Here is a 57,671-nt window from a genome sequence, read left to right as displayed (position 1 = left end):
ATATCATTGAATTAGGACAACCTATTGGCGATGTCGAGGTATATTCTCGATTTGACCTTGCAGTTATTCCCATAGGCATAATTATGCTGATAATGCTCATCTTGGGTATATGCTATATAATAACAGAAGAGCGGTGGGAAGATAGGTACAGCGCAAGATTACCGCTTTCTAGTTTAGGGTTTGCTGCTTTAGCTATTCTATTAACACTTGCCACACCTTATATTTATGAGTCAAAGTATGAAAAAGCAGGACTAAAAGCATGCTCTGGTACTCCAGTAGGTTACCTCCCTCTCTATGCGAAAAAATATGCCGCTGACCCATCACTTTGCAGGAAATGAGGAAATACCCTTAGCTGCCCTAACATTGAATCAAGCAACTACAACAGTATAAATCCCCACCATAATTTAGTACCATGAGCCTATCTTTTCGATAGGTTCACGGTGTCATATGAGAGTAGTTTGCCCTGAGTGTGGCTAGAAAGCCCGCATACAAAAATCCAACCATATTTCAGCGGGTTATAACGACTTATATTGTAGTTGTAGTGACCCAGAATGCGGCCACTCTTTCGTGATGAATAACCTTCAGCCATACTCTGAGCCGTTCGGAAAAATAGCGGCAAAAGATGTAATCTAGCGTTTGAAAGGTCTTTAAAACGTTTTTAACCTACAGCATCTCTTTAGCAATCAAATGCAATAAAAACGTTTCGCGCTCAATGCTCATACCCTTTTTCGGGCTCTCGGCCATGGTCTTCTCGTTGTGTGCAATCGCATCGTGAATATTAATCCAAACCGGCTTCATGCCGTTTTTAATTTCATAATCTTCAAACGCGGTTTCACCTAGCTCGCGATCAATTTTACAGGTGTAGCAGTACGAAATCATATGGACAATGTCTGCATCGTCTTTGTACCAAGGGCGGAATTCTTCAAAGATACCAAATGGCTTAATGCTGTGAATATTCTGCGCACCAGTCTCTTCTTCAAGTTCGCGCACCATACCAGCAATGACATCTTCACCCTCATCTAAACCACCACCTGGGATAGTGTAATCATGATAACGCTGCGTATAAAGCATCAAGATATTTTCGCCATCAAGCACGATCGCTCTCGCCGCGTTACGCTTGTACACGGACTTATCATCTAGATGATCAATATCTGGGTGAACAGTGGTTTTTAGGTGTCTCATAATGCATCAATATCTGTAATTTTTGCGCATGGTAACACACTCAAACGGGAATTGAGCGCAACAAAAAGCCCCGCTTCATTCGCAGGGCTTACACTATTTTCCAAAAGAGTTCCCAGTGGCAATCATCAATGGCTATTAGTCATTAACCGTCTGCGGTGATGGCTTCAATAAGCTCTTGCTCAACCTTACCTGCATCTGGCGTAGGAATTTGACACGTTCCCGCGGCGTTATGACCGCCGCCACCATATTTAAGCATTAGCTCACCAACATTCGTTTTTGAGCCACGATCAAAGATGGATTTGCCCGTTGCGAAAACAATGTTCTGCTTTTGAAAGCCCCACATTTTGTGGATTGAAATATTACACTCAGGGAACAACGCATAGATCATAAAGCGGTTGCCAGCGTAGATGGTGTCCTCTTCCACGAGATCTAGCACAACCAAGTTCTTATGAACGGTTGCGCAACGTTTTACTTGTTCTTTAAATTTAGCTTCATGATCGCGGTATAGGTCGATTCGTTCTTTTACATCTGGTAGCGCTAAAATTTCTTCGATCGTGTGGTTCTTACAGTAATCGATAAGATCCATCATTAGTGCATAGTTAGAAATGCGGAATTCACGGAAGCGGCCTAAACCAGTCCTTGCGTCCATTAAAAAGTTCAATAGGTTCCAGTCTTTAGAATCCAATACTTCATCACGGTTAAATTGTGCTGAGTCACCTTTGTCGACGGCTTCCATCATTTCTTCCCATTCAACAGGGAAAGTATCTGTGCCACCATAGTAATCCCAAACTACTCTTGCTGCCGATGGTGCATCAGGATCAATGACGTGATTTGGACGCTCACCGCTATTACGAATGGTTTCAGATAGGTGGTGATCAAACGTTAAATGAGAGTCAGCCACGTAAGGTAGGTTCGTTACGATATCGTTGGGAGTAATCTCGACCTTGCCATCTTGCATATCTTTTGGATGAACAAACTTAATATCGTCAATTTCGAACTTTTGCTTTAGTAGCACCGCACACACTAGTCCATCAAAATCGCTGCGCGTTACTAATCGGTATTTTTGGTCTGACATTTTAATTCCTTTGCCATATAACGTTTTAAGTAAAGATAACCGCATAGAATACTTGCAATCAAGAGATGATTCACAGGCTTCAAGCACCTTCATGTTTAAGCTTGATCTAAAGCTCAAAATTTACCTAAACATGTGTAAATAATAGTCTGAATCAATCTCTTGACCAAGTTCACACACCATTTTGTTAAATCTAAAATATACTGATTTCATATGTCACCCAATATTCACTTAGGAGAAAGTATGAAATCAATCGGGTTACTGATGGCTGCAAGCATGGTTTTAGCAGGCTGTGCCAATGAATACTCTGAATACAGTGAGAAAGAGCGCGTTTCTATGGCCAACCCTGCGGCAGTATATTGCGTACAACAAGACGGTGAACTAGAGACGGTTACTGAAAACAAACAACGTGTCACTTACTGCGTATTTTCAGACGACCAACGTATCGAACAGTGGGAATATTTCCGCAACAACCACAAAGAAGAGTCAAGCTCATAACCAGTTTGTCTAACTAGTTAAATTTCTTATCATATTTTTCTCGTTCTATATTCTGCACCTAGGATTCATGCTGAATATAGAGTGAGAACTCAATTGTACAGTGTTCCTTTCCTGACATTCCTCTGACATTTCTCTCGAAACCAAATATAGAATGTGACATAAATCACACTAATTTATAAGTCACACTGATAATGAAGAGCCAACCAAACTCGGAAACACGTAGCCAAATGTCCATCGAGCTACCTGAATTTACGCTGTCGCAATCTACTTCTAAAGTCATTTTCAAACGCTGTCAGACAGCTTTAGTTGTGATGGCAATCGGTCTTATCGTGAATTTGGCGATCCGCATCGACTTCGTGCTTTTAAGTGGTTCGATCGGTGAAACGTCTGTCACTGAGATGCTGCAGCAATTCTTATTGGCTGTAAGCTCTTTATCTTTTGCCTACCTAGCGCGAGAGAAAAGCGAGATAAAACACGCCGCCACTCTAATTAGTGCCTTCTTTGCAGTGTTATTTATCCGCGAACTAGACCATTGGTTTGACCAAATCGTACATGGTGCTTGGGTATATCCAGCTGTTCTTATCGCAGGGTCCGCTATTTTTTATGCGTGTAAAAATGGGAAGAAAACACTCGACCAATTAGCATTAATTTTAGCTTCTCCGCACATGAACTTACTGATTACTGGTGTCATGTTACTGCTAGTATTTTCACGCTTATTTGGCATGGGAAGTTTTTGGCAAGGTGTAATGGACGAGCACTACATTCGCAATGTTAAAAACATAGCCGAAGAAGGGACGGAACTGCTTAGCTACTGTCTGATCGCATTTGCGGCTATTAAAACCGTACTAGGTTTAACCAAAAAGAAAGCTTAGTTTCACTAGCGCCACCAGCGGTGCTCTAAGCTCACCTCAGGATCTAAGTATCGATTAAGAAAAGTCAGGTTGGTATCTAGCAAAGCTAAATACTCCCTGACTTTTTCAATTGGTGTGCCTGCTGGGGTTTGTTCAATACAAGCTTTGAGAACGGGTAACAGAGGAGTGACGAGAGCAAAAGACGTATCCACGCCCTTGCTTGAATCCAAAAGCTCACCCACTCGTTTCAGTGCTTGCAACGACGTACTCGCGGGTACTTCTCTAACAGAATGTAACTCCCGCTCAAAAGCACCTACGGAAACACCTTCCAAATACACTCGGTAAGTAGTTAGCTCATCCATAAGCAGAAACAATTGCCCCTGCACCGTTTGATGAGGGTACGCCACCGCTATATGCTGAGCCACCTCTCGCTGAATGTCTAATTCAACACCCAATAGGCTGCACTTCTCAATCAATACTCTCAACAGCCCTTGCTCGTCCATCAAATCCTGAATATCGAAGATTCGTTGTAAGTGGTAGTCATTGGAAACAAAGGTCACCGTTATCGACTGACCTTTTTGAAACAGCTGACTTTCAATCAGTGCTCTGGCCACATTTTGAATGTTTTCTACGGTATTCGTAGATTCTTGTTCTAAGATCACTGCCGATAGCTCGAATGGCGTAGCTAACGTGGATTCCAATTCACGAAAATACTCATGCATCATTTGTGCTTCTGACACGTTTTGACCAGCAGTAACACCACCACAAAATGCGACCGCGGTTTGTTGAAGGTTATCATGACGTTTCAAATATCGATGTAACGCTTCAACTCGACTTGAGCCTTCTTTGGTCAATAAATTGTTGTTTAGCCTTTTTCCTAGAACAATCAGGATGTGATTTGTGCTCATTTAATGCTCAAGTCTCGTTTTCAATATTGAATAAAGTGAATTATGTATACAATTTAAATTATCGAAAGTATTTTAGGCTTCGTACCTTTTAAGTGTGTCGCACTATCGCTCTCATTAAGCGACAAATCACTTAATTGACGTATGTAGCCAGTCTTAAACTCACATAGATGAGCCAGACGATAAACGAATCTATCGAGATGGTCACACCGTTTTACTGCCTCGATCGACTATATAACTATTGAATAGCTTGCTCAGCAAGCATGCCTGCACAGGAAGTAATTATGCTGTCTATCTTTGATATCTACAAAATCGGCGTCGGCCCATCCAGTTCCCATACGAACGGGCCAATGATTGCGGGGTTTAACTTTACTCAAATCATTCAACCGCAATTAAGCGACGTCGCGCGAATCCAAATTGATCTCTATGGTTCATTATCACTGACCGGTAAAGGTCACCATACTGATAGAGCCACTATTTTAGGCCTGCTTGGTAATCGCCCTGACACCATCAAGATTTCTAGCGCTAATCTCGCAATGAAAAAAGCGGTAGAGGAAAAGCGCCTAGCGATCAGCGGTGTCCACGAAGTGACATTCGATGTAGATACCGACATGCTGTTCCACGACACCAATTTACCACTTCATGAAAACGGAATGACAATTTCCGCGTTCGACGCGGCTGGAAACCAATTGGCCATTGAAACGTATTACTCAATTGGTGGTGGTTTCATTGCAACGGCTGATGAGTTAGAGAATGGTAAGCAATCAGAAGAAGTGAGCGTGGAATTCCCATTCACATCTGCTGAGCAATTTTTAGAAACGGCGGAAAAGCATGGCCTAAGCTTAGGCGGTTTGGTATTGCGTAATGAAGTGTCTTTCCAAGACATGGATATCATTGATCAAAAAACAGAACAAATTTGGAAAGTCATGTCGCTGTGTATGCAACGCGGCTTCGACACCGAAGGTATCTTGGAAGGTGGACTAGAAGTAACCCGACGTGCGCCTGCTCTACTGAAAAAACTAGAAGCTAACGCAGCTGTAGAAAGCGATCCAATGGAAATTATGGATTGGATCAACCTATTCGCTTTTGCGGTTAGTGAAGAAAACGCCGCCGGCGGACAAGTGGTGACGTCACCGACCAACGGTGCGGCTGGTGTTATCCCTGCTGTGCTAATGTACTACCACAGATTCATCAAAGAGCTCGACACTAAACAGCTAAAAGACTTCTTAGCCGTGTCTGGCGCAATTGGTATTTTATACAAGACTAACGCATCTATCTCTGGCGCTGAGGTTGGCTGTCAAGGTGAGGTAGGCGTTTCGTCTTCAATGGCGGCGGCGGGCTTAACCGCTCTTCGCGGCGGTAGCAACGAACAGATTTGTATTGCGGCAGAGATTGCGATGGAACACTCTCTGGGCATGACTTGTGACCCAATTGGTGGACTAGTACAAGTACCGTGTATCGAGCGTAACGCTATGGGTGCAATGAAGGCGATCAATGCATCTAGAATGGCTCTGAAGCGTACTAGTAAGTGTCTTATCTCTTTAGATAAAGTGATCGAGACCATGTACCAAACAGGTAAAGATATGAACAAAAAGTACCGCGAAACATCACTGGGTGGATTAGCAGTCATTCATATCGCACCGCCTTGTGAGTAAACTTCAGTAAGCATCTGTTATCTCAGATAAAATGACGATTGGGTTATCTGATAGTTGTAGATAAATAAAGTCAGCATTTTTGCTGACTTTATTCTTGATGACGCCTTAAGATTTCCTGATACCGACCATTGGCTTTAATTTCGGCTAAACCTTGGTTGAACGCTCCTATCAACTCATAGGCTCTTGGGTTTTCTAAGCCGATTGCGATGTACAAAGGGTTCACAGAAACACTCGGCGAAAAGAAGTCATACATGTTTTTGTCTATCTTCATACTGCCCAAGGTGTATTTGGCAACTCTCTCATTAGAGATAATCGCATCCACCCGCTTTGTCTGTAATCGGCGAATACTCTGCTCTAAACTGTCCCCTTCTACTCGCTCAAACTGAGTCGAAATCAAAAAGGCCTGATCGTAAGCATAATCGGTGATCGTACCTACCGATAACCCACTTAAACTGGGCAAACCGGTATAAGTCAACTGATCTTCTTTGGCCGCTATGATCACTTGCTTCGAGTCTAAATAACTGTCACTAAAAAGCAGCTTTTCAGCGCGTTTATCGGTGTACCAAACCGCAATCAACGCATCCGTCCGTGCTCGCATCACTTCTTTCATCGCGCGTGACCACGGTTTGATTTGCAATTCCATTGTGTAACCTTGGCTTTCAAAGGCCTCTTCTACGATATCGACAATCACTCCATGAGGTGGCTTTCCATCATGAATAAAGGGCGGCCAAACACTTTGAGCCGCAGTCAATGTCGAAGCATGCACGCTCACTAAGGCCATGCACATCACCAAAATTGAAACACAACTGAATATCTTCACTGCACCTCCACGTTGAGAGCCTTATCTTAGTGTAGTCGACAACATCAATCTGCCCACGTAACACTCACTATCTCAATCTAAGTTTGCACTTATCATTCATTAGAAAAATGAATCTAGGCCATTAGAAATGGTTCATTGAATGATGTTTGATCTGGGATAAATGTTTCAGTTTATGTCTTGCTGATAATGATATTATAATTAGGTTATTACACTAGAGTTAAACCAATAAGTGAGAATAAAATAATGTGGAATAGATTAAACAAATCGATGATGTTCTGCCAAATGATGTTTGGGTTATCATTTTATGGCGTAATGGTAATCCTCACACGTTTCTTCCTAGAAGAGCTTAATTACAATGAAGCCGACACAATGATGGTCGTGGGTGCTTTCTCAGCAATCGGACCATTATTTGCTATCGCTGGCGGCTTTATTGCAGATAAGTTCTTGGGCGCATACCGTTCACTAACGATCGCGTACTTAGGCTTTGCCAGTGGCTATGTCCTGCTTGTACTAGGCGCTTCGGCAACGAATGTCCCGATGGCGTTATGCGGTATTGCTTTAGCAAGTTACGCACGTGGTTTGATGTCCCCTTCTTACCCAAGTCTTTACAAACGCACGTTCAAAACTCAAGAAGACTTTGAAAACTGCTACCCAGTAAACTACTCGGTGAATAACATTGGTGCTTTCCTTGGCCAATATTTATTCCCGATGCTAGTACTGGTCGTTGGTTTCCACGGTGGTTTCATGCTTTCTGGCGTTCTTGCCGGTGCAGCATTGTTCACTTTAATCACATTCCGTAAGGGCTTAGTTGAAGTGGCGTCTGATGTCGATCAAGCACCAGTAAGCACGAAAAACTGGATCGCATTTCTAGCGCTATCTGCTTCAATGATCGGTTTGGTATTCTTCATGTTTTCTAACATGGATATCGGTCAAAACATTGTTTACGCAATCGGTGCGGCAGCGATCATTTACTTCATTTCTTTAATGATCAAATCAAAGAAATCAGATGCGCTTAAAATGGGCACTATCCTGATCATCACCTTCCTAACCACATGTTTCTTCGTGTACTACGGCCAGATGATGACATCAATGAACATGGTGGCGATCAATACCATGCGTGGCGATCTATTTGGTTTTATCCCAGTGGCTCCTGAAGCGGCAATGGCGATGAACCCACTATGGTGTATGGTCGCAGGTCCAGTTATTGCTGGTTTCTTCTCTAGTTTAGAAAAACGCAACGTAAACTTTTCTACTGCGACAAAAGTAGGTTTCTCATTCATCCTAACGGCGATTGCATTCGGTATCCTAACCATGGCGGTGACTACGGTGGGTGAAGATGTGCTCATTCGTCCTGAAGTGTTCCTAGCAATCCACTTCTTCCAAGCATTTGCAGAAGTGATCGTGGGATCTATGGTAGTAGCATTTATCTTGTCTGTTGCGCCTAAGCACATTGAAAACTTCTCAGTAAGCTTATTCTCTGTCGCAATCGCACTAAGTGGCATCGTTGGTGCCGTATTCTCTACTTCGATTGCATTAGAGAAAGGCCAAGAGATCACACAAGAAATCGTTCAAACTGTCTACGGCGATTACTTCCAACTACTAACAGTGCTTGCGGTAGTCATGGTTGCAGTGGCAATGGCGGCATCTTGGTTAATCCGTAAGATGCTAGACGCAGCTAAACAAGATGAAGCTGCCGACTTAGTAGAAGCGAACAGCTAATCGATTCAAACTAGCAGAGCAATAGCAAAACGCCCTAACTCCAGTTGGATTAGGGCGTTTTTGTATGCAACGGTTCGCTAGCCGGCTAGTTAGTAGTTAGCCCACCAGCGACCCCGAAAAATAGTCAAGACTTTAAACTGGCTGAACTCAATTGCAGCATCTTATTCTTCCGCTTTAACGACTTGGTTTCGCCCACTGTTCTTAGCTTGATACATAGCTTTGTCTACTCGCTTAAACCATGCGTTTTTCGTTTCATCGACCTGTAATTGCGCTACTCCAAAGCTCGCGGTACATCTAAAATCAGGATGGAATTCGTGGCACTCAAACATCACCCTAATTTTTTCTGCAAGCATATACGCGTTGTCTATCGGAGTTCCTGGGCATACGATCAAAAACTCCTCTCCTCCCCAGCGGCCGCAGGTATCGACTCCTCGGGTATTATTTTCGAGCAACCTTGCAACGCTCACCAGAACTTCGTCACCAATGTCATGGCCAAATTGATCATTGATACGCTTAAATTTATCGATATCCAACAGGATAATTGAGATAACACGAGGCGTTGCTTTGAAGTTATGGATCTCCACATCCAGTAACCGATCCAAATACATCCTATTTGATAGATGGGTTAAGTGGTCAGTATTAGACAGCTTCTCCAATAAATTGGCTTTTTCTTGGGTCAATTGCTGACGAGTTTCAGTTTGGATCAAATCACGAGTCCGATACTCCAACTCTTTACTCAATTTATTGAAGTGATCACCGAGCTCATCAATCTCTTTGATGTTACTGCTCTCCACTTGATTGACCGTCAGGAAGTTGCCCGTTGTCGCGGTTAAGGTCGACAAACGTTCGAGTGGCGTTGCGATGCGACCACCAAGCTCTTTGGCTTGTAACTTCACATGAATAAAGAACAACACATAAAAAACAATCATAGCGATGATCGCCATCGCACCTATTTGAACCGTAATGTCTTCCAATTTGGTCACGGGTTCATTCAATAAACTGGCATCAACGATTGCCATTACCTGCCAGCCCGTCACCGCCACTTGCCCTCGCGTGATCAAATATTCTTTGTCATTAACATGAATCGTCGCAGAAGTTTGTTGACTCGAAATAATACGCTCTAAATGCCCTCTGAATTCCGCGTTGGGTAAAGCGCTAATATTAAACTCTTCCGGTTTATACACGGTTTCATTAATTTTTCGACTGTAGTTGTGCGTACTTAATTCATCTAAACCGGTAAGCTTCTCAATCTCAGGGGCCATCGCCAGAATAACTCCATCTTGATCCACCAAAAAGCCGCTGGCTCCCCACGGTAAATTGAGTTCCAAAATATCGTTGATGAATGAGGCTATCGGAATATCGACCCCACTCACCCCTTCCAGAAAGTTGTCGCTGTAAATCGGCACAATGCACGACACTAACCAGCCTTGACCGGCCGGATCTAAATACGCTTTTGTCCAAACAGGTGATCGTTCAGGATTGTGCTTGGCATCCGCCAGATAGTAGAAATTGTAATCCTGCATTTTCAGCGTGGAGCCGAACACAGCCGATACGTTATCAATGTACGGATACAACTGATTCATGTTGTCCCAGCTATTGAAGTAGGCTTGAACAATGATTGGGTTGTATTCGACAATTGATTTCAATAACGGATCGATGAGTTGAGAACGCTGAATCTTATCCAACTGCTCGCTGCCAATTATCGTATCGGAAGAGTAATAATAAGAGCTACTGCCATTAAGCTTAGGCGTGTAATAACTCCCGTTATTGTGTTTAATCAGCTCCAATTGATTGTGTTTAGGCAGTGCTTGCTGAGGTAATGAAAAAACCTGTTGCTGAACCGATTGCAGCAACTGAGCTGTATGAGCAATTTCCCCTAGCTGGGCATCGATACTTTCTATGTGCTTGTTGGTCAATAACGATAGGTTTTGATTGGCTTCATCCACCAAGGTTTTCTGGTATTGGTTGGCGACAAAACCTGTCACCGAAAAATATAAAACGAGCAAAGCGAGCTCAATCACCAATAAAGGCAGCATTGAGGAAAACAGAAAACGATTATGTATTAACTGATAGACAGTCTTTAACTTGTCTCGTTTTTCTCCCATTTTAGCCTCTCACCTAGCCCCAACATTATTAAGTTTAAGCAAGATCCAAGCTTCCGCCAAAGCACCGTTCGCGAAAGCGAAGGCTATTCTAGAAAACCATTACATTTATCAAGGTGATAGATAAGTCAAAATCAACAAGATTTATTGATACTTATGAAGCAAACGACCGACCATAGACGTAAATTTAAGTAAATGATAAGTATTAGCATTGAGGGTCATGCCTTTCACAGCTATTATGAAAGCGTTAAAAGAAATAGAGAGTAAACAGATGAGCAAACCAACGCCCCTGACACTTACGGTCCTTAGCACCACGACTATCACACCTAACATGCAACGTATCGTGTTCACTGGAGAAGGGCTTAAAAACTTTCCAACTCACTGCGCGGGTGGCTATGTAAAATTGCTGTTTACTCCTTCTGGAAGTACCGACTTAAGCACACTCAGCAGCGAAGAAAAGCCAGTAATGCGTACTTACACGATTCGTGACTTTGACCTAGGAAAGTGCCAGTTAGAAATCGATTTTGTACGCCATATAACGAAAGATCTACAATGCGGATTCGCTGCTCGTTGGGCCATGAACGCACAGGTCGGTGACACGGTATCAATTGCTGGCCCAGGGCTTATCCAAGGGCTGAATTTAGAAGCAGATTGGTTCTTCTTAACTGCAGACATGACGTCCCTTCCCGCTCTTTCTGCCAAATTACGTAGCTTGCCTTCTAATGCAGTTGGCCATGCCATTATCCACATCACTTCAGAGCAAGATAAACAAGCTTTGGCTGCGCCAGAAGGGCTTAGAGTTCAATGGGTAGTCGAAGGCGAATCAGAGATGACGTTAGCAGAGGCCGCTCGTGAAGTAGAATGGTTATCAGGCCAAGTTTCAGTATGGTGTGCTTGCGAATTCGATTCAATGCGTCAGCTACGCCAATATTTCAGAAATGAAAAAGAAGTCGAAAAAAACAATATCTACATCAGTAGTTACTGGAAGCGTGGTGTGACTGAAGATGGACACAAAGTCATTAAACGCGAAGATGCGAACCTAGCAGACGCATAATCATATCTTGCCCTTATTGTTAAACAGTAAGGGCAAATTCCTTATCCTTAAATACTTTCGCCTACTTCGATTTGATACCCCAAATCCAACTTAGCCTGCCAATCGGATTTCCCTTTCAATCGAGCGACAATTTCCTGCGCGGCCACCAAACCGATCTGTTCACGCGGCGTAACCACAGTTGCTAATCTTGGTGTCATGGCTAAGGTAATATCGTGACCGTGGAAACCTGCAATCGCCATATCTTGTGGCACTTGAATACCGCGGCGAACACATTCGTAAAATGCGCCAATTGCTAAGTCATCGTTAGTACAAAAAATGCCGTTCGCTTCCGGATGAGTGTCTAGCAACTCACCAAGCAATTTAGCCCCCAAAGTAAAGGACGATGCCGCTTCGGTTTGCAATGTCATTGGTTCTGCGTTCGCTTCTTCCATTGCATGCTGATAGCCCGCCATTTTCAAACGAGTACGCTCATCCATTCGAGCGGCAAGATAAGCGATATTCTTCCGCCCTCGCTTCAACATGGTTTTGGTCATGTCTCGCGCAGCTTCAAAGTTATCAAAACCCACGGCTTGCTCGATTCTTGGGGAAACGGAATCCATGATTTCAATTACTGGAATCGACGCGGTTTGCAGCATTTTTCTAGCTCGGTCTGAATGCACATTCTCCGACAAAATGATCGCATCCACATTGTAAGACAACAAAGACGCAATGCTTTGCTCTTCGAGTTCTGCACTATAGCCGTAGTGGGCAATCATGGTTTGATAACCAGCAGGACCTGTCACTTGCTCAATCCCACGGATCACTTCTGCGAATACTTGGTTAGTTAAAGAGGGAACCAACACACCAATCGCATTGCTTTTGGCGTTCGACAGAATGTCTGGAGCGCGGTTTGGAATGTATCCGAGCTCTTCAACCGCTGAAGTAATCTTATCTCTTAACGCGTCAGACACTTGTGAAGGGTCACGAAGGCAGCGACTGACTGTCATTTTGGTTACACCAACTAAATCGGCGATGTCTTGTAGGGTAGGACGTTTCTTCTTGTTTACCATATTGCTGTTCTGATTATTATGTATGGGTTAGTAATGTTACTGGTAACATCTTATCTCAGTGGCTCGCTTTTTGTAGTCTATTGTTTGTAATTTTTGATGATCCGCTCAAACAATAACGCCCTCTAAATTGAGGGCGTTATTCAGTATCAGTTATAGCTTAATTTGCGTTCTAGGATTTTGACTCCACATGATGTGAAACTTGTCCGCTTCTGGTTCATCAATACGCGAATAGGTATGTGAACCAAAGAAATCACGTTGAGCTTGCAGTAGGTTTGCTGGCAGTACTTCACAGCGCAATGAATCAAAATAGCTTAATGCTGAGCTGATACCCGGCATTGGCACTCCATACAGAGCCGAATTTGCTACCGCGATTCGCCATGCCAGTTCGCGCTCTTGCACCTGCTCGATGAAGGTTTCATCAAAGAGTAAATTCTGCAGCGCATCGTTATTCTGATAAGCCGTCGTAATACTTTGCAGGAAGATAGCTCGAATAATGCACCCCGCTCGCCAAATCTTCGCGATCTTAGTGAAATCTAACTGCCAACCTTCTTTCTCAGAAGCGGTTTTCAGTAGATCAAAGCCTTGAGCGTAAACCGACAGCTTCGCGCAATATAACGCATCGTGTAGCTCTGCTATTGCTTCATGCTTGTCGAGCTGGCGAGAGTCTGCAATCTTACCTTTAAGTAATTGGCTCCCCTGCTGACGCTGCGCTTTCTGCCCGCTCATTGCTCTCGCATAAACGGCCTGTGCGATCGTTGGCGTTGGGCAGCCTTCTTGCAGGCTGTTAACTGCCGTCCATAAGCCTGTACCTTTTTGCCCAGCTGTATCGAGCACCACTTCAACAAAAGGCTTGCCAGTTTGCGGATCGTCTTGCTGAAGAATATCAGCGCTGATTTCCATCAAGTAACTGTTCAGTACCCCTTGATTCCACTGCGCGAATACTTCGCCTATTTCTTGCGCTGGCATCTCAAGTACATCGCGCATGAAATGGTACACTTCGCAGATAAGTTGCATGTCCGCGTATTCAATACCGTTGTGCACCATTTTGACATAGTGCCCAGAACCAGCAGGCCCAACGTAAGCAGCACACGCTTCACCCGCTTCAAACTGACCAACAGGTAAACCGTTCGCGTCCACTTTCGCAGCAATCGCTTCCCACATTGGCTTAACATATTGCCATGCAGATTGATCGCCACTAGCCATCAATGCAGGGCCCACACGAGCGCCTTCTTCACCGCCAGAGACTGCGGTGCTAAAAAAACGTAACTTGTTTTTATAACGAAGTTCACGCGCTTCAGTATCGGTCCATAAGCTATTGCCGGTATCGATAACGATGTCATCACTTTCTAAACCCGCTTCTAACAAGCTTTCCACGACAACGTCAACAGGCTTACCAGCTGGCACAGACAAAGCAATAACGCGTGGCTTAGCCAATGTGCTCAATAAGTCGCTCAGATCAGATGCTGCAGTGAAAGCGCCTTTAGAGTTGCCACCTTCTGACCCACTTGATTTAAGAGAATCCGCTTCGTGTTGAGCGCGATGGATATTGTCTTGGTTTAAATCGTAACCGGCTACGTCAAACCCATTGTCCAACAGGTTAAGTGCTAGGCTTTTCCCCATCACACCTAAGCCAATCATCGCGATATGATGCGTATTTTGCGCGCTCATTATTTAATATCCTTTTTTAGCAGGGCTAGTGCACTCTCTACTACTTGCTCGACATCTTGTGCAATATCGATAAACAAAGCTTCATCTTCTTGAGGCTCCACTAATGCTTCGAATTGGCTTTTCAGCATTTGCTCACCGTTGAAGTAATGATTTTCACGATTCTTATGGCGATTCCAGATCGTATCGAAACTGCCCTGTAAGTACACAATCACCAGCTCTTCATTATTTTTTCTCAGAGTCTCTCGGTATTGTGGTTTTAAGGCCGAACAAGCAATCACCGCACTTGGTTGGCTGATAAACTGTTGGTTCAATGTTTCCAACCAGCCCTGACGATCTTCGTCTGTCAAAGGGATACCTTGGCGCATTTTCTCTACGTTTGTTTCTGGGTGAAAATCATCACCATCAAAAAACTGTAGATCCAAAGCTTTAGCGATACGGCTACCAATCAAGCTTTTACCGCAGCCCGATACGCCCATTACTAATATTTTTTTACTTTTCATAAGACGAGACTTTCCTTAGCCCCAACTTTCACTGGGGCTGACAATCTATTGTGTATATGGTCTAACTCAGTAACTGGGAGTCGTTACTTCTCCTGCATGCCTATTGCCACCAAAGGGCTAGCTGCGGGAACATGATGACTAAAGAAAGAACCAAAACTTGTAAACCGATGAATGGCAATAGTGAAGTAAAGATTTCACCTAAGCTGATGTCTTTTGGCGCTACCGATTTCAGGTAGAAAGCCGCTGGACCGAAAGGTGGTGACAAGAAAGACACCTGCATGTTCAAGCAGAACACCACACCGAACCAAATTGGGTCGTAACCTAAGCTAATAATGATTGGTACAAAGATAGGCATGGTTAGCAGTGCGACACCAACCCAGTCAAGGAACATACCCAATACCAGTAGAATCACCATCATGATGAGCAGAGTCGCTAATGCGCTGCCGCCACTTAGAGCAAGAATGGTTTCTTCAACGAAATCAATACCGCCCATTAGGTTGTAAATACCAACCAATGCACTTGCGCCAATACCGATCCACATGATCATGCCACAAGTTTTCATGGTGGCTACGGCACTGTCTTTTAGCATCGACCAAGACATTTCTTTGCGAATCACTGCACTGATCATAATGCCCACAACACCCAGTGCTGACGCTTCAGTTACAGATGCCACACCTGTGTAGATACTGCCCAGAACGGTTGCAACAGAAAGTAGCGGGAAGAACAGCGCTTTAAAATAGCTCGGCTGATTGGCAAGATCTTCTTCTAGCTCATCATCACTTGGGATTGGCGCTAACGCCGGGTTTAACTTACAACGAATTAATACATAAGCGATGTAGCAGCCAGCCAAGATAAACGCTGGTAAGAAAGAGGCTTTAAACAAGTCACCGATTGAAACACTTGCCGTCATGCCGTAGATAATCAAAACGATACTTGGCGGTAGCATGGTACCTAATGCGCCACCCGCACAAGTGGTACCGATAGCGAGCTTACGGTCGTAACCCAAGCGCAGCATTTGTGGCAGGGCAAGAATACCAAGTAGAACGGTTTCACCGCCGATAACGCCAGACATAGACGCTAGCAATACCGCGACCAATAGCGTTTGCACCGCAACGCCACCGCGAACTCGGCGACCCACAGACTTCATCGCGTCAAACAAGTCACGTGCAATACCAGAACGGTCAAGCAATGCCGCCATTAAAACAAACATCGGGATAGCGAGGAAAATGTAGCCCGAAGAAAAACTGTACATACGGCTCGCGATAAGTGGCAGTGCATCCACACCAAACCAACCGAGCGTAAAGAAGATGGCAACAAAGCCAGTTACAAAGGCTAATTGCATGCCGGTTAACAGTAAACCGATCATCATAGCCAGCATGAGTAAACTACCCCATGCGATTCCCATTGAAGATAAATCAAACATCGTTATTCTTCCTTAGGCCTTGAATTTCTTGGATAAGATGTAAAATAAATTGAACCACGAGTACGCAAAGCGTAACGAAAATAATGCCTTTCAATAATGCTGGGAAAGGAGGGTTTAATGACGAGCCTGATGTTTCAAGCCTAAACTCACCCCACGGGGTAAACCATGCCCCTTCCGCCATGACATACGCGGCGTAAGCCATCATGCCCGCAAAAGCCAATCCAACAACGTGGTGAACAAGGTTTAAGTAACGACGAGTACGGTTAGAAACGTAATCGTAGATAAGAACAACACGCACGTGCTTATTGTTCGCAAAAGAATAAATACCGCCAAAGACAAACAGAGCCCCTCCTATGAAAGATGCTGTTTCGTGAACCCATGTGGTAGGAGAATCAAATACGTAGCGCATTAACACTTCGTAAAACGAAATCACAACTGTGATGATAAAAAGTAAGCTAAGAGCATTGCCCAACTTCAAAATCCACTTGTCGAGTAGATTCCTAGGTTGCTCTTCTGGCTCAACAGGAGCGTGGGGAGTGTTGTCATTCATACCGCTAATATCCCAAAGGAAATAGAGGGCGAAAACCGCCCTCTTAGTCGTATCTCTATCTTAGTTATTATTTAAAGCTTCGAGATAACCATGTTGTGTTGATAATAAAACTTAAAGTAGGCCGTTAGCTTCTAGGAAGTTAGTTACTGAGTCGTATACTTTCTTCGCACTTGGTGAACGCTCAGCGAATACTTTCCATTGGCCTTTTGCGATTTCACGGAACTTCTTACGCTCTTCTTGTGACCAATCGTGGATTGTGATTTCTGGGTTTGCTTGCGCTTCTTTCACTGCTGCTTGGTCTGCAATCTTAAGCTGTGTCGTCATGTCGTAAGAGAAATCACGAACCGACGTTTGCAGCATAACTTGTAGATCTTCAGGCATCTTGTCCCACTTCTTCTGGCTGATTGAAATATCAATCAGTGGCAGTGAGTGGAAACCTGGGTGAATTGGATGGTGAGCAACGTCGTTCATGCCCGCTTTTTGGTTAGTAGAAAATACCGTGTAGTCAGCAGCGTCAATTACGCCTTTGCTTAGGCCAGTAAATACTTCAGAGCCCGGTAGGTTTACTGGAGTCGCGCCTGCTGCTGCAAATACTTGTTGAACTAGGCCTTCAGGAGCACGCAGTTTCAGACCCTTTAGATCTTCAACAGAATCGATTGGCTTTTTAGAAATGAATGCTTCTACACCAGTCGTTGATGCGCCGATGAATTTCACGCCGTATGGTGCGTAAAGCTCAGTCATTAGCTCGTTACCGCCACCGTAGTTCATGTATTGAAGTAGCTCTGTCGTATCAGACCAAGCACCAACCATGTTACCGATTAGGCCGAACGCTGGATCTTTACCAGAGAAGTAACCCGTTGCCGTTACGTGACCATCTAGGATGCCCATTTTGATAGCGCCTAGAGTTTCCGTGTGCTTAACCACTGCACCTACAGGTAGTAGATCGATGTCGATACGACCATTAGACATTTTCTCAACGCGCTCGGCCCAGTTTTGCTGAACTTTGTAGTTCAAATCACCAGAAGGATCTGAAGATTGAATCTTAAGTTTAAAGTCTGCAGCAAGTGCTGAAGCTGAAAAGAGGCCAGTAATCGTGGCAGCGATAAGCGTTTTAGTCATAGCTTTCATCGGGGTATCCTTATGAGTTTCACAGAGTCCGGCTTGTTGTTATATGTTACCGGTAACGTTGAGGGCAATGTTACCGGTAACTTTACGTAACTGTCCATGAGACAGATCACATCTTTAACATAGGTGAAAACAGAACTATCAATAAAGATTAAGCGTGAACAAAGTCACAAAAACAGGATACCATACTTATATTTAAGTACTTTAAATCAAAGAGATAACCAATCCGAATAAAATTAGAACAACGCCTACGCCCCGTGTTGCGTGCCACTTTTCCTTCAAAAAGTAGATCCCCATCACAACACCAAAAATGATGCTTACCTGACGAAGTGCCACCACTAGGCTGACATTTTCAGTCATTGTCATTGCAAATAACACCAAGCCGTATGTCGCCGCCATCATCACCCCAGCGGCAGCGGCTCGCTTGCGAAGTAGCCAAGCATTTTTAAACTCAACACGCTGATTACTGACCAGCAGCCACAAACTTAAAGGGACCACGATTGCCCAAAACTGCATGCCTAAATAGAAAATAGAAGAATGCTTATTAGTAATCGCAAGGTTCTGAATTTGATCCAAAATGATCAACGATTCTTTATCGATAATCGAATAACCAGTCGTGCCAATGGCCGCTACTAGCGCCCACAATACCCCTAAGTTTAAATAGGCCTTGATTCTCAGATCTTGAAAACTTTTCAAGGGAACAAACAAGCAACCTAAAGTAATCAGCGAGAACCCAAACCATTGATTGGTTGACAGATCATAACCAAGAGCAACCGTGCCAGCTCCGACCATAAGTACTGGCAATGCCCTTGCCATAGGGTAGATTACCCCGATGTCCGCTTGTTTATACGCGACCCCTAACCCAATTAAATACACAATCTGACAAAGCCCACTGAGTAACAACAATTGCCAAAAAGCATTTGGTAGCGTGGCAAACCCTATAGTGCTCATGTACCAAATTAGGTATGGAGTCAGCAATAACGCCGCCGACAGCCCAGAAGCAAGAAAAAACGAAGAGCCAGAGCCTTGATTTGATTTACCTAAAATATTCCAGCCGGCATGCAGCAAGGCTGAAAAGATAACGATAAGAATCGCCGACAGTTCCATATACTTCCCTGAAAAATTCCATAAAAAAGGCCTCCCTATAGGAAGCCTATTCATTATTTACTAACCAAGCGCCCCACAAAGCGCCGAGGTTCCATAATCCGATTAACGCTCTAATTCTGCTACGGATTCAATGCTAATGGCATCATGTCGCCAATACTCGATATCACAATCGATCAATTCACCGTTTTGATTGTAATTGACACGCTCGACCACCATTGCCGGGCAGCCCGAAGTGGCGCGCAACGCTTGAGCGGTATCCCCCAGTAACGAAGTAGTGCTGACTCGGTAGCGAATCTTCTGATAAACCACACCAAAGTGCTCGCGATAAATATCGGTCAGTGACTTCGATAAATCATAATCCAGTAGATTTGGGAACACTTCAGGGCGAATGAAGTTCGTTACAAACACCACAGGGCGATCTTCTAAATATCGCACGCGGTCAACGCGGTACACATCCGAAAACGGCGGTAACTGCAACAAGTTCGCCGCTTGCTTAGTCGCAAGCAAACCCTTTGCTGCCACGAGCTCTGTTTTAGGCTTACGATTTTGTGCCAACGCCATATTGGTAAAGTTGAGCGTTTGGGTTGGGTCATAACGCAAAGGCTCTGGCGAGATAAACCAACCACGGCGATCTTCACGGTAGATCTTCCCTTCCGCTTCTAATAAAGACAGCGCTTCTCGTAGCGTCACTCGCGTCGTGTCAAACGATTCAGCCAACTTACGTTCTGCTGGCAGCTTCTGCCTTGGAGAAAGCATGCCAGACTCAATTTGCTCTACAATGACATCTTTAATTTTTACGTACTGCACGCATTATCCTTTCTTAGTATTTGTCACGGTTCGCCATCCAATGGTTTCCCATTTACTGCCCATTGAAAACCGAATCTATTCTAACGCTTACGCCAAGCCTGAGTTCGTTCCTCAAAGATTTTATTGGTGGCCATGTGAATCAGCTTGGCGCTCGCTGCTGATACCATAATCATCACAGCCATGGCTGCAGCCGCTCCTGTTTGCCCAGCATCATCCATATTCAATACCGAAACAGAAGCTGGAATCGTATCCGTTGAATATAAGAATACTACCGCAGATGTAGTGGTCAGTGCATTAATAAACAGATAGGTCGCGATATCTAGAATCGCAGGTAAACACACGGGCACCGTCACTTTAAAAAACAGCTTATACTGAGGCAAGTTGACCGATGCGGCTGTCGCTTCTATTTCTTCAGGAAGCTGTTTCAGAGCGGTTAATGCCGTCATGTGTCCCACGGTATAGTAGTGAACAACCGTATTAATGACCAAGAATGCCATAGTGCCATATAAGACATTCAGAGGGTTGTTGAGATCATTAAAGTAGAAGATGTAACCCAAGCCTAACACCATCCCAGGCACAGCCATTGGTACCACGCTCATCATCTGCATCGCTTGGCGAACGGGCGCAAACGCTCTGCCTTTCTCAATACAATACGCACCCAAGAAGATCAGCACCGTACCTATAATCGCCGTCCATGCGCCAAGAGTAAGAGAGTTAAAAAATGGCGTCCAACCGTATGTGCTCATTTCTGCAAAATTGTAATTGTTAAGCGTGAGCGCTTTATTCCACGGCCAGAAAGTCACCATCGAACCGTACACCGCCATCCCTAATACCGCGAGTACTGCTGCTGATATCACCAAGCAATAGACGAAGCATAGCCCGTCTCGCATGGTATTAGGTTCTGGCTGGTACGCCACCGAACGTGTGTCGAACAAACTCTTTTGCTTTTTCTGCACCCAACGGTCAGCGCCAAACGCCAGCATTGCAGGTACAAGCAGTAAGATACTGGTCACGGCACCCATAGAAAAGTTTTGCTGCCCTACGACTTGTTTAAAGATATCAGTCGATAGCACGTTGTAACTTCCACCGATCACTTTAGGTACACCGAAGTCAGTCACGACTAAAGTAAACACGACGATCAAGGTGCTAATTAAGCCGTACTTAGCCGCAGGCAGAGTAACCATGAAAAAGGTTTTAAATGGTGATGTATTCAAGGCACGCGCCGCTTCATACAAACGAGCATCAGAGGTTCGTAAGGACGTTGTGAGAATCATCAACGCATGGGGAAACGTCCAAAAAATCAGACCTAACGAAATACCAATCAAACCATAAACGGAATGACCATCAAGCACACCTTTCGCAATGCCTTGGTTACCGAATAAGAAAATCAAACTGATCGCAGGAAGTAAGGAAGGCGCGAGAATTGGAGCGGATCCCAACACCTGAAATAAACCTTTAAACGGCATACAAGAACGCGTAAGTGCGTACGCATAGCCAAACGCCAATACCCCGACAACGGCGGTCACGAGCAGGCCGAGCGTGAACGTGTTGCCGACCGATTGCCATAAACTCTGCGAAGAAAAATAAGTCGCAAAGTTTTCTAAGCCAACATAGTCACCATTTGAGTTTTGTACGCTTTTTTTCAACATCGCCCATAGCGGCATTAAGATAAACAGCGTCATAACCACAGAAAGAAACGCCAACAAGCCAAACAAAATCATGTTGTCTTTACTGAGCCTAGCGACAAAAGGTTGTACTCGACGTTGGAAAAGCAGTTTTGATTGCATCATTTGTGTAGATTCCATTGTCGCCTCACGCCGCTTCATCTTTGTTTTCAGACAAAGCAACCACCTGCTCTGGTGCCAGGTTCGAGTATGCTCGCAGTCCTTCTTGGTCGAATGCGATATAACGGATGTCACCTCGGCGCAACTTACGCGCATTGAATTCTTTCACTGGCATATCCACACAAATCGTTTTCGCGGTCGAGTCATGTTGTAACTCGCACTCTATGCGGTAAAACGCGCCAAGAAATTCGCTAGAAAGGATTCGTACCGGTAAAGATTCAGAGAAACTATCGACGAATTGAATTTGTTCTGGGCGTACTGCTATATCAAAACGGTCACCAAGCTTTGGATTTAAGTTATCTAGCTTGGGGAAGGTCAACATCGATTCGCCAATACGCATCTTAGATTCAGCGGCTACTGACGCTTGAACGAAATTCATACTGCCCACGAACTCGGCGACAAAACGGCTGGCCGGCTTCTGATAAATATCTTGCGGCGCACCGACTTGTTCAATCACACCGTGATTCATCACGACGATGCGATCTGCCATGGTCAACGCTTCATCTTGGTCATGCGTCACCATGATGGTGGTGATACCCAACTTACGTTGTAGCTGACAAATCTCATCGCGCAAGTGAGTACGCACTTTTGCGTCCAAAGCAGATAAAGGCTCATCCAGCAGCAGCAACCCCGGTGAAAGCGCCAATGCACGCGCCAAAGCAACACGTTGTTGTTGGCCACCAGAAAGTTGGTTTGGAAACTTATGACCAGACGTTGGCAAACCTATGGTTTCAAGCCATGATTCCACCTTGTCGAGCGCTTCTTTATTCGACATTCCTTGGTTCTTAAGACCAATGGCAATGTTTTCTTGAACGGTCAAATTAGGGAAGAGCGCGTAAGATTGAAATACGATGCCAAAGTCGCGCTTTTCTGGAGGCAAAAAAGTCGTTTCAGCACCGTTTTGATAAATAGCACCTGAAGTAGGTAAATCAAGACCAGCGATCGCACGTAATAACGTGGTTTTTCCACAGCCTGACGGCCCAAGGAAACATACAAACTCGCCCTTTTCGATCGACAAGGAGATCTGTTTTAACGCCGTGAATTGCCCAAACTGCTTCACGACATTTTCAATATTCAAATAAGGTTGATTGCTCATCTTACAGCACTCTTGAAATGGTATATACCAAATCTAAACTTTGAATATTTCAGTTGAGTGACAAATTTATAGAAGCTAAATGACAGTTGTATTGCAGAACCAATACCCATCAATGAGAAAGCTTAGTCATTAATACGTGCCGTCAATCTTCGACTCTTCCTTGCAGATGATAACAATAAATTATCAAAAACATAAATTTTGATAATTTCCCATATCAGTATCAATTGCTTAATATTCTCCCATCGAAACAGTTCGACGAATCAATCAAAAGAATTTGGAGCAAGTTATGAAAATGAACCACGTAGGCATCATGGTTGGCGATATGGACAAAGCGGTAGAGTTCTACACTAAAGCGCTAGGTTTACGTATTGTTATGAACAACACCAAGGTAATCGAAGAACGTGAATCTGCGATTGGCCGTATGTGTATTGCCGTATTTGGTGAAGGTTTTAAAGGCTTCAACATTGCTCACCTAGTAACGACTGACGGTATCGGTGTTGAGCTGTTTGAAATGAAAGAACGCCAAGAGCGCCACGAGGTTGACTTCTCTCGCCTAGGTATCTTCCACTTCTGTCTACAACTGCCAAAAGAACAGTTTGCTTCAGCAATCAAACGTGTTGAAGAGTTTGGCGGTAAGGTTCGTATGGACATAATGCGTTACCACCCAGAAGATGACTCTAAGCAAGCGCAAATGGTTTACCTTGAAGACCCATTTGGTAACTTGTTCGAGTTCTACTCACACTCATACGAAGATACATACGCTTCTGACTACGAGTAATTCTCGATCCAAATTGTCACTTTTTATGCCCATTAGTTGTTTGAACTAGTGGGCATTTTTGATCCTCTTTCTCCAATACGCACACAATAAGTGGCTAACTGATTGAGTGCGCTACCTTTCATTAAGATAACGTCTATTTTCACGCAGTGTCTCTAGATGGTTTGAGGGGATTTTGAGTTCGAAACGTCTAATTCCACTCTGGTATAATCTTTCCCATAAGCGCGACCTTAGCGTTATCAGAACCCTTTGATGAGAGAAAAATATTACATGTTGAAACGTCTGCGGCAGCTAAAGAAATGGAAACTTGCATCGTTTAGCGTATTGATACTCATTGCAGCTGTTTTTATGTATAAACAACTGAGTGAGAATCTTTCCCCAGAGCAAGAAGCAAAGCTTGTGATTGGGCAACTTAACACTGTCCTAGATTCAGCTGAGCAATACTATCAAGACAATGGTTCATTACCGCCAATCACTTCCGATACCGACACAAAATTCGGCTACTTGAATATCAATAGCTTAATTGAAAATCCAGACTTGCCGACTTGGCACGGGCCGTATCTACCTTATAGCGATACATGGATCGGTGGCGATCAATACATTGATCACCCAGATTACATTGCCACGCAACTGCTACTTAAGGAAAAAAATAGTAAATGGGTACGAGGAAGCTCCGAAACAGGTTGCGCACCATCGTCATCAACCTGCTCCCTAGCTGCTTGTATCTGGTTGGTACCGATAAAAGTCGCACAAGAAATCAATTATATTGTGGATGGTGATACGAGTGTAGAAAGCTCTAACGCAGTAGGAAGAATACGCTACGACAACGCTTTTGGTGGTGCGCTTGTATGTATGATTGGTGATGACTATCCAGCACCTTCTACACAACCAAACTAATCCGTTCCAATTTACATATGAGAAATAGCATAGCTCTTAAATTCGATGCTCAAAGCCAGTGTGTTGTGGGATAAAGATAGCGCCAAAAATTACCTATTGGCGCCGTAATTCCTTGTTATGCATATAATATCAATAGGCATAGTAAAATTCACACATCGATTAAACTTAAACCATTTCCCAACTAAGCCTTATTTATGATTTTCTTTACTATCTAAATGCTCGGCATACTTTTTAGAAATTAGTTGATGTATATGAAGCCCAGTTTTACGGGCAAGATACCAATCTATCGCAGCTAATATGACTAAGCCTATTATCGTTCCCATCTCAAAACCCTCCTGCATATTGAATCATCACTTTATCAAACCACTGATGGTTTCTATAAAAAAGAAGGGGATTTATGTTAAGCAACTACGATTTTCAGAGAAGTTCGAGTTTATTGAAAGCTAAAAATGAAATACCACAAAGCATACTAAGGATAGGGGAAATAGCATCGGCGTCTGCCACCCAATGTAACCCAGTTAATAGGGCTAAGTAGGAACTGTGTGAGATGGTGATGGTATAAAATGCAATGCTGAGGGGCGATGTTTATGGGCTAACAATAGCGCCAAATATTAACTATTGACGCCATGGTCATTTGTTATTGCGACTTTTCCTTCAGAATCATCGACCGTGCAACAATCGCAATTAAGGTTCCTACCACTAGCCCTAAGGCATTTGCACCTAAATCGAGCCATTCACCATAGCGATTTACATATGGTTGAACTAACTCAATAACTCCACTACACACTAATAATCCTACTATCACGAATAACCACTTTTTGGGTCTCGCTAACGCTATTGGAAATGCCAAAGCCCCATAAGCAATAAAATGGTGAGTCTTATCTGTACCAGGAACAGCAGGAAGATTTTCCACTGGGTATAGGGACAAACCCGTGATTATCAGGGCTATTACAATAGTAAATAACAACCAATGGGCTTGAACTAAATTTAATACAGATTTCAAGGTACACTCCGAATCACTAAAACGCCCAATTAAGGTATCAACAATACAGACACCTGACCTAAAGCATTGTGTCATCGTCTCTTGTTAGTTTTTGCTATTCAACACCTACAAAAACTTCTCTATGAGGACTTCGTCTACGTATTCCCCGCGAACTTTTGCATGCTTCTTCGCTGTACCTACAATTTCAAAGCCTTGTTTAAGATAAACTGCCAAAGCTCGCTCATTATCACTGCGGACGTAAGCAAATAGCTTCTCATAGCCCTTTTGCTTTGCAACTTCGAATGTCGAATTGAAAAGCTCTCTCGAAACACCTTGACCACGAGCATTTTCACTGACAAACGAACCAATTATGCCTACGTGGTCAAAAGCTTTTGTGTATTGTGCGAACGGCTCAATATTTTGGAAACCAATAACCGTTGAGTCACTTCCGGACAACGCAACTGTAAACACACCGCGCTCAGGAAATTGAGCAATAAACTCTTTTTCTTCTTCAGGGGTAAAGGTTGTGTCCAATACCGTGTATAAGCCTTCAATAACGATGGGATTGAGGACATTAGTAATGCCTTGGGCATCATCGAGAGTCACCTGACGTACAACTAAACTCATGCAACTTAACTCCTAGTGTAATTAGAATTGCTTTGTACATGAGTTCAAGATTTCCAGCAACAACTAACGCCCGCTTAAAGGGTGAGTGAACGTGTGCCATGTTTGAGCGAAGCGAGTTCGGCACGCGTTTACGAATCCCACTTGAAGCGTTTGTTAGGCACTTTCTCCCACAACCTAATTACCCTCGACAGGGCAGTTACTGTCCATATTTTTTGCTGTTGAATACAGCGACAATGCTGACCGCGCCACCAAATCTATGTCCAACGTCACCCAAGTATTTTTTATTGAGTTTTCAACTGACATACCTGTCATTTCTCGAATTGACGGCATAGCGATATTTAGCTTCTGTAGTTCATCTTTTAGAGAAAACAAAGTTGGTAAGTCAAAGCAGGCGTTAGCAAGGCTATTATTGATCAATAAGTCAATATGAGTCACAGAAAAGTCACGAAATTCAATAGGCTTAATTCCCATATAATGTCTACTTTTTCCATTAACAATCAAATTTAAAGTGTCTCGCTGACGCTCCGAAGATTCGTCAAATACCCTAACGAGTGACGACAACTCTTGCTCCTTTTTTTCTGCCTCTTTTAATGAGGTCACTAAGTGCTGAGATAGCGCCAACCAAACAGATAGAATTGCTGATAAGGTCACGATTCTACTTAAAACCTTGGAATTAAGACCGCGTGATACCAATAAGTCACAAAATTTTTTAAATTTAGGAATTTCAACAAGCCTATGCATTACAACTACTACAATGAACACCAAAAATGGTACAAAATAGATTAATACGTATTCCAACATATTGTCGCTTTACTCCTAGTACCTTACGCCCAATTAAGGTGTGAAGCACGCAATCACGACACTTAATTTGACCACCGTAATCACTGAACTCGACTCAAAACAAAAATGCCAAGCGTGCTGAATCACTCTGAAATTGTTTGTTATGCAACAACTATCGACGCTCACAAAATTGGTTAAGTTCCTGAACTAAATTAGCAATACGATATAAAGAATCTCTCTGATTTTCTACATCTGTCACTTGCTCTTGGCTATAGTGCCCATACTGTTCATTTCCACATAGTTTATAATCATGAGCTAGTGGCTGGTACAGGTATTTATTCAAGAAGTCCTTTAAACCATAAATTAACTGTACAATTTCGTCTTGTTTAATTTGAGCACCAACATCATAAGATCTTAAGTTTTGAGAGTATTCTTGTTGGTAATCGTTGATTGAATTGATGTTTGTATATACTCGAGGGTTTACATAATACATATCCGTTGAAAGCTCACCCAGTCGGTACTCAGGCTCTTTAAAAAAGTCATATATAAATTGAATAAACTTCTGTACTCTTAAGGCTTCTGTTTGTTGAACAAGAATAACATTTGCAGCATTTACATCTTGCTTTCCGATTCGAGAGTTGGCTCTCAACTCTGCTTCTTGCTTCCATGATTGCAGCAAAGACACAGAATAATTATGTTCATCCCTGTCAATTAAGACAGAGCAACTTTGACATAACCAAATACCATTAGTTATTGATTTTCTTGCGTCTTGGCTTAATGACTCATCGTATCGAGGCCCTCCTCTAGCAGCAGCTGTTATATGCGCAGCAACCCCTATCCTCGTAACCTTTAAGTTGTTTCCGATACTTGCGCCCGCAGTTTCAACACCACAACCTGGATTAGAGCATCTATAACCTACGCGTTCAGCCAAAGTTCGCTTTGTAGAAGCCGAAAAGTCATCTCTATTCATTTCTTATTTATTCCTTACCGAGCACATAAAACACTCTCTGTTGCATAACGCCGCATTAAGGTGTGAGCGGCGCTTGGCTATACTTGAGCGAAGCGAAACTGCCAAGCGTTGCGAATCACTCTTAAATGCTTTGTATGGATAATAAGCACTCCAATCGGGTAAGGTGAGACCCAGACTTTAGCTGCAACTAAAGTTCTTCTATCTGGTAGTTCGATTAAACGCTGGTTCCTCTATCGAGAGACCGATAACAAGTACGAACGCCAGATAGAACTCCAAGCACCACACTCGAATAGTCTTCTGGGTCTCGAGCCCGCATTTGCAAGCAAGAGTTAGCTTATTATGAATACAAACACACTTCAAAACATTAATGTTGGCGTTGATACGGGCAAGTCACAATTAGACATTTACATCCGCCCTCTCGATATTTATTTCACTGTTCCTAACAACGAAAAAGGTATCGAGGAAGCGGTAAAAACTATCGCCAAACACAAACCTAATCGCGTTGTTATCGAAGCAACAGGTCGACTCGAAATGCCCTTCATATTTGCCTGCGATAAAGCAAAGTTACCCTATGTTATTGCCAACCCATTACACGTTAAAAGGTTCGCAGGAGCCATTGGACGAAGAGCTAAGAATGATCGTCTAGATGCCGCCCTTATTGCCCACTTTGGTGAAGCTATCCAACCTACACTGACACAATTGAAGAGCGAAAACATAAGATTAATGAGTGACTTAGTTACAAGGCGTAACCAACTACTTTCTATGCAGACGATGGAGAAAAATCGACTACAGATTTTGCCTCAGAGCCTCGCTTCTTCAATCAAGCCAATTTTAACCGCCCTTAAAAATCAAATCGTTAAAGTAGAAGAAAAGATATCAAAACTCATCGATACCAGCCCTGAATACCAAGCTAAAAATGAGATACTACAAAGTATGCCTGGAATAGGAAAAATAGCGTCAGCATCAATCATCAGTAATGTTCCTGAACTCGGTTTTATCACCAATAAACAAGCCTCTTCTCTTATCGGTGTTGCCCCAATAACCAGAGAAAGTGGACGTCTCAAAGGCAAGCGGATGATCCAAGGTGGTCGTGCTCAAGTTCGCACAGTTTTATACATGGCGATGATGTCTGCCATCCAATGCAACCCTGTTTTTAAGGCGACTTATGAACGATTACTTGCGGCTGGTAAACCCAAAAAAGTAGCAATCGTTGCCTGCATGAGAAAGATGGTTGTGATCTTAAATTCGATGCTAAGGGATGATGTTATGTGGGATAAGGATAGCGCCAAAAATTAACTATTGACGCCATAGTCTCTTGTTATGCCTATACTTTCGGTCAGCGTTTCATATAGAATCAAGTCTCATCAACCAGCTTAAACGTAGTCATGGCAAATATTGATACACTTTCCCAAGCTCAACAGAAAACAGACCCTACACTTCAGACCAGCTTCAATGATGGAAAAACCATCGTTTTAACTAATCAATCTGAAGCTATTAAGTTTGCTTCTGACGAGCATTATGACGTATTTGTCTCACAGTTTATGCCCTTATATAAAGCTGATATTCACTTACCCCAAATCCATAGCCACCATAAAGTACCAAATGAAAATATTTGGGTTACGAAAATGGAGCTATTGACTACTTTAACCGAATCCGAAGAGAGCAACTACTCACAGTGGCTTGCTGATTTCTACGCCCATAAAAATCGCAATCAACTTGCTGCATTGCCAGACTTCAACGGATTAAAACAAACTGTTTTAAATCTCGACACATTTTATGTTAACTACAACAAAGTCCACAAAGTAAAACTAGTAGCTGATTTCGTTCAACCAAAGAATTTAATGAAACGTGGCGATGGTACTTTTGTTTTATTTGATCCGTTTGCGTAATTTCGGGGATCACTCTGAGGCATAACAGCTATTAGACAGAAAGTTTCTATACCTAAATGCAGAATTTCTCTATCTAGTTTTTTGTTAGCACTATTTTACTGGAAATTTTCACTAAGAAACATAAGGTTACCAAGATACACAAGCTGTTGGCCTCTAAAATATAGAATTATTCTGTATAGAACACCGACAAAGCTCGCGCGTAGGCTCATAACTAAAGAATGGGTAAATCTTGGTATGACAGACATTAACAAGGTATCTGTGATTTATAAAACAAACGAAAAAGAGCTGACATATTGTCAGCTCTTTTTTTAAGTTTCACTCAATCAAAGATTATGAGTTTTTCAGCCAGATGTCTTTTTCTGCTGCCATCTTCTTTTTACGCTTTTTCTTACCACCTGTTCCGGCAGGTTTAGCGACAGGTTTTAATGCTTCAACAAGTGCCTTAGTCGCTTCTTCATCAACTTCAAAGCCTTCAACTTGTTCACGTTCAAGCCTGATTTTGTTTTTCTTCTCAATCACTTTGAAGTGGTGGTAATCCTCATGATCAATCAGCGAAAGTGCCAAACCGACTTCACCCGCACGGCCGCTTCGGCCAATACGGTGCATGTAATCTGAGGGGCTGCGTGGTAAATCAAAGTTAATCACCACTGGCAGTTTTTCAATATCTAACCCGCGCGCTGCAATGTCTGTTGCGATCAAAACATCGATCTCGCCGGCTTTAAAATCTTCAAGAATACGAGTACGAGAACCCTGACCTTTATCGCCATGAAAAACGTCAGCGTATACACCGCGCCTGTATAGCTTGTCAGCTAAGTGCTCACAGCTGTTCTTCGCGTTAACGAAAATCAAAGCTTGGCGCCATTCGTGTTTCTTGACCAAATGAGCAAGAACAGCCGTTTTTTCACCTTTATTTACGGTAAATACGCGCTGAACAACCGTGCTTGCATCACTACTTTGTAATTGAACTTCAATTGGATCGTTCAATAGTTCACGAGTCAGTGCTTGAACTTGCTCAGGGAAGGTTGCAGAGAACAAAAGTGTCTGTTTTTGTTTTGGTGTTAGCTTCAATAATGCCGCTAACTCATCGGTAAAGCCTAGGCTCAACATACGGTCGGCTTCATCAAGAACTAAAGTTTTCACTTTATCCAGCTTCACGGCATTGCTTGAAATCAAATCAAGTAAACGCCCTGGCGTCGCGACCAAAATATCCGCGCCACCACGTAACGCCAACATTTGAGTATTCACCGACACGCCACCAAATACCGCTACGGTTTTCAACGCACCATTAAAATGAGTCGCATACGACTTAACGCTATCCGCGACTTGTTTTGCTAACTCACGGGTCGGTACCAAAATCAGACCGCCAACATAGTTGCCTCTTGCGTTACTTTGGCCTCGAGACTTTTCTTCATGAAGCTGTTGAAGCAATGGAAGCGCAAACGCAGCCGTTTTACCTGAACCAGTATTGGCTCCAGCAATGAGATCACGCCCTGCTAATACACTTGGAATGACTTCCGCTTGAATTGGCGTAGGTTGCTGATATTCAAGCTCTGTTAAACGAGCTAAAAGAGGTGAAATTAGGCCAAGCTGTGAAAAGTTGGCAGGCGTTGTGACTGTCGTCATTATAGAAAGGACTCAAAGCAAAAATAAGAGCGCGCTATGTTAACGTATTTGGACGCGTTTAAGTAGGCTTATAGACGTTCAACCGAAACAAGCCATGAGTCTGAACTACTGTTTGAACCCGCATTTTCTCATTTGTGATGCTAAGGCTCTACTAGTGGGAACTATAATCAGGTTAATCATTCTTGTTTCCACCGTTCGCTAACCCGTTGAAGGAAGCTACATTTCTATCAATGAGTATAACAATGATGTCGGCCACTGAATGTGTAAAGAAAGTAGTCCATAGCTTGAGAAGCTCGCTTCAATGTGAAACTAAAGTATTTCTGTAGAACTTTCAAAGTGATACAGTGATTATTCAATCGATACTAAAGATGGTGATGATATGTCGAAAACCACGAAGATCCTTAATGAAGACAAGCTAGTGAAGAAAGCGGTAGAGGTAGCATTTAAACTAGCCAAGATGCAAGGAATGGATTTACCCGCAACATCTGCACCAATCAAAACCAAAGCGGCTTATTTGTTTCTTGCCGAAGTGAATCAGATTACCCCTCTTCCTGAAGATAAAATGGATGGTCCAAACATTAAAAAGCGCCTAGCGTTATGGATGCATCAAGCGCTGCCGGATAATGATCCACTGAAGTAACGCAAAACTCTGTAATCCTAATATTTCATTCCGGTGTAATAGCAACTTCTAGCTCGTTGCCATTACACCGGAGTCATTCCCCTCGTAAAGCCCTTTCAATTCAGTCATCGGCTTCATTACCTAACCCAGTTCAATACCACCCATTGATTAGGTTCAGCATGCTTTTGTAGCTGCTGGCAAGGGTTCACCAAGTAAGCGTAATCCGCATATTCACACATTGGCATATCGTTGATCGAGTCTGTGTAGAAATGAACTAGATTAAATCGCGCCTCTTGTTCTTCCATCCATTCTTCTAAGCGAACGACTTTGCCTTGTTGATAGCTTGGCGTACCTAATATTTTCGCTGTGTACTGCTCTGCTTCTGCCACTAAATCTATGCCGATTGAATTAGGAATTCCTAACTGTTTTGCCACCACCTCAACAATAAAAGAAACCGTGGCCGAGACAATAATCATGGTCTGATTCTTCTCTTGAAGCTGATTAATGAGCTGTCGAGCCTGAGGAAAAATGCGCCCCATCACTTTATTTTGTACGCACTCTTCCACCAGCTCTGCCACCTGCTTCGTGCTTAAACCTTCAAGTGGTGCCATTGCAAAGTGAAGGTACTCCTCCATTTCAAGCGAACCTTGAGCGTAGAGCTCCATTAACCTTTTGTCTTCCTCCAAAAAATTAGGATCGCTCACCAAACCCTTTTCGACCAAGAATTCATTCCAAATCATGGCGCTATCGCCATCCAATAAGGTTTCATCTAAATCAAATACATAGAGAGGTGTTGTCATCTGTTCACTTCCATTTAGTTTTGTCATAAGCATTAAGTCGATCAGGCGATGCTATTATTTCACTTTATCCGCTTTGCCTGCTGCACCAGCTAATTTGGCTAACTGTTTATCTAACCACAAAGGCTGCAGGCCAGCATCTTCAGCATTCTCTTTTCTGCGTACGGCATCTCGCACCATCATCGCTCCTAGCCAGCGAATTGGCTCTGGCGGAAATTGACCAAGTGGTCCTTTGGTCAACCCGCTTCGCGTCCATTCATTGTCGAGCCCAAGTACCATCGAAGATAATACTTTACCGCCCATTCGCGTTTGCGCAACGCCGTTACCTGAATACCCCAAACCGTAGTAAATATTAGGCTGCCCTTTTAGGTTGCCGAAAAATGGTAACCCCGTGACAGAGCGGTCAGAACCACCCGACCAATTATAGTCAAAATCGGTTTGTTCCAATTTAGGAAAGAGTGTTTGGAAAGACTGATTAAGCAACGGTAAATACGACGTAGGTTGATTGAACATGCTCTCAACTTGATTGGCGAAGGAGAATTTATTGCCTCCTTTACCTAACATTAAGCGTCCATCTTGCGTATCTCGGTAATAGTGAACAAAGATCCGTGAATCAACGACAGCCGCGCCTTTTTCAGGGCCAAACTGTTTCAATTTTTCAGGGATGGGCTTGGTCATCACCATGTCCGACGACACGACCACAATGCTGCGTTTGAACTCTTTAAAGTGATCGAGCATCCACGCATTGAGCGCGAGCACCACTTGATCCGCATGAACGGAAGCATTCTTAGTCTTGATTCGTGCAGGTTCACCGTAATCAATCGACTCCATTGCAGTGTTCTCAAAGATTTCGACACCAAGCTCGATGGCAACTTTGCGTAAACCTCTCGCTAGTAGCGCTGGTTGAACACTTCCGGCGGCTTCTGAGTAAAAACCTTCAATATGTCGATGTGAGCCTGCTTTGTCGGCAATGGATGAATCGCATTTTTTCCAGCTGTTAATACCTTGTTTAATGAGCTCATTGACGACAGGCTGCATGCCCCCTTTCTGTGCTTCATTCGTTGCCGTGTAATAAGTACCGCTGCGGTATAGGTGGGCATCAATATTGTGTTGCTCGCAGAAAGCTTCGATTTCGAACACGACTTTCTCAGACTCTTTAACCAACCACTTCGCTTGTTCTTGGCCGTACAATTTTTTGAGCGTTGGATATTTAGTTGACCACGTCAGCATACAGCCACCATTCGCGCCAGACGCCCCGCTGCCACACAGCCCTTTCTCAATCACTACAACATGTTTGTTAGGCTGTTGCTGCTTGATTAAGATCGCAGTCCAAAGGCCAGTATAACCTCCACCCACAATCGCGATATCACACTGGATATCATTTTCGAGTGGCGTTGCTGGGGTTGGTTGTTCTAATTCAAGAGCTTGCTTGAACCAATAAGAATAGTGTTTTGACATATTACTGCACCTGTCATGCTCAGCGTGGCTAAACCAATATTGGCTAACCATGTAACAGCTCGATGTAACCCTTTGGTTTACCATCACGCTGCGATAAAAACATAGAAAGGAAGGCCTAAGCCTTCCTTATTACTGAATTACAAATCAATTACGATTTTGGCTCTGACTTAGCATCAAACTTTTCAGACCACGTTTTTAATACTTGCGCACGCTCGTTACCCATACGCGCAAAGTCCATTTTCGCCATGTTCTTTTCTACGTTCGGGAAGTTTTTCACTGTCGCGGTAACGTCTTGGTGGCCAACAACAGGATACATCTCAATGTACAGCTCATTTGCTGCTTTCGAGATAGACCAATCAACAACACGTTGCGCAGCTTCAGACGGCTTCACTAGGCCTACCGCTTCCGATTCCCAGCCAATTCCTTCAGGCGTGATCACTGATAGCGGTGCACCTTGTGTTTTCAGCTTTGCTCCTCGGCTCGCCATTGAAATTCCAATCGCGACTTCGCCCATACCCGCTTGAACACAAGGCTTAGAACCGGAATGAGTGTAATGTGCGATGTTTTTATCTAGCTTCTTCATGTAGTTCCAACCTTGGTCTTCACCCATGTTTTGCAGCCATGCAGATACTTGCATGTAGCCAGTACCCGATGAGGCTGGGTTCGGCATCGCAATGTGTCCTTTGTAGATTGGCTTAGTCAAATCTTCCCAAGATTGTGGCGCTGGTAGGTTAAGCTGTTTCGCTACCGCTTCGTTAAAACAAACTGCATTGAAGAAAGCGTCATTTCCGTACCAAGCTTGGCCAGATTGTGGATCATTGAGATTAGCACGCAGCTCATTGACACCCTTTGGTGTGTAAGGCTTCAAAATACCTTCATTTTTAAGGAGCGCCATCGATGAGCCAGCCAAGCCCCATACCACTTCGGCACGAGGATTGTTTTTCTCTGCCAATAATTTAGCCGTCATGATTCCTGTTGAGTCACGTACCCATTTGATTTTCACATCTGGGTTTTCGCTTTCAAACGCATTCTTATATTTCGCTAGAATGTCGGTTTCAAAAGCCGTGTAAACCGTCACTTCCTGTGCAGCAAATGCATTGCTTGCTAACAGTGATACAAGTGCAGCCAGTGATCCTTTCATAAAACGGTTTTTCATCATCTTCTCCAATTAGACAGTTCGTCTACAAATTGTTGGTTTTGCATTTGAGTGATCAGATACACCCTTTTAATTGGTATGTACCAGTTGACGAGTAATAACCTAAGTGATGTTTATGACGGTTAAATGAACAAAAAGTGGCAATTCAAAGATATTCATTTAACGAATGGGCGACCATTAATTATCAATGTGAAGCTTTTATGAAGATGCATTTGAGGCTATTTACCTCCATTCATTTCCGTTGCTAAAGTAGCCTTAAATATTGGTATAGTCCAAATGGAAATTAACATGAGAAATGAATACTTATTGCTGACCCCAGGCCCTCTATCTACTTCTGAAAGCGTTCGTCAAGCAATGCTTAAAGACTGGTGTACTTGGGATGATGAATACAACAAAGACATTGTCGAAGTAATTCGCCGTAAGTTAGTTGCACTCGCAACCACTCATTCAGGCTATACATGCGTATTAATGCAAGGCAGCGGCACCGCATCTGTAGAAGCAACTATCGGCAGCGTTATTGGTGCTAACGGTAAATTGTTGGTGGTTGATAACGGCGCTTACGGTGCTCGCATTGCTCAAATTGCTGAATACTTAAAGATTCCATGCCATGTCGTTTCCCCAGGTGAAACATCACAACCTGACTTGAACGAAATGGAAACGGCATTGGCGATGGATCCAAGTATCTCTCATGTGGCGATTGTTCACTGCGAAACGACAACCGGCATGCTTAACCCTATTCAAGAGATTGCGAGTCTTGCGAAGGCTCACGATAAAACCGTGATCTTAGATGCGATGTCTAGCTTTGGGGGAATACCTATGGATATCGCCGAGCTTGGCATCGACTTTATGATCAGCTCTGCCAACAAGTGTATTCAAGGCGTGCCGGGATTTGGTTTCGTCATCGCTAAGCAAAGTGAATTAGAAAAATGCCAAGGGCAAGCACGCTCATTAAGCCTAGATTTGTACGACCAATGGCACTGCATGGAAGTCAATCACGGTAAATGGCGTTTCACCTCACCCACTCATACTGTGCGTGCTTTCTATCAAGCCTTGCTCGAACTGGAGCAAGAAGGTGGCATTGAAGCTCGCTATCAACGCTATACCACCAACCAGACCACATTAGTGGCTGGAATGCGCTCTCTGGGGTTCGAACCACTATTAAACGATGAGCTTCATTCTCCAATCATTACTTCTTTTTACTCGCCCACTCACAGCGATTATCAATTCAAAGCGTTTTACGACCGCTTAAAAGAACAAGGTTTTGTTATTTATCCAGGCAAAGTGTCCAACGCAGACTGTTTCCGTATTGGCAATATCGGCGAAGTGTACCCAGCCGATATTGAACGACTCATCGGCGCGATAAAAAGTGCAATGTATTGGGAAGTTGAATCATGAGCATCACTTCACCAGTGACACCTGAACAGAAAAAGAAGGCAGGCTCGCCGCCGTGTGCCACTCACCTGCGTAGTGAAGGCGATGTTAACACTACGCCCGCTCGTGAAAAGTGGAACGCCTCTTTAAACGATGAAGCAACCCAATCGCTATTGAACCGTGATGCTGATGTGTTCCTTCACCAAGCGATGTCGACACCTTGTCTAGATACACTTGAAGCTGCTCACGGTATCTATATTCAAGATACATCGGGCAAAAAGTACATGGACTTTCATGGCAACAACGTTCATCAGCTTGGTTATGGGCACCCGTATCTCATTAACAAGGTCACACAGCAAATGGCTGAGCTGCCTTTTTCCCCGCGTCGCTTTACCAATGAAACAGCCATTCAGTGCGCTGAAAAGCTCACCTCAATTTGTGGTGGTGAATTGAACCGAGTGCTGTTTGCCCCCGGAGGCACGTCAGTGATTGGTATGGCTTTAAAGTTAGCACGCCATGTCACCAACAATTTTAAAGTCGTGTCGTTATGGGATTCCTTTCACGGCGCTTCGTTAGACGCGATTTCCGTAGGAGGCGAAGCGTGTTTCCGCGAAGGCATGGGGCCATTGATGGCCGGAGTTGAGCGCATTCCACCAGCAGTTTCTTACCGCGGCGCTTTCCCGTTCAATGAACATAAAGCCAACGATTCTGAAACCGCATGTGACGTGCATTACGCTGATTATTTGGAATACGTGATTGAGAAAGAAGGTGGAATCGGTGCGTTTATCGCAGAAGCCGTGCGCAACACCGATGTTCAAGTGCCAAGTAAAGCCTATTGGAAACGCGTTCGAGAGATCTGTGACAAGCACAACGTATTGTTGATTATTGACGATATTCCTAACGGCATGGGGCGCAGTGGTGAATGGTTCACTCACCAAGCATTTGACATCGAACCCGACATTTTATGCATTGGTAAAGGGTTTGGCGGCGGCTTAGTCCCGATTGCCGCGATGATCACCAAAGATAAATACAACACTGCCGCACAAGTCTCGTTAGGTCATTACACCCACGAGAAAAGCCCGATTGGTTGCGCTGCGGCTTTAGCGACCATGGAAGTCATCGAACAAGAAGGTCTGTTAGCAAAAGTCCAATCTGATAGCGAATTTGTTCGTCAGCAACTAACCGCTATGAAGGACAAATACCCAATTATTGGTGACGTTCGAGGAATTGGCCTGTTATGGGGAGTCGAGTTAGTGACTGATCGTCTAACCAAAACTCGAGCCTTTGATGAAGCGGAAGCCGTGCTTTATCAATGTCTGAACGACGGCCTGAGCTTTAAGGTCTCACAGGGCAATGTGATTCAACTAAGCCCGCCACTGATTATTGAACGCCAAGACTTACAAACTGCGCTTTCTATATTTGAACGCGCTATTGCCAAAGTCTCACATGACTTCAACTACTGAATCTGAATAAAAACACTGTTATCCATCAGAGAACTGAACAATTTAGGGAACAATCATGACACATTCAACACCATCTCCAGTTCAAGCCGTTATCTTCGATTGGGCTGGAACTATTGTCGATTTCGGCTCATTTGCACCGACTAGCATTTTCGTGGAAGCATTTAAGCAAGGCTTTGATTTTGAGATTGATTTAAATGAAGCACGTGAGCCAATGGGGTTAGGTAAATGGGACCACATCCAAGCAGTAGGCCAATTGCCATCGGTTGACGCACGCTGGAACAAACAATTTGGCCGCTCAATGACGAGTGAAGATGTGGACGCCATCTATGCGGCATTCATGCCATTACAAAAAGCCAAAGTTGCCGACCATGCAGCGCCAATCCTAAACGCGATTGAAGTAGTGGATAACCTAAAAGCACAAGGCATCAAGATTGGATCTTGTTCTGGCTATCCACGCCAAGTGATGGATGTACTGGTTCCTGTTGCAGCCGATTATGGCTACCAACCTGACTGTGTTGTGGCTACCGATGATTTACCGCAAGGTGGCCGACCAGCGCCATACATGGCATTGAAAAACGTTATCGATTTAGCTGTCACTAATGTGTCAGCTTGTATCAAAGTCGACGATGCAGCACCAGGTATTGATGAAGGACATAATGCTGGCATGTGGACTGTTGGTTTACTGCTCTCAGGTAACGAAGCGGGCCTTACATACCAAGAGTACCTAGATGCCGACGAACAGACTCTTGAAACTGCTCGAGAGAAGGCACGTGTTAAACTAAGCAAATCCACACCGCACTACCTAATCGATACCATCGCAGACTTCCCTGAAGTCGTCGCCGATATCGAAAAGCGCCTACTTGCTGGTGAGCGCCCATAGCCCTCCAAAAAGCACCGCTAATCATTAAGTTAAGACCGCACATTGCGGTCTTTTTCATTTCTAGAGTCAAAAGATCTTCTAACCCACGTTCCCTACTGACATGTTCTGACAGTCACTGCACTTATTCTTTACCTGAGCGCAAAACGCGCCACATTCAAAACTTATCAACATCAAAAGGAAAGGTCATGGAACAGGTAATCGAATTAGTTAGCTTCAAGTTAGTACACGGAACAACACAAAAGGATTTCCTTGAAGCAGCAGAGAAAAGTCAGAAGTTTGTGAGTACACTGCCGGGCTTTCTTTACCGCTCACTCAGCCACAACGAGGAGCAAGATAGTTGGACAGATACGGTTTACTGGCGCTCGATGGAAGATGCAAAATCGGCAGGAGAGCAGTTTATGAGTTGCGCTGACTGCCAACCATTAATGGCTATGATCACACCAGATTCTGTCGATATGCAGCATCAGAAGATAAAAATGGACAGTGAGTGTCAAAAGTAACGATACTTAGGCTTAACGGAAATTTCGTTAAGCCTTCTTTTTAAAAGGGAACATAATGAGTAAAGCTGAACGCCTTTTTGAGCTACTGACACTGCTACGTTCAAAGCGCTATGCGGTGACCGCAGCAGAACTAGCAAGAACGATGGAAGTCAGTGAACGTACTATCTATCGAGACATCCAATCGTTGCTACTCTCAGGTGTTCCCATTCAAGGAGAAGCGGGAGTCGGCTACCTTCTAAAGGAAGGCTCTCACTTACCACCGCTTATGTTCAATGAAAAAGAAATGATGGCACTCGAACTCGGAATGAGAATGGTAAGAGCATGGTCAGACAAAGAGCTTGCAGAAGCTTCGCGATCTGCGTCTACCAAAATCTTATCTGTACTCCCCGACCACCTCAAAAAACAAATTGAGTCGTTTCCTATCGTCGTACCGGATTTCCACATTCAATCGGAAACCGCGAATCGAGGGCAAGAGTTAAGACACGCTATCGATTTAAAGCGTAAAGTGATCTTAGATTATGTTGCAGAAGATGGCTCTCACACGGATCGAACACTCCAACCTCTGGGGCAAGTATTCTGGGGAAAAAATTGGACATTAGTGGCGTGGTGCGAACTTCGTAACGACTATCGACATTTCAGACTCGACCGAATCCAGGCAATGACCATACTGGAGAGCACTTTTGAGATCGAAGAAAGAAAATCTCTACAACACTATTTAGCGCAATATACTTCTTCATAAGCATGAGCCCAGTTCTTCCGACGCACCTTTTGAATCGTGCTCTAGCAGAAGTATCGGTTGGTTCACCCATTCTCAACTATAAGACAAAGTGCAATTAGAGTGTTCTATCAGCAGTAATCTCTCAAAACACCAGCAACATCACCCCACAAGATATAATCTTACCTTTTAATTGACTCCAATAAGCAACCTGTCCAACAATATTCTTGCAGTGTATAAAAAATAACAAAGACAAATCACCGTTATAAAGCACGGCCGCGACACTCATATCTAGTTTGAGTGAACAGCTTGCAAATAACGCTTTAATACGAACTTCAAGGATAGAGTTATGAATAAAGTCTCAAAACTCATGTACGCGATCACGGCAGCCCTTGCCGCGCAAACAGCAGTGGCCAGCAATATATACGTTGGTGCGAAAATAGGGAGTGGCTGGTTAGACAGCGCTTGTGCGATAAGCAGCAATTGTGACGATGACGCTATTGGCGCAGGTATCTATACTGGTTACCAATTTTCCGACTTCTTCGGGCTAGAGCTGAGCTCAGATTATTTGGGTGATTACGACACCAATTTTTCTAGCCAAGGTTTCAATGCACAATATAGTGACCCGATAATGGCCGTTTCGCTTTCCCCAAAACTCACTATTCCGACTCAAAGTGACATTTCGCTGTTTGTGAAAGCGGGCCCAGCTTTTATTTCGCACGCTGGAGAAGATGATGTAGTCATCGCAGCTGGGATTGGTGGCGAGAAATTCTTGTCAGACAACTTCGCTCTTCGCCTGGAATATCAATATTTCAACGATTTTAATGACAAGTACATTAACAACCTGAACGCTAACTTTTTGTCTGTTGGGTTAAGTTACTTCTTTGGTAACGCGGCTCAAGCAGCACCTGTAGCGGCACAAGCTCCCGTTGAACCAGCGCCAGTTACAGAGCCTGTCGCCGAAGTGCCACCAGAGCCTGAAGTAGTCATGGCGAAAACCAAAACTCAGAAAGAAGCCTATACTAAAGGGTTGTTTGAAACGAACGGTACCGCGCTATCGAGTGAAGGTGAGCAAGAGCTGCAATCATCACTTGATACCCTTCTGGCCCACCCTCAAGCGACGATTGAAATCGTCGGTCACACAGATTCTTCTGGTTCAGAAAAATACAACATGACGTTATCTAAAAAACGGGCTGACGCCGTCGCTGCCTACTTCATCGAAAACGGAGTAGAAGCCAATCGAATCACTTCTCGAGGGGAAGGTGAATCGAACCCAGTCGCTTCGAATACAACCGCAGAAGGGCGTAGCTTGAACCGCCGTGTTGAAACTACCATTCCAAGCTTTGAGTACGAAGAAGCGTCTCAATAGAACGCTTTGATAATAAAAAAGGATAAACAACCGCCGTTGTTTATCCTTTTTAATCCGCTTAAAACGAAATCGGTTTACCGCTAGACAATTTCCCAGCTATGTGTCATTTCAATGCCTGCTCCCAGCATTAAACAAACTGAGCAGTATTTTTCTAATGAATCCGCGCACACTTTCGCCACAATCTCTTCATTTAGGTTTTCACCTGACACTGCAAAATGAATGTTAATGCCAGTAAAGATACGAGGAGCCGTTTCACGACGCTCGGTATTCAGTTTTGCATTACACGCCGTTACATTTTGGCCCGCTTCTTTTAACCCGTCAACCACATCAACAGAGCTGCAACCACCAGCAGCCATCAAAACCATTTCCATAGGGCTTGGAGCAGTCGCACCACCATTTCCATCCATGACAACTGAGTGGCCTGATTGAGATTGACCAAGGAATTTAAAACCTTCAACCCATTTAACTTCTGCTTGCATACTGCCTCATTAACGCTCAAGCGCGTGTAGTCTGTTTTACATATCTGGTATCACCTAAGCGATACTCTTCTTTGCCGACAAAGTACTACTGCTTAAGCTGAGAGGCAAGGTCATAGGCGTATTCTGTTAGTACCCTAGCGTTATCTGCCCGATTACTGTCCCCACACTTATATTTTTGATAATAGAAGTCGGGGCTCGAATAAATTGGAAGAATATTATCTTGGTAACTCATTACCGTCCCTGCATTTCCACACAGTGCACCGCGGGCATAGCTTTTAAGTTTGTCCAGATCCCATGCTGGCGTTGTGTCCTCAAGATCACTGTCTAACTGCTCGGCGAGAGTAGCAGGATCGTGTTCCGCCCATGCAAGATGCCCCAACTCGTGCTCAAGCGTTAACTCATCTGCGCTTTCAGACAAAATAAAGAACTGTTCAAACTCAGACCGAGCCGTTTGCCCTTCTTGGATACCAGCAAAATAGCCACTGTCGTCAGATAACACGACGCCGTAATAGACGTTGGGCTCATTCTTGATACTCGCGATTTTATCCTGACCGATAAACTGCTCTAATCCAAAATGCACCCAACCTAGATTAAGCATGAAACGTTCGTCGATTTCGACATAAGTGACACTGCCCAGCTTTCTCCTCATTGGTATACAGCTGTTTTCTAGCACTGTATTCGCCATACCAATGTCATTTCTTATTTGCGTAACAATGTCTCGATTTTCTCTAACCTTTAACTCAACAAAGAAATGAATAGGCGTTGTCACCACAACTTCGCGCTCGCAAGCCGGTAAATCAAGTTCAACAGGGGCGGCTGAAGCTAAAGAAGAAAACATCGAGCTAGCAGCAGCTAATGTCACTAATGCCGCTAAGCGGAAATTATTCATATTAGGTTGTCTTGTTAATACACAGAAACCGCTTTATAAATCAGCAAAAATAAATATGCAAACTGACCAATAACAAAATGCGATATGAAAATACCCAGCATTTTTATTATCTATCGTCGAAATTTTTCTGTTCCTTACCCTGTCTATATTCCTACATTCACATTGAATGCTATGAAAATACTCAAGAGGTATATATGAAAAAACTATCTAAAATATTGGTATCTCTAGTGGTGACTTTACCACTGTTTTCTTTGCTGCTCAGCCAAACCGGCACTGCCAATACTATGGATAAGCAAGCGCCACAAGGAAACGTGGAAATCGCGACATTAGCCGGCGGCTGTTTTTGGTGTACAGAGTCTGATCTTGAAAAACTCGATGGCGTAATAGATGTTGTCTCTGGGTATTCAGGCGGTACTTTGGAAAACCCAACATACAAACAAGTCTCTTCAGGTAAATCAGGGCATATTGAAGTGATTAAGGTGACCTACGATTCAAGTGTGGTCAACTACGAACAGGTTTTAGACCAATTCTTCCGTCATATCGACCCTACCGATGATCAAGGTTCATTCGTTGATAGAGGCCGTCATTACCGACCTGCTATTTTCTATCATAACCAAGATCAAAAAATGATCGCAGAAGCGTTCATGGCTGAAATCGAAGAAACCAATATCTTCAAAAAGCCGCTAAAAACTGAACTTATCGAGTTTAAAAAGTTTTGGCCAGCAGAGGACTACCACCAAGACTATTACAAACGTAGCAAAGTTCGTTATAGCTATTATCGTTATGCTTCAGGTCGAGATCAGTACCTAGATGAGATCTTTGGTGACGACAGAGAGGATAATCCAAAAACTCTACGTCAGATCATCGACTCTAAGAACATGGCTAAGAACTTGAAAGTGTATACCAAGCCATCTCAAGCGGAAATCAAAGCTAAGCTAACCAAGCTTCAGTACGAAGTAACACAAAAAGATGCAACTGAACGCTCTTTCAACAATGAATACTGGGATAACAAGCAAGCGGGTATCTATGTTGATATCGTCACAGGTGAACCCTTGTTTTCATCGTTAGACAAATACAAGTCGGGAACAGGCTGGCCTAGCTTTACCAAACCAATTAATGAAGGTTATGTGGTAACAAAAACAGATTACAAACTTGTTTACCCAAGAACAGAAGTTCGTAGCCGCTTCGGTGATTCTCACCTAGGCCATGTTTTTAAAGATGGACCAGCACCAACGGGCTTACGCTACTGCATGAACTCCGCAGCGATGCGATTCGTACCTTTAGAAAAATTGGCAGAAGAAGGTTATGAAGAATATTTGCCATTATTTGAAGGCTAATAAACTCCTTTCAATAGCAGAAGCTATTGCTATCAAAAAAGCCAGTGAAGATTCACTGGCTTTTCTTTTCTCGCATAAACGGGCTATCCGGTAAGTACACTGTCTTCTGGGTATTTAAGTAACGAAGGTTCTGGCCTTGCTAACATATAAGCCAGCGTTAGTGGCCCTATCCTACCGATGATCATCACTACCACCATGATGTATTTTCCCGGCTCTGAAAGTGTCCCCGTTAATCCAGCGGTCAAACCTACCGTGGCAAACGCTGAAATCACTTCAAACATGACTTTGTCAAACGCTGCTTGTTCGGTAAGCATCAGCAAAAACATAGCGGTTGTCAGCAGCGCGCCACTCACGACTATTATTGCTAATGATTTGGTTACGGCGGTCCAAGTCACCGTTCTCTTAAACATCACGACATGCTTTTTCTGACGTAGGAATGTCCATGTTGCGACAATCGCGACGGCAAAAGTGGACACTTTAATCCCACCACCGGTGGAGGTCGAACCCGCCCCAATTAGCATCAAAACGATCATCACTAATAACGCTGGTTGTGTGTATTGCGCTAAATCCACGCTATTAAAGCCAGCAGTTCGAGCGCTCGCTGATTGGAAGAATGCTGCTAGCCATTGAGCATGGGTCGGAAGCCCTTCCATAGTCGCAGAGTTAGATCTTTCTAATAGCCAAAAAAGAATGGTACCGACAGCCAAAAGGATTGGGGTAACGGTTAGCATGATCTTAGTGTGCAAGTGCAAATGGTTAAAACCTTTACGCCAATTACTCGCAAGATCCCCTACAACGGTAAATCCCAGTCCACCAAAGATAAACAAGCCAGCCAAAGTAAAGATAACTAAGGGATCATCAACAAAGCTCATCATACTGTCTGAGAACAGAGCAAACCCCGCGTTATTGAAAGCAGAAATCGCATGGAACAAAGCGTAGAAACTTCCGGTTGCCCACCCAAGGTCAGGAACCCAGCGAAAACACAGCAACACAAAGCCAATGGTTTCCGCAATCAGTGCAAATATGATGATTTTTTTGACTAAGTTTCGAAGGTTTACTTTTCTGTCTTGCCCTAGTGCTTCTTTGGCAAGCGCTTGCTGCTTTAAACTAAGCCTTACTCCAAACATATACAGCAGAACCGCGGACAAAGTCATTTGCCCCAACCCACCAACTTGCATCAGAAACATCAGCAGAATTTTACCCGCCAGAGTAAAGTGCTCACCCGTATCAACTACACCTAGACCTGTCACACTAATCGCAGAAGTAGCAGTAAAGAGAGCGTCAGTAAAACTCAAGCCTGTGACCGAGAATACAGGCAGTGTGAGTAAAATGGCGGATGGAATAAGTACACACAGAAAGCTAGTCAGAATGATCTTTGGTTCAGACCCTTTCTTTTGAGTGCTGTCTTGCTTTAAGGAGTAGAATACACCTCGACGCTGAAACGGATTCATGCCTTCACCTAACTACAATTGACGAAGTTTCTTAGCCAAAATATCTTTGGGGCCCGCGATAATAATCATATCGCCAATTTCTAAACTTTTGCCTAGGTTCGGCGCTTTAAGTAAAGTTGGACCACGCTTAAATCCCAAGACTTGAACTTCAGGCTCTTTACACAAGTTGAGATCTGAAAGGCGTTTTCCTAAGTAGTTATGCCCAATGACAATCTCGGTCATGGCTAATCCACTGCCCAGCTCGATAAATTCCAATACCCGTTGATCTAACATTTTTCGAGCAACACGAATCCCCATATCTCGCTCGGGCAAAATAACGTGGTCTGCCCCTATTTTGTTCAGGATCTTGGCGTGAAATTTATCGTTGGCTTTCACCCAAACGGTTTTCGCGCCAGTCTCTTTAATCACTAAGGTCGTCAAAATGCTCGCGTTAACATCCGCACCAATTGACACCATTACCATGTCGTAGTCATCGAGCTTGAGCTCTGCTACCGTCTCTTCGCTAGTACAGTTCGCCACAATGGCTTGCGACACAAAACCAGCCGCTTCTTTAACTCTTTCTTCATGAATATCAACGGCCAACACTTGTGCACCAGAGTCTTGTAACTCTTTACACACAGACAGACCGAAGCGCCCTAAACCAATTACTGCAAATTGTTTATCACTCATCTCAAAACCTATTCAAATTATGAATAAACTAAGCGTGTTAGAAAAAAGCAGTGTGCTCCTCGAAATTATATAAATCAAACAAATGAACATTCTTTTAACCGCATCATGACTTATATCTTGTGAGATTTTGCCGTTGAGCAATACTTTGATATCGCTAATCCATTGATTCATAAAGGTAGAGAAGCCTTATGTTTTCTGCTAATTTCAAAAGATATTATTAGCGGTAGTCAAACCAATGAATGAACTTCTCACCCAATTACAAAACTATAGTCAAATCCAAGGCGCGGAATGGGGCAACAGCGTGCTATTTATTACCGTTGCCAGTTTAATCGCGTGGATCGTATGGCGAATCGTACATGGCCGTTTGGCAGTACTTGCCGAAAAAACTCCGTTTCATTGGGACGACTTACTGCTACAAGCACTGAAAACGCCAATCAGTACCTTAATTTGGTGCTGGCCTGCGACGGTATCGCTCGGGTTCATTCTCCAAGATCAACTTGGAAGTAAAATCAACTGGTTAAGCACACTTAAGCTGATTGTAGTAATCAGCATATTTGTTTGGATAACTCTGCGTTTAATTAGTAACGTTGAAGAATATATCCTCGCTCAGAAAAAACGCGATGAAACCACGGTTCAAGCAATAGCCAAAGTCGCACGCTTATTCTTCATGGTGATTGGTGCGCTCACCATCATGCAAGCTTTTGGATTAAGCTTATCTGGCCTACTTACCTTTGGTGGTGTCGGTGGCTTAATTGTGGGTTTGGCGGCAAAAGATTTACTGTCTAACTTTTTCGGTGGAATGATGATCTATTTCGATCGCCCGTTCAAAGTCGGTGATTGGATCCGTTCGCCAGACAGAAATATCGAAGGCACCGTAGAACGGATTGGCTGGCGAATGACGATTATTCGTACTTTTGACAAGCGCCCACTATATGTTCCGAACTCAGTATTCAGTAATATCGTTGTAGAAAACCCTTCGCGTATGCTCAACCGTCGTATCTACGAAACAATTGGGTTACGCTACGACGATTCCAGCAAATTAGATAGCATCGTATCTCAAGTGAAACAGATGCTAGAAACGCACCCCGATATCGACGCTAAGCAAACTTTGATCGTCAACTTCAACGCTTTTGGACCATCGTCGTTAGACTTTTTCGTCTACACCTTTACTAAGACGGTTAACTGGGTTCGCTACCACGAAGTGAAGCAAGATGTTTTACTGAAAATTCTAGATATCGTGCATGCAAACCAAGCAGATATCGCCTACCCAACTCAAACACTTAAAATTGAACCTCAGCACCATGGTTTAGAGGGATAAGTCAGACCATTAAACGAAAAAGGCCACGCAAATGTGCGTGGCCTATCGATAGAATCGATTACTTTAACTGGATTTGAGTGAAGCTTTCGCTAATTAAGCCCTGTCCTTTGCGTTTCTTCATAGTAACTTTAACGCTACGCTTAGCATCTGCAACATCATATCGAATCGCCTGCCCCAAAAATTTGTCGTTCCTTTTGGTCTCACGAGCATCTAACTTTATCGTTTTATTGGCACGGTTTACCATGCAACGGTAGTCCCAATCTTTACTGCCATCTTTCACATCGAGCAGCACTTTTTGATTAGTTTTTCCAGCCGTAGCTTTAATTGCTCGTGGCTGTTTTTCTATCGCTAACGACAAGCCAGCTTTGCATAACTGTTCATTAGTGAAAGAAGATGCGGTGGCCGAAAATGAAACCAACCCACCAATAATGAGAAGTGAAGTAGAGCAGAGAAATGTTTTTAAACGCATGGTCGACACTCAATTTAACTGAACATCGTTTTATTAAATCACACCTGATGAATACCAACAAGCATTTTATAGTACCTCATTCCAATTGAAATTAGGAGGCAGACAACTGGCCCAACGAATCGCTTCGTTTATAGGCCACTACTCAGGCAGCCCTAAAGCCACTAGCACAAGTTTTACTAGAGAAGGTTAGTGATTATTGAAGACATTTATCATTCGAAAATTCAGCCAACAAAAAAGCCCCGTTTACGGAAGTAAACGGGGCTTTCAATACAAATATTTTTCAATGCATAGAGTTACTTAGAACGGCGAGTAACAACAGCATCTGCTAGTTGACGTAGCACCTTCTCAGTGTCATCCCATCCAATACATGCGTCTGTAATTGACTGGCCGTATGTAGCGGCTTTACCATCAACCAGATCTTGACGCCCTTCAACAAGGTGAGATTCAATCATAACGCCGAAGATTGCGTTATCACCGCCAGCGATTTGCGAGCTCACATCATCAGATACGTTGATCTGACGTTGGAACTGCTTAGAGCTATTTGCGTGGCTGAAGTCAATCATCACTTTTTGTGGCAAGCCAGATGCTTCAAGTTGCTTCTTAATTTCACCAACGTGGTCTGCGCTGTAGTTTGGCTCTTTACCGCCACGTAGAATAATGTGGCAATCAGGGTTACCCGCTGTTTCTACAATTGCAGAGTGACCGTATTTCGTTACAGATAAGAAGTGGTGAGAAGCGCTTGCAGAGCGAATCGCGTCTGTCGCAATCTTGATGTTGCCATCCGTACCATTTTTGAAACCAACCGGGCAAGATAGACCAGAAGATAGTTCACGGTGAACTTGAGACTCAGTCGTACGCGCACCAATTGCACCCCAGCTGATCAGGTCAGCCACATATTGTGGAGTGATCATATCTAAGAATTCACTTGCCGTTGGCATTCCCATGTCAGTTAGGTCTAGTAATAACTTACGGCCGATACGTAAACCGTCATTTAGCTTAAATGTGTCATCCATGTACGGGTCGTTGATTAGACCTTTCCAACCAACAGTCGTACGTGGTTTTTCAAAGTAAACACGCATTACGATTTCCAGGCGGTCACCTAGCTCGTCACGTAGTACTTTCAACTTCTTACCATATTCAATTGCAGCTTCAGGATCGTGAATTGAACATGGGCCAACGATAACTAGCAGGCGATCGTCTTTGTCTTCAAGAATGTTATGAATAGCTTTACGGCTTTCAAAAGTGGTAGAAGAAGCAATTTCAGTTGCTGGAAACTTCTCTAAAACAGCAACAGGTGGTAATAACTCTTTTACTTTGTTAATTCTTACATCATCAGTCTGGAACATTGCTTACTTCTTCCTATGTCTATCCTGTGCTATGCCTTGTAACTAAGTGGCTACAGATTAACCAGCACTTATTTTCTTGTTACGTGTAACTTATCTACTAAAAACCACAACTTCAATCACTATTTTCAAAAGAACGCAATTTTTTTTATGTTTTACATTATAAACACAGTGTAACTTATTTTTTACACACATCTGTAGACTACTAATTAATCAGTAGAATAGACGCAACAACTTGGAACTTAGCCCGTGCCGGAGCCAACAATCTTACCTTAAATGACCTAAAGCGTGTTTTGGAAGGCTGAAAAGAGAAGTGAAAAAACGCAGCCTTTATTGGCTGCGCGCATAAGGAAAAGGCTAGATGAGGTAATGGTCGAGAAGTAGCGCCACAAATAAAAACATTAAATAGTAGATAGAAAACTTAAATGTCGCCATCGCTGAATTTGGCTCAGGTCTGTACTTGAGCTTCCATGCAGAATGGATAAAACCAGCGTTCAAGATGAGGGAGGACACCAAGTAAAACCATCCACTCATACCCACCAACACAGGCATGATACACACTAAAGTTAACAGAATAGTGTATAGAAATATCGACGTTTTGGTGTATTCCACCCCATGTGTAACGGGAAGCATTGGAATATCAACTTTGGCGTAATCATCCTTTCGATGTATAGACAAAGCCCAGAAGTGAGGTGGTGTCCAAATAAAGATGATCATCACGAGTAACCATGCACTAGAATGAAGTTCGTTCGTGACTGCCGTCCAGCCTAATAATGGAGGCATCGCTCCTGCAATACCTGCTATCACAATATTTTGCGGAGTCGCTCGTTTCAAATACATAGTGTAAATAACGGCGTAGCCCAGCAAGCTGGCAAAAGTCAGCCAAGCGGTGAGTACATTCACCCACTCATATAAAACCGCAAAACCTAGCACACCGATACTGGTTGCAAAGGACATTACTTTTACGCTGTTTATCTCACCCGAAGGCAATGGGCGCTTATGAGTACGTAGCATTTGGGCATCAATACGCCTATCAATTAGATGATTAAAAGCCGCTGCCGAGCCTGCCATTAATCCAATACCTAACATGCCCAAAATACTTTGTTGTAGAGGCAGTTGATTCGGTGTCGCAAGACACATACCAACCAAGGCCGTTAACAACATTAACGCAACCACTTTTGGTTTAGTTAATTTTAGATAGACCCGCCAAGCCGATACCGGCTCTAATTCACCTGCTTGCGAATAGTGAATGGGTTTAGCTATTGAGGCTTTATCCATCATAGTCGGCTCCTCGGTTTTGATTAATTCCTAAATCCACGTACTTGATTTGTGGTCGCCACAGCAAGTAATTCGTCACTACGACACCCACAAGTAACAACGCTGCTCCTAGGTTATGCAATACCGCCACGGCTAACGGAAGTTGGTACAGCACATTGCTGACACCTAACATAATTTGCAGAATCAACATCACGGTTATAAACCATCCAGCACGATTTAAGATTTCGCTATGTTGTTGAATCAATTTATAAACGAGAGTAAGCAATAGCAAAGAAGTGAGGATAGCGCCTAAGCGGTGGGTCACGTGTATTGTCATTCTGGCTGGGTATTCCAATACACCAAATTCATAATTGTCATGACCAGGCTGGAGCATGTTGAAAGCATTTTCAAAATCAAGGTAACTAAACCAATCGCCTTCGCATATTGGTAAAGCGGTACACATCAGCGCCGCATAATTTGATGAAGTCCAGCCCCCCAAGAAGATTTGTCCCGCAAGCACAGCTAAACCCGCTACTGCCCAATATCGGAGCGCTGGATCAATATGAAGATGATCGATATGTTGTTGCACATTACGTAAACTGCAGCACAGCAAAGCAAGCAGACAAAACAACGTGAAGCCGCCAATCAAATGCGCCATCACTATGATTGGCATAAGTTTTAACGTCACTGTCCACATACCAAGAGCAGCTTGTAAAATAACCGTTGCGACGATCACAATGGGTAGCGTTTTCGGTAGCCCTTGGATCCGCATACACCAAAATGCGCATGCGAACACCAATAATCCAAGAGTGCCTGCGAAATAACGATGAATCATTTCCAGCCACGCTTTGCCTTGTTCTACTGCTCGTTCTGGGTAGAGTGAATTCGCGGCTTCAATTTCATGGCTTTCGGTTGGCACAGATAGCTGCCCATAACATCCAGGCCAATCAGGACATCCTAACCCTGCATCGGATAGTCGCGTATAGGCACCAAGCATAATCACAATTAATGTCATGACTAAACTCAACTGAACCAACCGAATAAGTGTAATTGGTGCTTGTTTGTCCATCGCGTATCCTTACTTTTTAGCCAACAACCGTATCCATTTTATTTTATGCTTTAGTAATTCAGGGCTAACTCGCTACCCCACTCTGGATAACTTTAATAACTTACGTAAATCGCTGAGCATGCCTTTAGATTGTGCGACCAACTCAGATTCATCTTTAACGCTTGGATATTGCATCACTAACTGGCCAAGCGGATCGACGATAACGATGGTCGCTTCCTGTAAGGGAGCAATTTCTTCTGCCATCAACTGAACAGAGCTTTCTTTTTGCTCCAACAACCACGACGGATCACTTTGATTGGTGACAAGTAACGTCGGAGAAACACGCTCTTTATACTTACCGAGAGCAATATGGCTTTGGCTCAGAATATGAAGTTGTTTTTGGCACAAATCCGAACAAGTTTCCGGAACCACATAACCAAGTAACCACCCTTGATTTTCCACTTCTATTCCTAGTGACGACATGTTGACCTGCCCCTCCACCAGCTCACCATAATTCGTCACCCCAGATTCATACCAATTTTGGGATAACACTACTTTGGCAATAATTGCTGGTAGCGTAAAGACAACAACTAACCCAATCAACATCATGCGACCTTTCGTTGGTGATCTTTCCATTATTGTCGTCCTTGTTTTGGTGATGATTCGTCATATTGAGTCGACTTAGAGCGAGTAAAATATCGCCAACTGACCGTACACATAATTCCCGTTAACACGAAAGCCATGGTGAACCACTGTACCGCGTAACCAAAGTGCTTCTCTGACTTCATCGTTACAGGTTTCCATACAAATTCTTGCGGCCAATTTACCCAATCTGTGGGTTGAAGAACCATAGGAAACAGTTCGACCTGTTTCTGTTCTCCCAACTCAAGTAAATTGAGATTCTGAACCCTCATTGGAGATGTGTCTTCCAGCCCCAATTGAGAACTTAATGGGTTCTCCGATTTGTAATACAAACGCCCAGTTACACTATTGGGCAGGTTCATGATTTCGACATCAGGAAGGCGATCACGCTGATTCCCAGCAGCAACAAAACCCAAGTCAATTAGCAGAAACTGCTGAGGAATTCCTCGCGTCTTCACCAATTGATACGCTATGTAACCAACGGTTCCGTTTAACGTTTGATTATCCAATAAGTAGATTTCGCCCTCGATTGGCTCGATATCAGCAGTTACGAGTAGACCTGTATATTCCGACAAATCCTTATAGTTCATACTGCTCATCACATCGGTCAGCGATTGCGATTCACTTGTATTACGTTCGAGCAAGGCATTCTCTAATTGCTGTTTCTCAAACCCTCTCGATAATTGCCAAAAACCCAATTTGACCAATACCGAAAGAGTGACCACAGTTAATACAGCAGCTAATAATACGCCCTTGTATTGCCAAGCATTTTTAAGCATCAATACCATACGACTAGGAGTGCTAATGATTGCATCACTCATATTTAAAATCGCTTTAGTATTGTTCTTGCTCTTCATCATGCTCAACTTAGCCAAAGCCCTTTTTCATATCGTTAAAGGTGAAGAAGACAGTAAACCGATAAGCCACTACCTCGGCCGTCGTGTTCTCATCTCTGCAATTGTTGTCGTGTTGCTCTTTATCGCGTTACTTTCAGGCTGGATCCAACCCAACCCCCGCCCTTTCTAAACTAAAGTACGTATACGAAAATAAACAAACATAGCCACACCACATCAACAAAGTGCCAATACCAACTTCCCGCTTGAAAAGCGAAATGATTTTTAGGAGTGAAATGATCCTTAGCAATCCTAAACAGAAGTACGATCAAAAAGATCGTCCCTAAACAGACGTGTAAACCATGAAAGCCCGTTAGTAAAAAGAATGTATTGCCATAAATACCAGATTGAAGTGTTAACCCCATTTCTTGATAGGCGTGTATGTACTCTTCTGCTTGATAGAACAAAAAGAAACCCGCAAGAACAATGGTAATTTCCAACCAAACGATCAGTGCCATACGTTTATTCCGTTCAAGGCTAATATGAGCCATATGCAACGTAATAGAAGACAACAGCAGCAATACCGTGTTCTTCAGTGGGATTCCTTGCCAAGGCATCGCTTCAGTTTCGGTGCCATCTGGCGTTGTGACTAACGGCCATATTGCATTAAAAGCAGGCCATAGCACTTCATGAGTCATTTCATTGTTGCTAGCACCACCTAGCCAAGGCACCGAAATCAACCGCGCATAAAATAGAGCACCAAAGAAAGCTCCAAAGAACATGACTTCCGAGAAGATGAACCAACTCATCCCTTGACGAAAAGAACGTGCGATTTGTTCAGAATACATACCAGTCAAAGATTCTGTGACAACATTGCTAAACCACCCAGCGAGCATATAAAGCAGCACGCCAAAGCCCACAAACAACACCACTTTACCAATAATGCTACCGTCAGAATCGGTACCCATGTTCTGCACCGTTAATCCTGCCCCCACGGCTAGCAGAAACAATGCGATGGCGCCTACAATCGGCCAACTACTGTGTGTAGGAACAAAATAAGGATCTTGTTTAGAACTCATAGCTCAACTCCTTGTGTTGATATTCGTTCTTCCTTGTTCACATCACTACGAACAAGCGACTGGCTTTGCGCCTGCTGACCTTGTTCCGAGTCTGTAATATTAAAAAGGGTGTAAGACAGAGTTAACGTATGAATCGACTCTGGAATATCAGGTTCGATATAAAAGATGAGTGGCATTTCTGCTGTCCCTTTTGCATTCAACAACTGCTGATTAAAGCAAAAGCACTCTATTTTATTGAAGTACACAGCCCCATTACCGGGCGAGACAGAAGGAACGGCTTGCCCCACTAACGTATCCCCAGATCGATTCACTGCCACATAATTAGTTTGAATGACCTGCCCAGGATGTACATCCATGGTCACTTTGTTCGGTTTGAATTCCCATGGCATATCGGGGTTGATATGCGCCATAAATTCCACTCGAATACTACGAGAATAATCTGGCTGCATTCCTTGTGGCTGAATGGCCGACACCGTATTGGTTTTACCGTTGATACCTAAAGCCTCGCACATCACGTCGTATAAAGGCACCAACGCAAACCCAAATCCGAACATCCCAATCACGCTTAAACACAAGTAAGCAGTTAAACGCTTCGTTGACTTAACGGGACGCTCAGCAGGAACACTAGCTTGTGGTTGCTCTTCTGTGTCTGGCTGTGGCCTTTTTGATTCTGAATACTTCATAGCATTACTCAATCAATTTTAGGTGGATGCGTGAATGTATGATGCGGAGCAGGGCTTGGTACCGTCCACTCTAAGCCTTCGGCACGATCCCACGGCTTAGCGGGTGCTTTTTCACCACCTTTAATACATTTGATAACCAGCCATAAGAAAATCAGCTGAGAAAGACCAAAGGCAAAGCCACCAATTGAAACAATCTGGTTCACATCAGCAAACTGGATCGCGTAGTCCGGAATTCGGCGCGGCATTCCAGCTAGCCCCAAAAAGTGCATAGGGAAGAAAAGCACATTCACAGAAATCACCGAGCACCAGAAGTGCCACAAGCTCAAGCGTTCGTCATACATGTGCCCTGTCCACTTAGGAAGCCAATAGTACGCCGCCGCCATAATTGAAAATACTGCGCCAGTAACTAATACATAATGGAAGTGAGCCACCACAAAGTACGTATCGTGGTATTGGAAATCCGCTGGCACTATGGCCAACATCAACCCTGAAAGCCCGCCTATCGTGAATAAAACAATAAAGGCAACCGTGAACAACATTGGCGTTTCAAAAGTTAACGCTCCGCGCCACATTGTCGCGACCCAGTTAAACACCTTAACCCCAGTTGGCACCGCTATCAGCATGGTGCAATACATAAAGAAGAGTTCAGCAAACACCGGCATCCCGGTAGTAAACATATGGTGAGCCCAAACTAGGAATGACAGCAGCGCGATACTACACGTTGCGTACACCATAGAGTGATAACCGAACAACTTCTTACCACTAAATGCAGGGATAATTGCAGAGACAATACCGAAAGACGGCAAAATCATGATGTAGACTTCAGGATGGCCAAAGAACCAGAAAATATGCTGGAACATCACGGGATCTCCGCCCCCCGCAGCGTCAAAGAAACTCGTGCCAAAGTATTTATCAGTCAACACCATGGTTACCGCTCCTGCGAGCACCGGCATTACGGCAATGAGAAGAAAGGCTGTGATTAACCATGTCCAGACGAACATTGGCATTTTGAACCACGTCATTCCCGGAGCACGCATATTGACGATGGTAACGATCACATTAATCGCCCCCATGATCGAACTGATCCCCATAATATGAACTGAAAATACAAACAGAGCAGTACTGTCGGGGCCATAGGTAGTGGATAACGGTGCGTAGAAAGTCCAACCGAAGTTAGGTCCACCAGCCTCAGTAAATAGAGATCCGATCAAAATCAAGAACGCAAAAGGTAAGATCCAAAAGCTCAAGTTATTCATACGTGGCAGCGCCATATCAGGCGCGCCAATCATCATCGGGATCATCCAGTTGGCTAGCCCTGTGAACGCAGGCATCACAGCGCCGAACACCATCACTAACCCATGAACAGTTGTCATCTGATTAAAGAAATCAGGTTCTACAAGCTGCAATCCCGGTTGAAATAGTTCGGCGCGAATGACCATTGCCATCGCTCCGCCAATGAGAAACATGATAAAACTAAACCACAAATAGAGTGTGCCGATATCTTTATGGTTAGTCGAATATAGCCACCTTGTAATACCTGTAGGGGCGTGATGTTCTTCATGGCTATCCTGCGAATCAATTTGGTCCGCCATTGAAGACAAATTCGCGTTGCTGCCGCTCGACTCAGCATCAACAACTGGTGAGGATTTCACTGACTTATCGCTAGATGAACTCATTGTTCCTCCTTGGCACTCGCCTCTGCTTTGAACGCATTCACATCCGAGGCTTGCACTACATCCCCAGTATCATTGCCCCACGCATTTCTTTGGTATGTTGCAACCGCTGCAATTTCTTGCTCCGTGAGTTGGTTATCAAACGCCTGCATCGCCGTTCCAGGTCGGCCATTCACAATTATATCGATATGAGTTGAAACATCCCCTAACGCAATCGCGCTACCTTTGATTGCAGGGAACGCCCCTGTAATACCTTCACCATTTGCCTGATGGCACACAGCACATCGCGCCTTGTATATCTCTTCACCGCTAGCGTAAAGCTCATCCATTGAAAGTGATTGGCCTAGCGCATCCTGAGCCTGCTGCTTCGCAAGCGCTATTTCTTCTTTCTTTGCCACAAGCCAAGCGTCATATTCTGCTTCTTCCATGGCATGAACAACGATAGGCATGAAGCCATGGGCGCGGCCACAAAGCTCTGCACACTGACCACGATACACACCCGGCTCATCAATTTTGGTCCAGGCTTCATTAATAAAACCGGGAACCGTATCTTTTTTCACAGCAAATGCTGGAACCCACCAAGAGTGAATCACATCATCGGAA

At 43.8% G+C, this 57,671-nt stretch carries 57 protein-coding genes and 1 pseudogene (2 of these 58 cut by a window edge); 21 read left to right on the top strand and 37 right to left on the bottom strand.

Annotation, left to right across the window (positions count from 1 at the left end; translation table 11 throughout):
• Together ELZ11_RS08005 and ELZ11_RS08000 are read left to right on the top strand one after the other, a co-directional pair.
• A protein-coding gene (locus tag ELZ11_RS08005) for a DUF2079 domain-containing protein (protein WP_137356855.1) crosses the window boundary here: on the top strand, positions 1–338 show its 3' portion. The gene continues 109 nt to the left of window position 1, outside the view; 338 of the gene's 447 nt are visible here — the last part of the coding sequence; its start codon lies off the left edge, out of view; the stop codon is at positions 336–338.
• Positions 339–486: 148 nt separating this feature from the next.
• A pseudogene (locus ELZ11_RS08000) lies at positions 487–610 on the top strand (ogr/Delta-like zinc finger family protein); the annotation flags it as partial.
• Positions 611–663: 53 nt separating this feature from the next.
• Here ELZ11_RS08000 and ELZ11_RS07995 read toward each other — a convergent pair.
• Complete coding sequence (locus ELZ11_RS07995) at positions 664–1,182, bottom strand: NUDIX hydrolase (protein ID WP_137356854.1); 519 nt, start codon at positions 1,180–1,182, stop codon at positions 664–666.
• Between the two features lie 142 nt (positions 1,183–1,324).
• Positions 1,325–2,257, bottom strand: coding sequence for a DHH family phosphoesterase (locus tag ELZ11_RS07990; RefSeq protein ID WP_137356853.1), 933 nt, complete (start codon positions 2,255–2,257; stop codon positions 1,325–1,327).
• A gap of 240 nt (positions 2,258–2,497) precedes the next feature.
• Here ELZ11_RS07990 and ELZ11_RS07985 point away from each other — a divergent pair, with 240 nt between their 5' ends.
• Positions 2,498–2,752 carry a putative hemolysin gene (locus ELZ11_RS07985; protein WP_137356852.1) on the top strand — a complete coding sequence of 85 codons (255 nt, stop codon included), beginning with the start codon at positions 2,498–2,500 and terminating at the stop codon, positions 2,750–2,752.
• Between the two features lie 191 nt (positions 2,753–2,943).
• Entirely contained in the window at positions 2,944–3,624 is a 681-nt protein-coding gene (locus tag ELZ11_RS07980; protein ID WP_137356851.1) for a hypothetical protein, read from the top strand.
• A gap of 5 nt (positions 3,625–3,629) precedes the next feature.
• Here ELZ11_RS07980 and ELZ11_RS07975 read toward each other — a convergent pair whose 3' ends face one another.
• A complete protein-coding gene (locus tag ELZ11_RS07975) occupies positions 3,630–4,511 on the bottom strand; it encodes a YdcF family protein (protein ID WP_137356850.1) in 882 nt (293 codons plus the stop codon).
• A 281-nt stretch (positions 4,512–4,792) separates the two neighbouring features.
• Between ELZ11_RS07975 and ELZ11_RS07970 the strand changes: the two genes are divergently transcribed.
• Positions 4,793–6,163, top strand: a complete 1,371-nt coding sequence (locus tag ELZ11_RS07970; protein ID WP_137356849.1) for an L-serine ammonia-lyase — start codon at positions 4,793–4,795, stop codon at positions 6,161–6,163.
• Between the two features lie 88 nt (positions 6,164–6,251).
• On the opposite strand, the gene ELZ11_RS07965 is transcribed toward ELZ11_RS07970, so the two are convergent.
• Positions 6,252–6,944, bottom strand: a complete 693-nt coding sequence (locus ELZ11_RS07965; protein ID WP_167494646.1) for a transporter substrate-binding domain-containing protein — start codon at positions 6,942–6,944, stop codon at positions 6,252–6,254.
• 282 nt (positions 6,945–7,226) lie between these two features.
• Here ELZ11_RS07965 and ELZ11_RS07960 point away from each other — a divergent pair, with 282 nt between their 5' ends.
• Entirely contained in the window at positions 7,227–8,702 is a 1,476-nt protein-coding gene (locus ELZ11_RS07960; protein WP_137356847.1) for a peptide MFS transporter, read from the top strand.
• A 161-nt stretch (positions 8,703–8,863) separates the two neighbouring features.
• Here the strand turns inward: ELZ11_RS07960 and ELZ11_RS07955 are convergent, their stop codons facing one another.
• On the bottom strand, positions 8,864–10,807 hold the full coding sequence (locus tag ELZ11_RS07955; protein ID WP_137356846.1) for a sensor domain-containing diguanylate cyclase: 1,944 nt from the start codon (positions 10,805–10,807) through the stop codon (positions 8,864–8,866).
• A 268-nt stretch (positions 10,808–11,075) separates the two neighbouring features.
• Here ELZ11_RS07955 and ELZ11_RS07950 point away from each other — a divergent pair, with 268 nt between their 5' ends.
• On the top strand, positions 11,076–11,858 hold the full coding sequence (locus ELZ11_RS07950; protein ID WP_137356845.1) for a siderophore-interacting protein: 783 nt from the start codon (positions 11,076–11,078) through the stop codon (positions 11,856–11,858).
• A 47-nt stretch (positions 11,859–11,905) separates the two neighbouring features.
• Here the strand turns inward: ELZ11_RS07950 and gntR are convergent, their stop codons facing one another.
• From gntR to ELZ11_RS07900, 10 genes are all read right to left on the bottom strand, one after another.
• Positions 11,906–12,907: a gluconate operon transcriptional repressor GntR gene (gene gntR / locus ELZ11_RS07945; protein ID WP_137356844.1), complete on the bottom strand. Its 1,002-nt coding sequence runs from the start codon at positions 12,905–12,907 to the stop codon at positions 11,906–11,908.
• Positions 12,908–13,057: 150 nt separating this feature from the next.
• Positions 13,058–14,575, bottom strand: a complete 1,518-nt coding sequence (gndA, locus tag ELZ11_RS07940) for an NADP-dependent phosphogluconate dehydrogenase (RefSeq protein WP_137356843.1) — start codon at positions 14,573–14,575, stop codon at positions 13,058–13,060.
• The gene (locus ELZ11_RS07935; RefSeq protein WP_137356842.1) at positions 14,575–15,075 is read right to left on the bottom strand and encodes a gluconokinase; all 501 of its coding nucleotides are present in this window, start codon (positions 15,073–15,075) and stop codon (positions 14,575–14,577) included. Before ELZ11_RS07935 ends, gndA begins: the two co-directional genes overlap by 1 nt.
• Positions 15,076–15,175: 100 nt before the next feature.
• Complete coding sequence (locus ELZ11_RS07930) at positions 15,176–16,498, bottom strand: TRAP transporter large permease (protein WP_137356841.1); 1,323 nt, start codon at positions 16,496–16,498, stop codon at positions 15,176–15,178.
• A complete protein-coding gene (locus ELZ11_RS07925) occupies positions 16,491–17,048 on the bottom strand; it encodes a TRAP transporter small permease subunit (protein ID WP_137356840.1) in 558 nt (185 codons plus the stop codon). Before ELZ11_RS07925 ends, ELZ11_RS07930 begins: the two co-directional genes overlap by 8 nt.
• 111 nt (positions 17,049–17,159) lie before the next feature.
• Positions 17,160–18,176 (bottom strand): TRAP transporter substrate-binding protein, encoded by a 1,017-nt coding sequence (locus tag ELZ11_RS07920; RefSeq protein ID WP_137356839.1) that lies wholly within the window; start codon positions 18,174–18,176, stop codon positions 17,160–17,162.
• Positions 18,177–18,377: 201 nt separating this feature from the next.
• The gene (locus tag ELZ11_RS07915; protein ID WP_137356838.1) at positions 18,378–19,280 is read right to left on the bottom strand and encodes an EamA family transporter; all 903 of its coding nucleotides are present in this window, start codon (positions 19,278–19,280) and stop codon (positions 18,378–18,380) included.
• Between the two features lie 102 nt (positions 19,281–19,382).
• Complete coding sequence (gene phnR, locus ELZ11_RS07910; RefSeq protein WP_137356837.1) at positions 19,383–20,087, bottom strand: phosphonate utilization transcriptional regulator PhnR; 705 nt, start codon at positions 20,085–20,087, stop codon at positions 19,383–19,385.
• An 80-nt stretch (positions 20,088–20,167) separates the two neighbouring features.
• Positions 20,168–21,877, bottom strand: coding sequence for a putative 2-aminoethylphosphonate ABC transporter permease subunit (locus ELZ11_RS07905; protein WP_374939804.1), 1,710 nt, complete (start codon positions 21,875–21,877; stop codon positions 20,168–20,170).
• A 22-nt stretch (positions 21,878–21,899) separates the two neighbouring features.
• Entirely contained in the window at positions 21,900–23,027 is a 1,128-nt protein-coding gene (locus ELZ11_RS07900; RefSeq protein ID WP_137356835.1) for a putative 2-aminoethylphosphonate ABC transporter ATP-binding protein, read from the bottom strand.
• 286 nt (positions 23,028–23,313) lie between these two features.
• On the opposite strand from ELZ11_RS07900, the gene ELZ11_RS07895 reads away from it, so the two are divergent.
• Positions 23,314–23,805 (top strand): VOC family protein, encoded by a 492-nt coding sequence (locus tag ELZ11_RS07895; protein WP_137356834.1) that lies wholly within the window; start codon positions 23,314–23,316, stop codon positions 23,803–23,805.
• A 267-nt stretch (positions 23,806–24,072) separates the two neighbouring features.
• On the top strand, positions 24,073–24,699 hold the full coding sequence (locus ELZ11_RS07890; protein WP_137356833.1) for a type II secretion system protein: 627 nt from the start codon (positions 24,073–24,075) through the stop codon (positions 24,697–24,699).
• Positions 24,700–25,336: 637 nt separating this feature from the next.
• On the opposite strand, the gene ELZ11_RS07880 is transcribed toward ELZ11_RS07890, so the two are convergent.
• From ELZ11_RS07880 to ELZ11_RS07860, 4 genes are all read right to left on the bottom strand, one after another.
• On the bottom strand, positions 25,337–25,702 hold the full coding sequence (locus ELZ11_RS07880; protein ID WP_137356831.1) for a VanZ family protein: 366 nt from the start codon (positions 25,700–25,702) through the stop codon (positions 25,337–25,339).
• 105 nt (positions 25,703–25,807) lie between these two features.
• The gene (locus ELZ11_RS07875) at positions 25,808–26,308 is read right to left on the bottom strand and encodes a GNAT family N-acetyltransferase (RefSeq protein ID WP_137356830.1); all 501 of its coding nucleotides are present in this window, start codon (positions 26,306–26,308) and stop codon (positions 25,808–25,810) included.
• 174 nt (positions 26,309–26,482) lie between these two features.
• Positions 26,483–27,109 (bottom strand): hypothetical protein, encoded by a 627-nt coding sequence (locus ELZ11_RS07870; protein WP_137356829.1) that lies wholly within the window; start codon positions 27,107–27,109, stop codon positions 26,483–26,485.
• Between the two features lie 151 nt (positions 27,110–27,260).
• Positions 27,261–28,058 carry a hypothetical protein gene (locus ELZ11_RS07860; protein ID WP_137356827.1) on the bottom strand — a complete coding sequence of 266 codons (798 nt, stop codon included), beginning with the start codon at positions 28,056–28,058 and terminating at the stop codon, positions 27,261–27,263.
• Positions 28,059–28,397: 339 nt separating this feature from the next.
• Here ELZ11_RS07860 and ELZ11_RS07855 point away from each other — a divergent pair, with 339 nt between their 5' ends.
• Both ELZ11_RS07855 and ELZ11_RS07850 read left to right on the top strand, forming a co-directional pair.
• Positions 28,398–29,354, top strand: a complete 957-nt coding sequence (locus ELZ11_RS07855) for an IS110 family RNA-guided transposase (RefSeq protein ID WP_137356826.1) — start codon at positions 28,398–28,400, stop codon at positions 29,352–29,354.
• A gap of 89 nt (positions 29,355–29,443) precedes the next feature.
• On the top strand, positions 29,444–29,947 hold the full coding sequence (locus ELZ11_RS07850) for a hypothetical protein (protein ID WP_137356825.1): 504 nt from the start codon (positions 29,444–29,446) through the stop codon (positions 29,945–29,947).
• A 330-nt stretch (positions 29,948–30,277) separates the two neighbouring features.
• Here ELZ11_RS07850 and ELZ11_RS07845 read toward each other — a convergent pair whose 3' ends face one another.
• The gene (locus ELZ11_RS07845) at positions 30,278–31,570 is read right to left on the bottom strand and encodes a DEAD/DEAH box helicase (RefSeq protein ID WP_137356824.1); all 1,293 of its coding nucleotides are present in this window, start codon (positions 31,568–31,570) and stop codon (positions 30,278–30,280) included.
• 379 nt (positions 31,571–31,949) lie between these two features.
• Here ELZ11_RS07845 and ELZ11_RS07840 point away from each other — a divergent pair, with 379 nt between their 5' ends.
• Positions 31,950–32,210 (top strand): DUF5062 family protein, encoded by a 261-nt coding sequence (locus ELZ11_RS07840; RefSeq protein ID WP_137356823.1) that lies wholly within the window; start codon positions 31,950–31,952, stop codon positions 32,208–32,210.
• 116 nt (positions 32,211–32,326) lie between these two features.
• Here ELZ11_RS07840 and ELZ11_RS07835 read toward each other — a convergent pair whose 3' ends face one another.
• The 3 genes from ELZ11_RS07835 to ELZ11_RS07825 all read right to left on the bottom strand — a co-directional run bounded on the left by ELZ11_RS07835 (position 32,327) and on the right by ELZ11_RS07825 (position 35,603).
• The gene (locus ELZ11_RS07835) at positions 32,327–32,989 is read right to left on the bottom strand and encodes an HAD family hydrolase (RefSeq protein WP_137356822.1); all 663 of its coding nucleotides are present in this window, start codon (positions 32,987–32,989) and stop codon (positions 32,327–32,329) included.
• 54 nt (positions 32,990–33,043) lie between these two features.
• Positions 33,044–34,444, bottom strand: coding sequence for an FAD-dependent oxidoreductase (locus ELZ11_RS07830; RefSeq protein ID WP_137356821.1), 1,401 nt, complete (start codon positions 34,442–34,444; stop codon positions 33,044–33,046).
• Positions 34,445–34,592: 148 nt separating this feature from the next.
• Positions 34,593–35,603, bottom strand: a complete 1,011-nt coding sequence (locus ELZ11_RS07825; RefSeq protein WP_137356820.1) for a putative 2-aminoethylphosphonate ABC transporter substrate-binding protein — start codon at positions 35,601–35,603, stop codon at positions 34,593–34,595.
• Positions 35,604–35,888: 285 nt separating this feature from the next.
• On the opposite strand from ELZ11_RS07825, the gene phnW reads away from it, so the two are divergent.
• The 6 genes from phnW (at position 35,889) to ELZ11_RS07795 (ending at position 41,898) form a co-directional block, all read left to right on the top strand.
• Complete coding sequence (gene phnW, locus ELZ11_RS07820; RefSeq protein ID WP_137356819.1) at positions 35,889–36,995, top strand: 2-aminoethylphosphonate--pyruvate transaminase; 1,107 nt, start codon at positions 35,889–35,891, stop codon at positions 36,993–36,995.
• Positions 36,992–38,434 (top strand): aspartate aminotransferase family protein, encoded by a 1,443-nt coding sequence (locus tag ELZ11_RS07815; protein WP_137356818.1) that lies wholly within the window; start codon positions 36,992–36,994, stop codon positions 38,432–38,434. Before phnW ends, ELZ11_RS07815 begins: the two co-directional genes overlap by 4 nt.
• Positions 38,435–38,489: 55 nt before the next feature.
• On the top strand, positions 38,490–39,314 hold the full coding sequence (gene phnX / locus ELZ11_RS07810; RefSeq protein WP_137356817.1) for a phosphonoacetaldehyde hydrolase: 825 nt from the start codon (positions 38,490–38,492) through the stop codon (positions 39,312–39,314).
• A 185-nt stretch (positions 39,315–39,499) separates the two neighbouring features.
• A complete protein-coding gene (locus tag ELZ11_RS07805; RefSeq protein ID WP_137356816.1) occupies positions 39,500–39,814 on the top strand; it encodes a hypothetical protein in 315 nt (104 codons plus the stop codon).
• Positions 39,815–39,869: 55 nt separating this feature from the next.
• Positions 39,870–40,553, top strand: a complete 684-nt coding sequence (locus tag ELZ11_RS07800) for a helix-turn-helix transcriptional regulator (protein WP_137356815.1) — start codon at positions 39,870–39,872, stop codon at positions 40,551–40,553.
• Positions 40,554–40,878: 325 nt separating this feature from the next.
• Positions 40,879–41,898, top strand: coding sequence for an OmpA family protein (locus ELZ11_RS07795; RefSeq protein ID WP_137356814.1), 1,020 nt, complete (start codon positions 40,879–40,881; stop codon positions 41,896–41,898).
• A gap of 80 nt (positions 41,899–41,978) precedes the next feature.
• On the opposite strand, the gene ELZ11_RS07790 is transcribed toward ELZ11_RS07795, so the two are convergent.
• A complete protein-coding gene (locus ELZ11_RS07790) occupies positions 41,979–42,377 on the bottom strand; it encodes an OsmC family protein (protein WP_137356813.1) in 399 nt (132 codons plus the stop codon).
• Positions 42,378–42,462: 85 nt separating this feature from the next.
• Entirely contained in the window at positions 42,463–43,266 is an 804-nt protein-coding gene (locus tag ELZ11_RS07785; RefSeq protein WP_137356812.1) for a hypothetical protein, read from the bottom strand.
• Between the two features lie 194 nt (positions 43,267–43,460).
• Between ELZ11_RS07785 and msrB the strand changes: the two genes are divergently transcribed.
• The gene (gene msrB / locus ELZ11_RS07780; protein WP_137356811.1) at positions 43,461–44,603 is read left to right on the top strand and encodes a peptide-methionine (R)-S-oxide reductase MsrB; all 1,143 of its coding nucleotides are present in this window, start codon (positions 43,461–43,463) and stop codon (positions 44,601–44,603) included.
• Positions 44,604–44,686: 83 nt separating this feature from the next.
• Here msrB and ELZ11_RS07775 read toward each other — a convergent pair whose 3' ends face one another.
• Positions 44,687–46,054 (bottom strand): TrkH family potassium uptake protein, encoded by a 1,368-nt coding sequence (locus ELZ11_RS07775; RefSeq protein WP_137356810.1) that lies wholly within the window; start codon positions 46,052–46,054, stop codon positions 44,687–44,689.
• A gap of 12 nt (positions 46,055–46,066) precedes the next feature.
• Positions 46,067–46,723 carry a potassium channel family protein gene (locus tag ELZ11_RS07770; RefSeq protein WP_137356809.1) on the bottom strand — a complete coding sequence of 219 codons (657 nt, stop codon included), beginning with the start codon at positions 46,721–46,723 and terminating at the stop codon, positions 46,067–46,069.
• 235 nt (positions 46,724–46,958) lie between these two features.
• Between ELZ11_RS07770 and ELZ11_RS07765 the strand changes: the two genes are divergently transcribed.
• The gene (locus ELZ11_RS07765; RefSeq protein ID WP_137356808.1) at positions 46,959–48,041 is read left to right on the top strand and encodes a mechanosensitive ion channel family protein; all 1,083 of its coding nucleotides are present in this window, start codon (positions 46,959–46,961) and stop codon (positions 48,039–48,041) included.
• Positions 48,042–48,099: 58 nt separating this feature from the next.
• Here the strand turns inward: ELZ11_RS07765 and ELZ11_RS07760 are convergent, their stop codons facing one another.
• The 6 genes from ELZ11_RS07760 to ELZ11_RS07735 all read right to left on the bottom strand — a co-directional run bounded on the left by ELZ11_RS07760 (position 48,100) and on the right by ELZ11_RS07735 (position 53,621).
• A complete protein-coding gene (locus ELZ11_RS07760; protein WP_137356807.1) occupies positions 48,100–48,510 on the bottom strand; it encodes a hypothetical protein in 411 nt (136 codons plus the stop codon).
• 293 nt (positions 48,511–48,803) lie between these two features.
• A complete protein-coding gene (gene aroG / locus ELZ11_RS07755) occupies positions 48,804–49,856 on the bottom strand; it encodes a 3-deoxy-7-phosphoheptulonate synthase AroG (RefSeq protein WP_137356806.1) in 1,053 nt (350 codons plus the stop codon).
• A 354-nt stretch (positions 49,857–50,210) separates the two neighbouring features.
• Positions 50,211–51,131, bottom strand: a complete 921-nt coding sequence (cyoE, locus tag ELZ11_RS07750) for a heme o synthase (RefSeq protein ID WP_137357040.1) — start codon at positions 51,129–51,131, stop codon at positions 50,211–50,213.
• Positions 51,124–52,179 (bottom strand): COX15/CtaA family protein, encoded by a 1,056-nt coding sequence (locus ELZ11_RS07745; protein WP_137356805.1) that lies wholly within the window; start codon positions 52,177–52,179, stop codon positions 51,124–51,126. The genes cyoE and ELZ11_RS07745 overlap by 8 nt, the downstream gene beginning before the upstream one ends.
• A 72-nt stretch (positions 52,180–52,251) precedes the next feature.
• Positions 52,252–52,794: a hypothetical protein gene (locus ELZ11_RS07740; protein WP_137356804.1), complete on the bottom strand. Its 543-nt coding sequence runs from the start codon at positions 52,792–52,794 to the stop codon at positions 52,252–52,254.
• The gene (locus ELZ11_RS07735) at positions 52,794–53,621 is read right to left on the bottom strand and encodes an SURF1 family protein (protein WP_167494645.1); all 828 of its coding nucleotides are present in this window, start codon (positions 53,619–53,621) and stop codon (positions 52,794–52,796) included. The genes ELZ11_RS07740 and ELZ11_RS07735 overlap by 1 nt, the downstream gene beginning before the upstream one ends.
• Between ELZ11_RS07735 and ELZ11_RS07730 the strand changes: the two genes are divergently transcribed.
• On the top strand, positions 53,605–53,826 hold the full coding sequence (locus ELZ11_RS07730; protein ID WP_137356802.1) for a DUF2909 domain-containing protein: 222 nt from the start codon (positions 53,605–53,607) through the stop codon (positions 53,824–53,826). The genes ELZ11_RS07735 and ELZ11_RS07730 overlap by 17 nt on opposite strands.
• Position 53,827: 1 nt before the next feature.
• On the opposite strand, the gene ELZ11_RS07725 is transcribed toward ELZ11_RS07730, so the two are convergent.
• The 4 genes in view from ELZ11_RS07725 to coxB are tightly spaced (at most 8 nt apart) and all read right to left on the bottom strand, a layout consistent with a single transcriptional unit that may run on beyond the window.
• Complete coding sequence (locus tag ELZ11_RS07725) at positions 53,828–54,712, bottom strand: cytochrome c oxidase subunit 3 (protein WP_137356801.1); 885 nt, start codon at positions 54,710–54,712, stop codon at positions 53,828–53,830.
• Entirely contained in the window at positions 54,709–55,395 is a 687-nt protein-coding gene (locus ELZ11_RS07720) for a cytochrome c oxidase assembly protein (protein WP_137356800.1), read from the bottom strand. Before ELZ11_RS07720 ends, ELZ11_RS07725 begins: the two co-directional genes overlap by 4 nt.
• A gap of 8 nt (positions 55,396–55,403) precedes the next feature.
• A complete protein-coding gene (ctaD, locus tag ELZ11_RS07715) occupies positions 55,404–57,071 on the bottom strand; it encodes a cytochrome c oxidase subunit I (RefSeq protein ID WP_137356799.1) in 1,668 nt (555 codons plus the stop codon).
• Positions 57,068–57,671, bottom strand: the 3' portion of a protein-coding gene (gene coxB, locus ELZ11_RS07710) for a cytochrome c oxidase subunit II (protein ID WP_167494644.1). It continues 560 nt past the right edge of the window; the window shows 604 of its 1,164 coding nt (coding positions 561–1,164); its start codon lies off the right edge, out of view; its stop codon occupies positions 57,068–57,070. Before coxB ends, ctaD begins: the two co-directional genes overlap by 4 nt.

Origin of the sequence: Vibrio profundi (genome assembly GCF_005281835.1) — a bacterium.
Lineage (GTDB): Bacteria > Pseudomonadota > Gammaproteobacteria > Enterobacterales > Vibrionaceae > Vibrio > Vibrio profundi.
Note: the sequence above shows the minus strand (reverse complement) of the source record. Positions and strands in the feature narration are given on the sequence as shown.

Excerpts from the sequence above, each read along its gene's own strand:
- ctaD (WP_137356799.1), bottom strand. The coding sequence starts at position 57,071 with ATGAGTTCATCTAGCGATAAGTCAGTGAAATCCTCACCAGTTGTTGAT.
- gndA (WP_137356843.1), bottom strand. The coding sequence starts at position 14,575 with ATGAGCGCGCAAAATACGCATCATATCGCGATGATTGGCTTAGGTGTG.
- ELZ11_RS07925 (WP_137356840.1), bottom strand. The coding sequence starts at position 17,048 with ATGAATGACAACACTCCCCACGCTCCTGTTGAGCCAGAAGAGCAACCT.
- ELZ11_RS07900 (WP_137356835.1), bottom strand. The coding sequence starts at position 23,027 with ATGAGCAATCAACCTTATTTGAATATTGAAAATGTCGTGAAGCAGTTT.
- ELZ11_RS07870 (WP_137356829.1), bottom strand. The coding sequence starts at position 27,109 with ATGTTGGAATACGTATTAATCTATTTTGTACCATTTTTGGTGTTCATT.
- ELZ11_RS07775 (WP_137356810.1), bottom strand. The coding sequence starts at position 46,054 with ATGAATCCGTTTCAGCGTCGAGGTGTATTCTACTCCTTAAAGCAAGAC.
- ELZ11_RS07830 (WP_137356821.1), bottom strand. The coding sequence starts at position 34,444 with ATGTCAAAACACTATTCTTATTGGTTCAAGCAAGCTCTTGAATTAGAA.
- ELZ11_RS07800 (WP_137356815.1), top strand. The coding sequence starts at position 39,870 with ATGAGTAAAGCTGAACGCCTTTTTGAGCTACTGACACTGCTACGTTCA.
- ELZ11_RS07935 (WP_137356842.1), bottom strand. The coding sequence starts at position 15,075 with ATGAAAAGTAAAAAAATATTAGTAATGGGCGTATCGGGCTGCGGTAAA.
- ELZ11_RS07790 (WP_137356813.1), bottom strand. The coding sequence starts at position 42,377 with ATGCAAGCAGAAGTTAAATGGGTTGAAGGTTTTAAATTCCTTGGTCAA.
- phnW (WP_137356819.1), top strand. The coding sequence starts at position 35,889 with ATGAGAAATGAATACTTATTGCTGACCCCAGGCCCTCTATCTACTTCT.
- msrB (WP_137356811.1), top strand. The coding sequence starts at position 43,461 with ATGAAAAAACTATCTAAAATATTGGTATCTCTAGTGGTGACTTTACCA.
- ELZ11_RS07835 (WP_137356822.1), bottom strand. The coding sequence starts at position 32,989 with ATGACAACACCTCTCTATGTATTTGATTTAGATGAAACCTTATTGGAT.
- cyoE (WP_137357040.1), bottom strand. The coding sequence starts at position 51,131 with ATGGATAAAGCCTCAATAGCTAAACCCATTCACTATTCGCAAGCAGGT.
- ELZ11_RS07875 (WP_137356830.1), bottom strand. The coding sequence starts at position 26,308 with ATGAGTTTAGTTGTACGTCAGGTGACTCTCGATGATGCCCAAGGCATT.
- ELZ11_RS07735 (WP_167494645.1), bottom strand. The coding sequence starts at position 53,621 with ATGAGTGATGCAATCATTAGCACTCCTAGTCGTATGGTATTGATGCTT.
- ELZ11_RS07850 (WP_137356825.1), top strand. The coding sequence starts at position 29,444 with ATGGCAAATATTGATACACTTTCCCAAGCTCAACAGAAAACAGACCCT.
- ELZ11_RS07805 (WP_137356816.1), top strand. The coding sequence starts at position 39,500 with ATGGAACAGGTAATCGAATTAGTTAGCTTCAAGTTAGTACACGGAACA.
- ELZ11_RS07985 (WP_137356852.1), top strand. The coding sequence starts at position 2,498 with ATGAAATCAATCGGGTTACTGATGGCTGCAAGCATGGTTTTAGCAGGC.
- ELZ11_RS07730 (WP_137356802.1), top strand. The coding sequence starts at position 53,605 with ATGATTGCATCACTCATATTTAAAATCGCTTTAGTATTGTTCTTGCTC.
- ELZ11_RS07960 (WP_137356847.1), top strand. The coding sequence starts at position 7,227 with ATGTGGAATAGATTAAACAAATCGATGATGTTCTGCCAAATGATGTTT.
- ELZ11_RS07770 (WP_137356809.1), bottom strand. The coding sequence starts at position 46,723 with ATGAGTGATAAACAATTTGCAGTAATTGGTTTAGGGCGCTTCGGTCTG.
- ELZ11_RS07785 (WP_137356812.1), bottom strand. The coding sequence starts at position 43,266 with ATGAATAATTTCCGCTTAGCGGCATTAGTGACATTAGCTGCTGCTAGC.
- ELZ11_RS07970 (WP_137356849.1), top strand. The coding sequence starts at position 4,793 with ATGCTGTCTATCTTTGATATCTACAAAATCGGCGTCGGCCCATCCAGT.
- ELZ11_RS07795 (WP_137356814.1), top strand. The coding sequence starts at position 40,879 with ATGAATAAAGTCTCAAAACTCATGTACGCGATCACGGCAGCCCTTGCC.
- ELZ11_RS07815 (WP_137356818.1), top strand. The coding sequence starts at position 36,992 with ATGAGCATCACTTCACCAGTGACACCTGAACAGAAAAAGAAGGCAGGC.
- ELZ11_RS07990 (WP_137356853.1), bottom strand. The coding sequence starts at position 2,257 with ATGTCAGACCAAAAATACCGATTAGTAACGCGCAGCGATTTTGATGGA.
- ELZ11_RS07930 (WP_137356841.1), bottom strand. The coding sequence starts at position 16,498 with ATGTTTGATTTATCTTCAATGGGAATCGCATGGGGTAGTTTACTCATG.
- ELZ11_RS07905 (WP_374939804.1), bottom strand. The coding sequence starts at position 21,877 with ATGATGCAATCAAAACTGCTTTTCCAACGTCGAGTACAACCTTTTGTC.
- ELZ11_RS07765 (WP_137356808.1), top strand. The coding sequence starts at position 46,959 with ATGAATGAACTTCTCACCCAATTACAAAACTATAGTCAAATCCAAGGC.
- ELZ11_RS07725 (WP_137356801.1), bottom strand. The coding sequence starts at position 54,712 with ATGAGTTCTAAACAAGATCCTTATTTTGTTCCTACACACAGTAGTTGG.
- ELZ11_RS07980 (WP_137356851.1), top strand. The coding sequence starts at position 2,944 with ATGAAGAGCCAACCAAACTCGGAAACACGTAGCCAAATGTCCATCGAG.
- ELZ11_RS07965 (WP_167494646.1), bottom strand. The coding sequence starts at position 6,944 with ATGGCCTTAGTGAGCGTGCATGCTTCGACATTGACTGCGGCTCAAAGT.
- ELZ11_RS07845 (WP_137356824.1), bottom strand. The coding sequence starts at position 31,570 with ATGACGACAGTCACAACGCCTGCCAACTTTTCACAGCTTGGCCTAATT.
- ELZ11_RS07740 (WP_137356804.1), bottom strand. The coding sequence starts at position 52,794 with ATGGAAAGATCACCAACGAAAGGTCGCATGATGTTGATTGGGTTAGTT.
- ELZ11_RS07745 (WP_137356805.1), bottom strand. The coding sequence starts at position 52,179 with ATGGACAAACAAGCACCAATTACACTTATTCGGTTGGTTCAGTTGAGT.
- ELZ11_RS07950 (WP_137356845.1), top strand. The coding sequence starts at position 11,076 with ATGAGCAAACCAACGCCCCTGACACTTACGGTCCTTAGCACCACGACT.
- ELZ11_RS07720 (WP_137356800.1), bottom strand. The coding sequence starts at position 55,395 with ATGAAGTATTCAGAATCAAAAAGGCCACAGCCAGACACAGAAGAGCAA.
- ELZ11_RS07955 (WP_137356846.1), bottom strand. The coding sequence starts at position 10,807 with ATGGGAGAAAAACGAGACAAGTTAAAGACTGTCTATCAGTTAATACAT.
- ELZ11_RS07920 (WP_137356839.1), bottom strand. The coding sequence starts at position 18,176 with ATGAAAGCTATGACTAAAACGCTTATCGCTGCCACGATTACTGGCCTC.
- phnX (WP_137356817.1), top strand. The coding sequence starts at position 38,490 with ATGACACATTCAACACCATCTCCAGTTCAAGCCGTTATCTTCGATTGG.
- ELZ11_RS07855 (WP_137356826.1), top strand. The coding sequence starts at position 28,398 with ATGAATACAAACACACTTCAAAACATTAATGTTGGCGTTGATACGGGC.
- ELZ11_RS07895 (WP_137356834.1), top strand. The coding sequence starts at position 23,314 with ATGAAAATGAACCACGTAGGCATCATGGTTGGCGATATGGACAAAGCG.
- ELZ11_RS07975 (WP_137356850.1), bottom strand. The coding sequence starts at position 4,511 with ATGAGCACAAATCACATCCTGATTGTTCTAGGAAAAAGGCTAAACAAC.
- ELZ11_RS07840 (WP_137356823.1), top strand. The coding sequence starts at position 31,950 with ATGTCGAAAACCACGAAGATCCTTAATGAAGACAAGCTAGTGAAGAAA.
- aroG (WP_137356806.1), bottom strand. The coding sequence starts at position 49,856 with ATGTTCCAGACTGATGATGTAAGAATTAACAAAGTAAAAGAGTTATTA.
- ELZ11_RS07915 (WP_137356838.1), bottom strand. The coding sequence starts at position 19,280 with ATGGAACTGTCGGCGATTCTTATCGTTATCTTTTCAGCCTTGCTGCAT.
- ELZ11_RS07825 (WP_137356820.1), bottom strand. The coding sequence starts at position 35,603 with ATGATGAAAAACCGTTTTATGAAAGGATCACTGGCTGCACTTGTATCA.
- ELZ11_RS07890 (WP_137356833.1), top strand. The coding sequence starts at position 24,073 with ATGTTGAAACGTCTGCGGCAGCTAAAGAAATGGAAACTTGCATCGTTT.
- ELZ11_RS07760 (WP_137356807.1), bottom strand. The coding sequence starts at position 48,510 with ATGCGTTTAAAAACATTTCTCTGCTCTACTTCACTTCTCATTATTGGT.
- ELZ11_RS07860 (WP_137356827.1), bottom strand. The coding sequence starts at position 28,058 with ATGAATAGAGATGACTTTTCGGCTTCTACAAAGCGAACTTTGGCTGAA.
- ELZ11_RS07995 (WP_137356854.1), bottom strand. The coding sequence starts at position 1,182 with ATGAGACACCTAAAAACCACTGTTCACCCAGATATTGATCATCTAGAT.
- gntR (WP_137356844.1), bottom strand. The coding sequence starts at position 12,907 with ATGGTAAACAAGAAGAAACGTCCTACCCTACAAGACATCGCCGATTTA.